This window comes from Bacteroidia bacterium, from assembly GCA_033391075.1.
Lineage (GTDB): Bacteria > Bacteroidota > Bacteroidia > J057 > J057 > JAWPMV01.
The window spans coordinates 115,344-173,014 of record JAWPMV010000002.1 but is presented as its reverse complement, the minus strand read 5'-3'; the positions used below and the strand labels follow the sequence as shown (position 1 = coordinate 173,014).

Annotated in this window: 48 protein-coding genes (2 of these 48 cut by a window edge); 25 read left to right on the top strand and 23 right to left on the bottom strand. The window is 41.7% G+C overall.

Annotated features, from left to right (window positions below; genetic code table 11):
- Both R8P61_33120 and R8P61_33115 read left to right on the top strand, forming a co-directional pair.
- Nucleotides 1–60, top strand: partial view of an isoprenylcysteine carboxylmethyltransferase family protein gene (locus R8P61_33120; GenBank protein ID MDW3651963.1) — the final stretch only. The gene continues 537 nt to the left of window position 1, outside the view; the window shows 60 of its 597 coding nt (coding positions 538–597); its start codon lies off the left edge, out of view; its stop codon occupies nt 58–60.
- Nucleotides 61–133: 73 nt separating this feature from the next.
- Nucleotides 134–775 carry a methyltransferase domain-containing protein gene (locus tag R8P61_33115; GenBank protein ID MDW3651962.1) on the top strand — a complete coding sequence of 214 codons (642 nt, stop codon included), beginning with the start codon at nt 134–136 and terminating at the stop codon, nt 773–775.
- Nucleotides 776–849: 74 nt separating this feature from the next.
- Here R8P61_33115 and R8P61_33110 read toward each other — a convergent pair whose 3' ends face one another.
- From R8P61_33110 to R8P61_33085, 6 genes are all read right to left on the bottom strand, one after another.
- Nucleotides 850–1,371: a tyrosine-type recombinase/integrase gene (locus R8P61_33110; protein ID MDW3651961.1), complete on the bottom strand. Its 522-nt coding sequence runs from the start codon at nt 1,369–1,371 to the stop codon at nt 850–852.
- A gap of 236 nt (nt 1,372–1,607) precedes the next feature.
- On the bottom strand, nt 1,608–2,627 hold the full coding sequence (locus R8P61_33105) for a site-specific integrase (protein MDW3651960.1): 1,020 nt from the start codon (nt 2,625–2,627) through the stop codon (nt 1,608–1,610).
- A gap of 211 nt (nt 2,628–2,838) precedes the next feature.
- Entirely contained in the window at nt 2,839–3,237 is a 399-nt protein-coding gene (locus R8P61_33100; GenBank protein MDW3651959.1) for a response regulator, read from the bottom strand.
- 5 nt (nt 3,238–3,242) lie between these two features.
- Nucleotides 3,243–5,252, bottom strand: coding sequence for a HAMP domain-containing sensor histidine kinase (locus tag R8P61_33095; GenBank protein ID MDW3651958.1), 2,010 nt, complete (start codon nt 5,250–5,252; stop codon nt 3,243–3,245).
- Nucleotides 5,253–5,261: 9 nt separating this feature from the next.
- A complete protein-coding gene (locus R8P61_33090) occupies nt 5,262–5,918 on the bottom strand; it encodes a hypothetical protein (protein MDW3651957.1) in 657 nt (218 codons plus the stop codon).
- 10 nt (nt 5,919–5,928) lie between these two features.
- On the bottom strand, nt 5,929–8,136 hold the full coding sequence (locus R8P61_33085) for a M4 family metallopeptidase (GenBank protein MDW3651956.1): 2,208 nt from the start codon (nt 8,134–8,136) through the stop codon (nt 5,929–5,931).
- 257 nt (nt 8,137–8,393) lie between these two features.
- Here R8P61_33085 and R8P61_33080 point away from each other — a divergent pair, with 257 nt between their 5' ends.
- Nucleotides 8,394–8,837 carry a hypothetical protein gene (locus tag R8P61_33080; protein MDW3651955.1) on the top strand — a complete coding sequence of 148 codons (444 nt, stop codon included), beginning with the start codon at nt 8,394–8,396 and terminating at the stop codon, nt 8,835–8,837.
- Between the two features lie 14 nt (nt 8,838–8,851).
- On the opposite strand, the gene R8P61_33075 is transcribed toward R8P61_33080, so the two are convergent.
- The 12 genes from R8P61_33075 to R8P61_33020 all read right to left on the bottom strand — a co-directional run bounded on the left by R8P61_33075 (nt 8,852) and on the right by R8P61_33020 (nt 24,477).
- The gene (locus tag R8P61_33075) at nt 8,852–9,400 is read right to left on the bottom strand and encodes a helix-turn-helix transcriptional regulator (GenBank protein MDW3651954.1); all 549 of its coding nucleotides are present in this window, start codon (nt 9,398–9,400) and stop codon (nt 8,852–8,854) included.
- Nucleotides 9,393–9,866, bottom strand: coding sequence for a hypothetical protein (locus R8P61_33070; GenBank protein ID MDW3651953.1), 474 nt, complete (start codon nt 9,864–9,866; stop codon nt 9,393–9,395). The genes R8P61_33075 and R8P61_33070 overlap by 8 nt, the downstream gene beginning before the upstream one ends.
- Before the next feature lie 870 nt (nt 9,867–10,736).
- The gene (locus R8P61_33065) at nt 10,737–14,528 is read right to left on the bottom strand and encodes a hypothetical protein (GenBank protein ID MDW3651952.1); all 3,792 of its coding nucleotides are present in this window, start codon (nt 14,526–14,528) and stop codon (nt 10,737–10,739) included.
- Between the two features lie 493 nt (nt 14,529–15,021).
- The gene (locus tag R8P61_33060; protein ID MDW3651951.1) at nt 15,022–16,578 is read right to left on the bottom strand and encodes a ThuA domain-containing protein; all 1,557 of its coding nucleotides are present in this window, start codon (nt 16,576–16,578) and stop codon (nt 15,022–15,024) included.
- Nucleotides 16,579–16,827: 249 nt separating this feature from the next.
- Complete coding sequence (locus R8P61_33055; GenBank protein ID MDW3651950.1) at nt 16,828–17,685, bottom strand: hypothetical protein; 858 nt, start codon at nt 17,683–17,685, stop codon at nt 16,828–16,830.
- A gap of 19 nt (nt 17,686–17,704) precedes the next feature.
- Entirely contained in the window at nt 17,705–18,871 is a 1,167-nt protein-coding gene (gene traM, locus R8P61_33050; protein MDW3651949.1) for a conjugative transposon protein TraM, read from the bottom strand.
- Nucleotides 18,864–19,793 (bottom strand): DUF4138 domain-containing protein, encoded by a 930-nt coding sequence (locus R8P61_33045; GenBank protein ID MDW3651948.1) that lies wholly within the window; start codon nt 19,791–19,793, stop codon nt 18,864–18,866. The genes traM and R8P61_33045 overlap by 8 nt, the downstream gene beginning before the upstream one ends.
- 11 nt (nt 19,794–19,804) lie before the next feature.
- Entirely contained in the window at nt 19,805–20,422 is a 618-nt protein-coding gene (locus R8P61_33040; GenBank protein MDW3651947.1) for a hypothetical protein, read from the bottom strand.
- Between the two features lie 9 nt (nt 20,423–20,431).
- On the bottom strand, nt 20,432–21,478 hold the full coding sequence (locus R8P61_33035; GenBank protein MDW3651946.1) for a hypothetical protein: 1,047 nt from the start codon (nt 21,476–21,478) through the stop codon (nt 20,432–20,434).
- 2 nt (nt 21,479–21,480) lie between these two features.
- Nucleotides 21,481–23,871: a TraM recognition domain-containing protein gene (locus R8P61_33030; GenBank protein ID MDW3651945.1), complete on the bottom strand. Its 2,391-nt coding sequence runs from the start codon at nt 23,869–23,871 to the stop codon at nt 21,481–21,483.
- A complete protein-coding gene (locus R8P61_33025) occupies nt 23,868–24,143 on the bottom strand; it encodes a hypothetical protein (GenBank protein ID MDW3651944.1) in 276 nt (91 codons plus the stop codon). The genes R8P61_33030 and R8P61_33025 overlap by 4 nt, the downstream gene beginning before the upstream one ends.
- Before the next feature lie 64 nt (nt 24,144–24,207).
- Complete coding sequence (locus tag R8P61_33020; GenBank protein MDW3651943.1) at nt 24,208–24,477, bottom strand: hypothetical protein; 270 nt, start codon at nt 24,475–24,477, stop codon at nt 24,208–24,210.
- Between the two features lie 243 nt (nt 24,478–24,720).
- Here R8P61_33020 and R8P61_33015 point away from each other — a divergent pair, with 243 nt between their 5' ends.
- Together R8P61_33015 and R8P61_33010 are read left to right on the top strand one after the other, a co-directional pair.
- Nucleotides 24,721–25,155 (top strand): hypothetical protein, encoded by a 435-nt coding sequence (locus R8P61_33015; protein MDW3651942.1) that lies wholly within the window; start codon nt 24,721–24,723, stop codon nt 25,153–25,155.
- 1,434 nt (nt 25,156–26,589) lie between these two features.
- A complete protein-coding gene (locus tag R8P61_33010; protein MDW3651941.1) occupies nt 26,590–28,503 on the top strand; it encodes a BT4734/BF3469 family protein in 1,914 nt (637 codons plus the stop codon).
- Between the two features lie 104 nt (nt 28,504–28,607).
- On the opposite strand, the gene R8P61_33005 is transcribed toward R8P61_33010, so the two are convergent.
- Both R8P61_33005 and R8P61_33000 read right to left on the bottom strand, forming a co-directional pair.
- Nucleotides 28,608–28,940 (bottom strand): hypothetical protein, encoded by a 333-nt coding sequence (locus tag R8P61_33005; protein ID MDW3651940.1) that lies wholly within the window; start codon nt 28,938–28,940, stop codon nt 28,608–28,610.
- A 36-nt stretch (nt 28,941–28,976) separates the two neighbouring features.
- Complete coding sequence (locus R8P61_33000; GenBank protein MDW3651939.1) at nt 28,977–30,227, bottom strand: replication initiation protein; 1,251 nt, start codon at nt 30,225–30,227, stop codon at nt 28,977–28,979.
- Nucleotides 30,228–31,145: 918 nt separating this feature from the next.
- Here R8P61_33000 and R8P61_32995 point away from each other — a divergent pair.
- The 3 genes from R8P61_32995 to R8P61_32985 all read left to right on the top strand — a co-directional run bounded on the left by R8P61_32995 (nt 31,146) and on the right by R8P61_32985 (nt 36,011).
- Complete coding sequence (locus tag R8P61_32995) at nt 31,146–31,940, top strand: ParA family protein (GenBank protein ID MDW3651938.1); 795 nt, start codon at nt 31,146–31,148, stop codon at nt 31,938–31,940.
- Nucleotides 31,927–32,346 carry a ribbon-helix-helix domain-containing protein gene (locus R8P61_32990; GenBank protein MDW3651937.1) on the top strand — a complete coding sequence of 140 codons (420 nt, stop codon included), beginning with the start codon at nt 31,927–31,929 and terminating at the stop codon, nt 32,344–32,346. The genes R8P61_32995 and R8P61_32990 overlap by 14 nt, the downstream gene beginning before the upstream one ends.
- A 1,355-nt stretch (nt 32,347–33,701) precedes the next feature.
- On the top strand, nt 33,702–36,011 hold the full coding sequence (locus tag R8P61_32985; GenBank protein ID MDW3651936.1) for a tetratricopeptide repeat protein: 2,310 nt from the start codon (nt 33,702–33,704) through the stop codon (nt 36,009–36,011).
- A gap of 13 nt (nt 36,012–36,024) precedes the next feature.
- On the opposite strand, the gene R8P61_32980 is transcribed toward R8P61_32985, so the two are convergent.
- Nucleotides 36,025–36,228, bottom strand: a complete 204-nt coding sequence (locus tag R8P61_32980; protein ID MDW3651935.1) for a helix-turn-helix domain-containing protein — start codon at nt 36,226–36,228, stop codon at nt 36,025–36,027.
- Nucleotides 36,229–36,590: 362 nt separating this feature from the next.
- Between R8P61_32980 and R8P61_32975 the strand changes: the two genes are divergently transcribed.
- The 7 genes from R8P61_32975 (at nt 36,591) to R8P61_32945 (ending at nt 44,645) form a co-directional block, all read left to right on the top strand.
- On the top strand, nt 36,591–38,168 hold the full coding sequence (locus R8P61_32975; GenBank protein MDW3651934.1) for a hypothetical protein: 1,578 nt from the start codon (nt 36,591–36,593) through the stop codon (nt 38,166–38,168).
- A 65-nt stretch (nt 38,169–38,233) separates the two neighbouring features.
- Nucleotides 38,234–38,791: a hypothetical protein gene (locus R8P61_32970; GenBank protein ID MDW3651933.1), complete on the top strand. Its 558-nt coding sequence runs from the start codon at nt 38,234–38,236 to the stop codon at nt 38,789–38,791.
- A 7-nt stretch (nt 38,792–38,798) separates the two neighbouring features.
- Nucleotides 38,799–39,626, top strand: a complete 828-nt coding sequence (locus R8P61_32965) for a KilA-N domain-containing protein (protein ID MDW3651932.1) — start codon at nt 38,799–38,801, stop codon at nt 39,624–39,626.
- Between the two features lie 455 nt (nt 39,627–40,081).
- A complete protein-coding gene (gene radC / locus R8P61_32960) occupies nt 40,082–40,741 on the top strand; it encodes a DNA repair protein RadC (protein ID MDW3651931.1) in 660 nt (219 codons plus the stop codon).
- A gap of 508 nt (nt 40,742–41,249) precedes the next feature.
- A complete protein-coding gene (locus R8P61_32955) occupies nt 41,250–41,879 on the top strand; it encodes a BfmA/BtgA family mobilization protein (GenBank protein ID MDW3651930.1) in 630 nt (209 codons plus the stop codon).
- Nucleotides 41,876–42,811: a DUF5712 family protein gene (locus tag R8P61_32950; protein MDW3651929.1), complete on the top strand. Its 936-nt coding sequence runs from the start codon at nt 41,876–41,878 to the stop codon at nt 42,809–42,811. Before R8P61_32955 ends, R8P61_32950 begins: the two co-directional genes overlap by 4 nt.
- Complete coding sequence (locus tag R8P61_32945) at nt 42,801–44,645, top strand: type IV secretory system conjugative DNA transfer family protein (GenBank protein MDW3651928.1); 1,845 nt, start codon at nt 42,801–42,803, stop codon at nt 44,643–44,645. The genes R8P61_32950 and R8P61_32945 overlap by 11 nt, the downstream gene beginning before the upstream one ends.
- A 110-nt stretch (nt 44,646–44,755) precedes the next feature.
- Here the strand turns inward: R8P61_32945 and R8P61_32940 are convergent, their stop codons facing one another.
- Nucleotides 44,756–45,739, bottom strand: a complete 984-nt coding sequence (locus tag R8P61_32940) for an IS3 family transposase (GenBank protein ID MDW3651927.1) — start codon at nt 45,737–45,739, stop codon at nt 44,756–44,758.
- Between the two features lie 368 nt (nt 45,740–46,107).
- A complete protein-coding gene (locus tag R8P61_32935; protein ID MDW3651926.1) occupies nt 46,108–47,019 on the bottom strand; it encodes a helix-turn-helix domain-containing protein in 912 nt (303 codons plus the stop codon).
- Nucleotides 47,020–47,198: 179 nt separating this feature from the next.
- On the opposite strand from R8P61_32935, the gene R8P61_32930 reads away from it, so the two are divergent.
- The 10 genes from R8P61_32930 to R8P61_32885 all read left to right on the top strand — a co-directional run.
- Nucleotides 47,199–48,815, top strand: a complete 1,617-nt coding sequence (locus tag R8P61_32930; GenBank protein MDW3651925.1) for a carboxylesterase family protein — start codon at nt 47,199–47,201, stop codon at nt 48,813–48,815.
- A gap of 29 nt (nt 48,816–48,844) precedes the next feature.
- Nucleotides 48,845–50,998, top strand: a complete 2,154-nt coding sequence (locus R8P61_32925) for a PQQ-binding-like beta-propeller repeat protein (protein MDW3651924.1) — start codon at nt 48,845–48,847, stop codon at nt 50,996–50,998.
- A gap of 15 nt (nt 50,999–51,013) precedes the next feature.
- Nucleotides 51,014–52,528, top strand: coding sequence for a DUF1593 domain-containing protein (locus R8P61_32920; protein MDW3651923.1), 1,515 nt, complete (start codon nt 51,014–51,016; stop codon nt 52,526–52,528).
- Nucleotides 52,529–52,720: 192 nt separating this feature from the next.
- On the top strand, nt 52,721–53,146 hold the full coding sequence (locus tag R8P61_32915; protein ID MDW3651922.1) for a putative quinol monooxygenase: 426 nt from the start codon (nt 52,721–52,723) through the stop codon (nt 53,144–53,146).
- A gap of 56 nt (nt 53,147–53,202) precedes the next feature.
- Complete coding sequence (locus R8P61_32910) at nt 53,203–53,820, top strand: flavodoxin (GenBank protein MDW3651921.1); 618 nt, start codon at nt 53,203–53,205, stop codon at nt 53,818–53,820.
- Between the two features lie 259 nt (nt 53,821–54,079).
- Nucleotides 54,080–54,772, top strand: a complete 693-nt coding sequence (locus tag R8P61_32905) for an intradiol ring-cleavage dioxygenase (protein MDW3651920.1) — start codon at nt 54,080–54,082, stop codon at nt 54,770–54,772.
- The gene (locus tag R8P61_32900; protein MDW3651919.1) at nt 54,765–55,454 is read left to right on the top strand and encodes a hypothetical protein; all 690 of its coding nucleotides are present in this window, start codon (nt 54,765–54,767) and stop codon (nt 55,452–55,454) included. The genes R8P61_32905 and R8P61_32900 overlap by 8 nt, the downstream gene beginning before the upstream one ends.
- Before the next feature lie 68 nt (nt 55,455–55,522).
- Nucleotides 55,523–55,675, top strand: a complete 153-nt coding sequence (locus tag R8P61_32895) for a hypothetical protein (GenBank protein MDW3651918.1) — start codon at nt 55,523–55,525, stop codon at nt 55,673–55,675.
- 102 nt (nt 55,676–55,777) lie between these two features.
- Nucleotides 55,778–57,415: a carboxylesterase family protein gene (locus tag R8P61_32890; GenBank protein ID MDW3651917.1), complete on the top strand. Its 1,638-nt coding sequence runs from the start codon at nt 55,778–55,780 to the stop codon at nt 57,413–57,415.
- A 16-nt stretch (nt 57,416–57,431) separates the two neighbouring features.
- A protein-coding gene (locus R8P61_32885) for a carboxylesterase family protein (protein MDW3651916.1) crosses the window boundary here: on the top strand, nt 57,432–57,671 show its beginning. Its footprint extends 1,320 nt past the window's final position; 240 of the gene's 1,560 nt are visible here — the first part of the coding sequence; the start codon lies at nt 57,432–57,434; its stop codon lies off the right edge, out of view.

Below are 57,671 nucleotides of genomic sequence, written 5' to 3'. Positions count from 1 at the left end.
GAAAAAGCGCATGGCGATGAATATACTCGGTACTGCAAACAGGTAAAGCGTTGGATTTAAGGTCGATCAAATCAACCAATTATTATAAAATAGTACGGGACATAAGGTAACATGCTTCACTCAGCTAATATTCATGGACAAGCAAGAAAGAGCCACTAAATACTATAACAAATTTTCCAGGGTATATGATATTTTTTCACCCAAGGCGTACTATCACAAAGCCCGTAATTATGCAGTCAAAGAACTGGGATTACAACCAGGGCAAACTGTCCTGAATGTACCCTGTGGGACAGGGCAAAATTTTGAATATTTCCAGGAATATCTTCAGGATACAGGGCTGATCCTGGGGGTTGATATTTCACCGGGAATGCTTGAAAAGGCAGAAACTAAGGTTCAACATAATGATTGGAAAAATATTCAATTAATAAATCAGGATGTCAGAAAAGTCGATCAAAAATGGCTGGAGGAACTTTCAAAAAACGAACTCCCTGTTACCATAGATGCAATTATTTGCGATCTAGGCTTATCTGGCTTTCCTGACTGGCAGCAGGTTATTGACAAGTTTCTTTCTTTGTTAAGACCTGGAGGCAAGATCGTTATTATGGACTGGTACATGGAAAAGCGAACACTTAGAGGAGCGTTTGTCGAGTGGATTGGGAAAGGAGAAGTTACTCGGCCCATTTGGCAGTATTTAGAACCAAGAGTTAAAGATTTTTCATTGGATCATAGCTTTAATCGAGCTGGGGTCTTTGTGGCTTCTGGTACAAAATCATAAGCACTTGTTAAATGGTTTGTCTTTGAAAATCCCTTAAGCAGCGGATTTGGTTCGTTCCGTGGCCGTCCCTCTTTTTACAGAATTCTCAAAATCCTCCCCTCAAAAAAGTCCACCGCCCTTTTCGCGCGGCTCTCCTCCCGCGCTTTGCGCGAATAGCGCTTCGTATTCTCGGTGCTATGATGGCCTATATCATCTGCAACCTCTTCAAGTCTTCCGGTATGGGTCATTTGCTCGGTTCCAAAAAAGTGGCGAAGGCTGTGGGCAGTCTTTTGGCCATTGGGATCAATGACCTGGCCCAAAGCCATACACCTACTTTTAAGCTCCTTGACAATCCAGCTAATAGAACGGGTGGTAAGTCTATCTCCTTTAGTGCGGGGCGAAACGGAGGTAAAGAGTGGCTCGGGCCCAAAGAGCGGTTCACGCTCAGTTTTATAGTCCATAAGCAAACGAAAGGTGCTGGCTGTGATATGAACGAAATCCTCTTTCACCTCTGAGCCTTTGCGCTGAACATCCAGGGTGGGAAGGCCGTTGCTGGTGCCAATATCCTCCCAGTTCGCGCGGTAGACTTCTATGGTCCTAATTCCGGTATCTGCCATGAAGGGTATCACGAAGATCGGGTAGTAAAAAGGCGCTAAGCGGATAAAAAAGTCCTCTAAAGGCTGTAAAAAATTCACTTTTATTAGCTAATGAGCTTTCCACTCTCCATTTGGAATGCAAACTCAAACTCAAATCAGCTTGAATTTTATATTTTTTGGCCGAATTGTAGCTTTGGGCTTTCCCCTCTTGACATTCTGGAAAACTCAACCCTGTTTTTGATGAATTACCAGGGTTCTTAGCGCCTTTTTACTTCGATAAATTCGTGATACCCTGCCTTTTGTGTAATGTGGGTATAGATTTCGGTAGTCTCAGGACTATTATGTCCCAGGAGCATCTGGATATACCTTAGGTCTGTTCCTCTTTCTAATAGATGGGTGGCAAATGAGTGTCTCAAAGTATGAACCGTAGAATAAGGATTTACTTTGGCTTGTTTAACGGCTCTTCGAAAAATTTTCTGGATAGAACGAGTACTATATTGCCCTCCTTCCTGCCCTTCAAACAACCAATAGTCGGGCTGATACAACTCCAGATATTTCTGCAAAAGTTCAATTACCTTATTCGACAATACTGAGTATCGGTCTTTCTTTCCCTTTCCAGCGACCACAAATACGGACTTTCGCTCAAAGTTGATATCCTCTTTTCGAAGCTTCACACACTCCCCTATTCTAAGACCCGCACTATAAATGATCATGAGTATACTTTTGTGCTTTATATTTTCAACCACTGAAAATATCTTGACAATTTCCTGTTCACTAAATATACCCGGTAGTTTAGTTCCTCTTCGAGGTCTAAGTTCATATAAGCTCCTCTCCTGCCCCAAAATTTTTTCGTAGTAAAACTTAATCGCATTGACTGCCTGGTTCTGGGAGGAATCAGACCAGTTCTTCTTATTCACCCCATTAAGTAAAAACTCCATGATATCTGTTTTCTCTAGCTCTTCAGGATTATCGGTTTTGATGAAAAGTAAGAATTGGATAAAGAAACTTTTATAGGTCTTTATTGTACTTCTGCTATACCTTCTCAAGATCAATTGCTTTTCAACAGTATTGAGTAGAACCTCCTGTTTTTCACTAAGAAGATTTTGCCCTCTCTCATCAAGTTTTTTTCCATTTTTTAATCCAAAATCTAGCGATTCTTTCTCCTCTATTTCAACTTCTTTAAACACCAAACGAAAAGCTTCATATGCCTTTTTATGGTGTGGGAAATGCCAGCATTTTTCTTGAGGAGTCCATCTGCTTCCTGGAACTTGCTTCATTAGCTTAGGAAAATCTTTATCATATTCCAGATTTTTTACTCCTAATCTTTTTTTATTTTCGAACCTTATTGGGAATAGGACTAACCTCATGTTTATGTATTTAGTGTAAAAAAGAATCTCTATTCTTTTGACACCAAATAATCCCTCTATGTCAACATGGCAATTTCAATAAATCCTGAGAAAGTGAGGTGAAAAACAAATTTTGCCATCATCAGGCCAGTTCGCCTCTTTGGGCTTTGCTAATCAAATCGCCCAAACTTATCATCATCTCCATATATCCATAAGGCTTAGCCAAATATTGATCTGCTCCAGCAGACATTGCGGCCTCTTTATCCTCCTCATTTCTCGAAATTGAAAAAATCACAATCGGCCAATCTTTCCTTAGTTCCTTTTTCAAATGCTTGGTCAGAGCAATCCCATCCATCTGAGAATCTCTTAGCCCTATATCCATAAAGACCAGGTCAAAGCGCTTTTCATGAGCAATCTTTAATACCTCTTCATCTTTTTGGGCCCAGTGGACTTTCAAGGGATGCTTGGAGTTCAACTCTTTTAGTACCATCTCAAAGGTATCGTACTGCCTTTTTTCATCTTCTACCAGTAGTATATTCATATCCATTAATTTTGTGTTTTCGGAAAAAATAGTTGGAAACTTGTACCCCTGTTTTCCGCTGATTCAATCTCGATCCTTCCACTATGTGCTTCCATATGCCTTTTCACTATAGAAAGACCTAAACCAGATCCCGGAATATCCGGATCGATGTCAATTCGTTTGTATTCTTTGAAAACTTCAGAAATTCTGTTTTCAGGGATTCCCTTTCCGTTATCGCTTAATTCAATGATCCAGTAATCGGTATTTTCTTTGGATGTGATTTCAATGCGCGGAGGCCTTTCCCTGGATTGATATTTCAGGCTATTACTAATAAGGTTTTGGAATACCTGGTACACCCGGCCCTCATGTGCCTGTATCTGGGGAAGATCTGCTACCTCAATTACAGCTTTCCTTGCTCGTATTTCGGATTCCAAGTTCTCCCCTACTCTAGCTATTATTTCTTCAGGATCCACTTTTTGAAATACCTGAATCTCTTCAGCTGCTCGGGAATAGCTCAGGATGTCATCCAGTAGCCGGTCCATCTCTTTGGAAGAGGACCGAATGACCTCAAAATATTCCTCTGCCTTTTTATTATTCTGAGGCAATTCTCTTTCCAGAACTTCGCTGTAGAAATGAATATTTCTAAGGGGAGAGCGAAGATCATGGGAAGCCACCCGGGCAAAACTATCAAGGTTCCTATTGGCAGAGATCAGCTCCTTATTTTGCTTTTCGATTAGGCTATTTTGTGCTTCCAGGGTCTTCTTATGTTTCCTAAGCCGTGTAAATAATATAAAGAGTATGAGCAGCTGAATTCCAATAATGCATAAACCTCCGACGAGTCTCTTGATACTTTCATCCTTCTGCAGCAAGCTCTCCTTTTGCGCCTTCATGTGTTCTTCGAACAGCAGAACTTCAGTTTTACTTCTTAGGCTGATTTGAGATAAAGAATCCTGCAAAGTGTTTTTCAGCTCTGCATACTTCAATGCCTTTGGATAATCTCCCTTTGCCTTAAACGCAAGCCTGAGCATTTCTGCAGCATGAAATTTTAGGATAAGTCCCTTATTCCCCATAGCTCCTTCTGTATTGATCAAAGGATAAACCAGATCAGCAGCTCTCTGATAATCCTCCTTCCCATAAGCTATATAGGCATCCGTAAAAGGAAGTCTATCCGGACTTGGAATATATTTCCTGAAGGGCTCCATTTTCTCCGGCATATGATAGCTTGCATAAAGAGCAATAAGGTCTCTTGCAAGTATTCTTACATGAATAGGGGCCAAATGAACCTTGGCAAGTTCATATCCTTTGCGCAGGTGCTTTTCGGCCAAATCAAAATTGTCCTCTATGGCATAATAATGATACCCTATATGCTTATGAGCAAAAACCCGAAATTTCTGATGTTCCTTTTGACTGGGATTTGAAAAATCAAGTGTCTCTTTTGAAAGTTCAAGGAGTCGTTCCTGATCCATCAGTTTCATGGCCATGGTCTGGGCATGCTGAAGGTTGGTCAGGATAGCCAGCGAATCCCCACTTTCTCTGGAAGCCAGTCTGGCTTTATAGAGATAGCTTACCTCTTCTTTGTTTACTTCCCCATCCCCTGTTGTCATCGCATAGAAAACATGTAATCGACTGTAAGCAGTAGCGAGTAAGCTAGGTTCTTTCATATCCTGCGCTATCTCTTCCATCCTCATGGCAGCATTTTTGAAAGCTTCGAGGCCTTCTTTGGATCTCGAATTTTTTCCGCTTTCCGATTTTAGCTTCTGCGCTTGAAACTCCCAATCGAGATCGAGTTTGTGTTTTTGAATGTGAGCAATAAGTTTTTCGGAGCACCTAAGGCCATCTTCGGGACTAATAGTCCTTTTAAGTGCTTGTTCATTGAGCTCAATGAGTTTCCCCAAAATTTCTTCCTGAAAATGAATTTGCTCACACGCACAATCTTTTTCCAGGAGGGTAATGATTTCTTCCTCTGATTTTTGCTTGCAAGCCTGAACTAAGAGCCATACCAGAAGTAGGAGGCAGAGATGAGTAACTATTTTCATACAAAGAACTTAGATTTTGAAAATTAGGGAACACCCCACTGATAGGTGATCTATGGGCGATTTGAATTCACTCCGATTACTCGCTAAGTTGAGCAGAAAAAGTCCATAGCTTCCCGATAACTGGAGATTTAAAAGGTCATTGATATAAATATCATGACTATACCTTATAAGAGCACCCCAATCCCTAACTCTCCTTCCATCATAAAAAATTTCAAATCCATTTACCCCCAGGAAATAATTTTCATAGCCGGTACGCAAAGCTGGTCCTAAGAACAAGGCTCCAAAGCTCCGTTGTTCTTCCCTTTGCTTAAATTTCCGGCCTACTAATAGACTATAAATCCTGTAGTCAACATTAACGGGCTTGAAGATGCTCGCTTGCAAGCCTCCCGAACCTCCAAAATCTATTTCCTCATCGCATTGGGAACATAGGCTAACTATATCAACACCTGAGCGAATTGTCCATCTTGAGTTCTTTAGGTAGCGTTCGTATGAGAAGCTCAGGTGATAGGGGCTGGACATTTCCCAAGTTGATAGATGACTGAAGTTCCATCCTATAGACAATCGGTTTTGCCTTTCTTTTTCAAGGTTTCCTATTTGTGCCGATGTTGAAAGCGAAAGTGAAAGCAAACCGCTCAGAGCTGCAAGATATAGTAAGTAGCTTTTCATACATGAAGGCTTATCGCATGATTTGGAGTTTTTGAGTATAGGATAGCTGGCCTTTACGAAGTTTAAGGAGATAAATCCCAGGCTCCAGCTCAGAAAGATTAAGTTTTTCTATCTGACTGATATTATCCTTAATTATCAGTTTTTGCCCGGCTAAATTAAATATCGAATATTCTCCTCCCATCAATTCATCGCCAAGCCTTAGCACCGAAAAATTCTGGGCCGGATTGGGATACAATGCCATAATATAGGGACTTCCATTCCTCTGCTGCTGCAAACAGGGTCTTAGGCTAAAAGGGAAGTAGTCCGTAGCCATCTTCCCCTGATAGTTTATCCTTACCCCAATATTCCCGGAACGAATACCTCTTGGAACAGAGAGTAAAGACAAGCCCTCTCCCCTACTCCCAGTGATTCTATATCTCCAAGACGAAGGAAGTAACCATTGCACAGATGCACCTGAAGGTGCATTTGCATAGAAGCTGCCTAACTGAGCGGATGCATTGCAGTCTAACAAAACACTTGATCCCGATATCTCTACACAGAGATTGTTTTTTGTTCCTATTCCCACAGCTGCAAAAGCCATTTTCACCGCATATTCTTCCGTTGAACATGGGCCATATATCATTCGGGCAACTGAGCTCCAGGCCGATCTGGCATCAAAAAAATTTGCATCGGATGCTAGATATCCATCCCTCAAAGCCCTAAAGGCTATATTCATAGCTTTTTCAGCTCCAATGCCTTGCACATTTACTCCATTTTGATTAGGACGATTACTCCCAGCTAACAGATTGAATGCCCGCCCTATAATGGTACTATTTACATGAATCCAACAGTTATCATTAGACCGATCAAAGCCAATACAATTTTGAGGAACATAAAAATCATCTCCTATCATGGCAGGATTCTCCGAGGCGTTTGGATCTTCCAGATTCCTGATAAACCGGGCTCTATTTGCTACATCTGAGCACAAAGCCCAGTTGAACTGACCCCTCAGTTTTCGATCGACCATTGCGCTAAAAATGTCACAATAAGCTTCATGTATTGATCCGGCCTCTCCTTTGGACTCCAGATCCGCAGTATTAATGACTACTCCATGAAATATCTCATGGGAAAGGTGATGAAAGCTTGTCATGGGTTTATGTCCTCCATTCCCATCACTCAGGGCTCCTATAAGTATCAGCTCTTTCCTTTTATGAAACGCATTCACAGGAGCTGGAACTCCACTATGAGTCAGCTGAGTCAAAATCCTGATTCTTCTTCCATTGCCATCTAAACCCTGCCAGTTAAATGTTTGATCGAGGTAGTCCCAGGTTTCCTGGGCGATCCATTGAGTAGAAGTCTCGATGCGGTCATTATTTCCCCAATTACCGTAGTGGTTCCAGACTTTGGAAATATTCGACCAGGCTTTCGGTTCAAGATTACTTACTGGCCGAAGTCCTATATTTTTTTCAAATACCCGCGTTTCAATTTTCCGTTCGCAGTCTTCCAGATGAAAACCAGGGGCAAAGAATCTATCCTTCATCTGCAAAGACTGAAGGCCATAGTACAAGGTGTTTGCTGAGCCTTGATAGGGATGACAATTAAACGTATCGGATATTTTCACTAACAGATCTCCTGTTTTACCATCAATTAATACTCTCCATTCTTCAAATGGCAAAAGCGAAACCAGTTCAAATTTCCAGGCAAGTTTGTAAGTATCCGAAACCTTATCTTTTAAGATCAAAAGTTCCCCTTGAGGGAAATAGCTTGCTTCACTTCCTTCCTCTATTCGTAAACTTTCTTCCCACTCTGCACTTTCCCAGGCGAAAAGCTCCGAGTTAACAGATCTTATAGCAAAATCCCGGGCCTCTTGTTCCGAAAGTTTTGGCAATGTGGATCCGGAAAGCTTATCCGTCAGCTTTCCATTGGCTGAAAATACAATCCCATTTTTAGTATGAAGGGCAAAAGTATTTCCCTCTACTTTAATTCCTTTGTAGAAACGCTGGTACATTATATGCAAATTCCCTAAATCGTCCTCGTTTTGCCTGAAAATTCGCATTTCATCCTCCTTCCCTAAGCCTAGCTCTGGAGCAAATTTTTCAAAGAAGCCCTCAGGAGAAATCTCTGAGTCCTTGATAAACTCATAGTAACCTCCTTCTGCGTAGGAAAGATGGTCTTCCAGCTGAGCAAACATACAGGATGAGCAAGCGCATAAGTATAGCAGTAGTATAATCCGTTTCATAGAATGAAAGCATTAGATTTCTTGGCCTTTGAAAAAAGCCGTAACCGTATGAAATTCTGATTTGTACTTATGGGTTGCTTGGGATTAAGTAAAGAGCTTTTTAAGATAAATGCAACACTTTATTTATATATACTATTTAGCCTCATTAATAATAACTTACCGAAAACTAAATTATATATATAATTCATATATACATTTTTGATATATCCCCGTTCTTTTCTAGCTTAAGGCTTAAAACCTAAGAATTTGCCTATTCTATGACCGAGTACATTCTAAAATTCAGGGACAGGCCTGAGCTAACTAAATATGGGACTGCCAAAGAGATATGGCAATACGCAAAGGAGATTAGCTATAAGGGAGATACAAACGTAGTAGACGGATATCCCTTGCCAAGTGGAAAGAACATTTCCCTGGAGAAGTCCCTTGAGAAAAAAACAGGCGCTGTACGGATTACCCATAAATCCTGGCATCAAATAGAAGAGGCCATGAAGGATAAGGATAAATTTAAGACCCAGGCCTCTGTCATCGAATATGGATTGAAAGCCTTAAAAATTGCCGAAGCCTTTGGCCCTGTGTATGCCAGCACCCCCGAAGGAATCAAAGAGTTTCCATCTCTCATTGAGCTGATGATACTTAAGCCTTATTTTGATGCAGTGGGATTTGTGCCGGTGATTTCGCAAGAGAAGGGGACCTTAACATAATTTTCCGTAAAGCTTTAAGCTGATAATTTAAAATTTAGTTCATTCTTGACTTTCTCTGATTCTATTGCACGCCTCTCTTGATTAGTCTTAATCTCTTCTTCAATCTGCTTTGTGTATAATCGATACCAATAGGTTGCCGGAATCATTGCTCCGCTATGGATTTCCAAACGATACATCAATTCGATGTTGGGATTCTCTTTTGAGTTAATTATACGGCTTAATTTGGTTCTATGAATATCTATGTCCCTGGCAAATTGAGCGTGTGAAAGCCTTAGTAGTTCTATGTATTTCTTCAATTGATTAGCAAATGAGAAACTGGCTAGAAATTCGCTCTGCTCAATATAGTCTTTCATCAAGAGTTTCATTCGGATTAGCTCGCTTTGCAAAATTTGCTCATCTGACATGGATGCTAATTTTTCCAGACGAAGTTTTTTGAACTCAGCATCTGCATGTAATTTTTCCTCTTCAGTCATTTTACTTCTCAATACATAGCTTTGAGCAATTTCTTCGTCTGTTAAGGACTTACTTAGCTGTTCGTAATTTGGTTCATTTTTTTTACTCATCTCCTAAAAATTTATTAATTAGTATTCGCGAAGATTTGCCTTCAATTCCCAGGTATCTGCCATATTGACTGAAACCATAATTTTTTTGGTAGTGTTCAATTAAAAGAGTCTTCGGTTCTAATGAAACAAATCCATAGTAGCCTCTTTTAAACGCATTCTCTGCAGCAAAGGCAATTAAACAAGCTGCGATATTATCTATTGATTTGTTCCGGCCTTGGTTGGATTTTGAAACTTCCAATAGATTTAGATGAATCCTATATTCATCAGGGCGGTCTATCAGGGACATTATTCCCAAAACATTCCGGCGATCTTCAAGCAAGAAAATTTTGTAAACTTCATAAAACTGCTCTGTTGACCAGTCAAAGGAGAATTCGCTTGAGCTTTCTATCCATCCTAAATCTTCTTCCTTAATTTCTTCGATACCTGCATCCAAGGATTTCCCAGATACAATGTGCAATAGCTTCATACGCAATCCTTAGGTTTACAAAATACGCATTACTGTTTACGAAAACAATAAACATAGGTTATTATTATTACTTCAAATTGTTTGTTAACAATGAGGTGCACTGCATCTGCATATCCGAAAAAGTTTCTTATACCCCCTTTTAGGTTTCTGCCTATCAAAAAGGGAAAAAGTGCCACTTATTTTTCCCATAAGGGATTAGGAATCAATTCTACAGGGCAAAATCAGCATACCCATTTTTTAACTCATTTTGAGGGTTAATTATTGAGCATTAAATAAATGCCTGAATTTGTCATTCTTTTGAAATAATCCTCAGCAATAAAGTATAGGTTTTACTTGATTTTCGATATGAAATAAAGGGTCGATTTTATTAAAAAACGTTTTGACACAGTTGTCAATAACAACTGTGTCAATTAAGCCAACCGCAAAAAGAAGAAGTGCAATTCTGGACGATTTGAATGGGGTGGATGATGAGTGTTTTGACCCAGAATTGGGAATAATGTGGCAAAATTTAAGTCCCTGTATTGGTAAACATTCCAAAATACACATCATTTTCTTCGTTTTTTCATTGGCAATATTTCAGTATAAATGCGAAAGTTTTTAGCTATGCTGGAATTTAGAATGTTCTTTTTCACATAATCCAAATTTCTATCTATCTCTGCCTGAGTCTTTTTTTTGATCGTTATGTGGTTTTCAGAATTCACTTCTCTAGCAATCCCATACTTGGTTCCAGTTATTTTTCTCTGGTCTTGTGGGTCCTTAATCTTTATATAGAAATAAATGTTCTTTGAATTCTCTAACCTTTTTTCTTACCATGGAAAACCTGGATTGAAATTTCTGTTCTATCTTAAACTAGGTCCCGATTTCATAGTTCTAGAATCCTCTTTGTTCGTCCTCCAACTTTTCTCGTTTAATTTCTTTTTTGAAATATTCGAATTGCCCTTCTGCCCAAGCAGCTACTCGGTCAATTTCATGATCAGTTAATTCCTTCAATAGTTGATTTAACATTTCATAATATGGAACAACAGATCCTGTAATTCCGAATGAGCGCATATTTGATCCAAGCTTCATTAATAATTCTTCATTATCCCCAAATTCATTTAATAAAGCTCTAGTCAAAGGGTGCCATTCATTTGATTCATTAGTCTTGACGTTTATCGGTGCTATTTCAATTATTTTGATTGGTGCTATTTCGGGATAACGCGCGCACCATTTTAAAATAGTATCGATGTTTTGATCCTTTTCAAGCAAATGACTCTGCCCGCCGCCAAACAAATTGCCTTTAAACCCTATTAGGTTTTTGATTTGAAAAGAAAGCATGTATTCTCCTAATAATGCCTCCGCAAAAATTTCCCAAATAGTATTAAAGCTATTTTTTAACAGCAACCCGGCAATAAATTTAATATCATCGTCGGCTGAAATACTGTTAACAGGTTGTCTAGAATACTCGACTATTTGCCTAGCAATTCTAATTGGGAAGTCATTAGTTTTTTCCGTTTCTAAAATTTTTTCAATACTGTTAGCCCAAATATGGAAGTTTATTTGATTTGACTCAGGAACTCCAAACAGTAGGTTATCACTTAAAATAATTGATTTTATTTTTTTTTCATGCTTCTTCCAAAGATTTAATACTACTCTGAAATTCCTATATAGAATTGATAATGCTACCCATTTACCGGATTTCTCATAGCTACAAAGGCGGTCTATAAACTTATTAAGGTTCTTTTCTGAAAGTTGAGGAATTGTATTTCCATATTCGAAATTTTTAAAAAGAAAGATAGAAAAATCGTATTTATCAATCAGAACGAAAAGCTTCATCAAGTCTTCTATATCTGGATTATTTGTTCGGGTCAGATAAAAAGCTAGGTGGTGGAGTTTGGGATTGTCAATAATTCTATTGACTAATTTTTTGAGCTCTTGCTTGTCATTTGTCCCATAAACAAATCCAGAAAGTATTCCTGAGTTTTGTTTTTCTTTGGGAATTTTTTCCAAGGTCGCTAATACCGTATCAATAAAGTTTTTTCTGTCATAATTCAATTCCGCGAGTCTTTTACCAAAAGAAAATGCTTCACGCTGTTCTCCTTCTAATAAACTTTCAATATGTTCAATCCATGGTATATTTTCCTTAATTATTCTTTCAGCAAGTTTTTCAGCATTTTCCTGTGGTGTTTTTATTTTATTCCCATCTTTATCCTTTTCATAGGATTTCCATTCAGGAACTGATACTATCCAGGATAATTGTTCCTTAATACCACTAGGGGTCAATTCTTCTATTCTTTTTTCAATTTCTAATACTACATTTTGTGGGAGATCTTTATATACATTTAATGAAAATTTTAAGTTCTTCAATGCTTCTGGCCATATACCCCCTTTAACCAATATTATTTGTTCTAAAACTTTGTTTACTAGATCAAATTGTCCTTCTTTGATTAAGGTTGAGATTCCTCTAGCAACTACATCTCTTGCAAAATCAGAAGCGGAATTATTTGAAGTTGCAATTTGGGTTAATAGGTCAATTACCTGCGACCAATAATCTATGATTTCGAGTGTAGAGCTTGGAATATAATCTTTTAGTGGGGCACTACTTCCTTGGTTTTCCGATCCCCTCATTCGAAAGAAACCTTCATTTATCAACGCTTTCGCCATCGCCATGGTAGCCAGTTCACAGTATTCATCTTTACTTAGTCCCCATTTAATTACTTTGATTCTCTCCTGAAAATTAACCTCTGTACCAGGGAGTACAACTTTGAATAATTGTAAGAATTGATTAGTAGCATTATTACCCCATTTTTCATTTTCCGCTACTGCAAAAGAAAATAATATTTTTGCAGCCTTTCGAAATGTTTCTTTCCGGAAGCATAGTTTTTCCAATGCCCAAACAAGGTTTCTTCTTCCTTCTTTAATTTCTAGTAGCTGTTCTATCGAATAAGACCCGAATGCATTTTCAAGTGCATTAACAGTTGATCTTGGGTTCACTTCTACCACATAGCGAAAGAGAAGTGAACCCCATGTGGAATTAAGTACTTCCGCCGAACCAAAAGGGCGATTGGGTGCCCATAATTCGCCAACAATATCTTTTGCTTTATCTATTTGATCTAAATCAGATAATCGTTCTATAAAATGACGTTCAAGGTTTACTTTCTGTAATTTTTTTATAATTCCTATAATTCTATCATGAGGTGTGTCTATAAGCCAACTCGCTGCCAATTCTATTGCTAATTTTGTTGGTTTTACCAAATAATATGTGCCCCTTCTTTCAATAATATCCTTTTCTCTATACTTCTGGCAAATAGCTTTAAATTTTGTTTCTGTTATTTCGCCATCATATACCTCTGTTCTTATAAAATCCATTTGCCTTTTTAGTGAGCCTCTGAGATCTGGATTTAAAACATCAATAATAGTGTCATCCAAAAACCCAAAGGCAGAAAATACTGAACAAGCTCTAATTATATCACGTTCAACCTCATTTTCTGGTGTAGAACCAAAAATAAGTTTTTGAATAAAGTCATCAACCGGAATTTTGTTGATTTCTATTAATCCTTGCTCAATAACCTCTTCGCAAAATCTAATAGCCATCCAAGGATAACCTTCAGACAGCCGTGAAATGTATTCGGCATCTTCATTTCTAATAGAGTTGGGTAATTTTACCTTAACTATTTTTCTTACAAGATCTCGTTGCTGGTCTCTTTCAAGTTTGATCTCTTTATCTCTGAATGAAGGACTGATATCAAATCCAATTGTGATGAGCTTCAAGTGGCCATTTTCGAATAAACTAGAGCTAAGTATAGAATGTGTTTCTTTATCACAATTATCAATAATAATAATACCACTCTTTGATAATTGATTGGCAATAAAAAATTCCCTAATATTTGAAATATTAGTTCCACCAGCTAAATCTAAATAAGCAATTTGACCTCCAAATCCGAGGCGCTTGATTCCCTCGAAAACAAGCCTAGTCTTTCCTATTCCAGAATGACCATAAACGCGTAATGTATAATTTTTCTCAATGCATAGCTTTATAAGCTCTATATTGGCGGTTACCTTTTCATCAATTTGAAAGTCAGTTTTCCATGGCTTAATCAACTGTTCCCATTCTTCGAATGAACAAAAACTGTCTGGTCGACTAATGCCACAAAAATATTGAACCATTTTAACGACACCAATGTAATCATTTACCCAATCTCTTATTAAATGAGCATCATAAACTAATATTTCAAATATTGAGTGGTTAGAATAGCCAGCGTCTTCTATGGCTTTTCTAAATGCAGCAATTCGGGCTTTTTGGGATTGCTGGTTAAGTTGCTTATTAGTAAATAGGACATAACAACCATTCGACGTAACCAAAGCTTTGATTTCCGGCTTTAATTTATTAGGTGATTCTAAGATTTCATTAGCACATCCGCTGGGGAAAAGGTCTGTAGCCTTTATTTGAAACCCTGTATTTCTATTCTCTAATCTATGGGTCTTTTCAGGGCCGTCTACCCATGTGATTCCTCCATCAATTCCTCCATCTTTTGATGTAATATTCAGAGGAACAAAATGTTTGCAATTAGGCAATTTATGCGCAAATGCTTCATTTTTTAATAATCCATCTAATAGTCTAGTAAGCTGGATATCATTTAGCATGGAGATTTGTTCTACAGATACTTCATTTATAGAGTTCATTAAAAGTTTCTATTCTTTTGTGTTTATTTTGTTTCTTCTAACAAAAATACGTCAAATTTTTATTTAATAGAGAGAGCATAATAGAAGGGAAGCTAAACAGAATTTTGGCTTAGATATCTAGATGCTAAGCTAGGGGATGGTAATATAGAATATTCGTCATGGTAGCACCGTCCATTAAATTAGGGCAAGAATGTCTTCTTTAGTGTATCAGTCCTATCAATAGTTAACATTATTAATAATAATGATTATCGTGCTTGAAGTTGGATGGGTTTTGAAAGTCAATTTCTGAGTGTTTAAGATTGCTTTTATTCCGTTTCAAAATTATCCTTACAAAATGAGTCTTGATAATCACTAATAGTGCTAACTAGGATTTGACCCAGAATAAGTAATTCTGGGTCAAAATTTAAACCAACTCATCAAAAAAGTGGTACTATTTCCCTTTTTGTTGGACAAGACCCCTATTCTCCTTCCTATCCAAATCCTGGAAACAGGCCTATTTTCTCAGAAACTTCGAAGAGAAATCTTCCATACCTATCCGGACTCTAAGTAGGTAAAGGCCTGCTTCCATATCTGAGAGATCTATTTCCAGGGAAAAGGGATTCTCTTCTTTCAAAAAACTTCCCCTTTTTATGAGCTCCCCGCTAAGGCTAAGAATCTCCCACTTCCCTTGCCCATGGCTGGTGGATTCAAAAGAGAAGGCAAGCTCTTTTGAAAGCGGATTAGGGAAAATCTTGAGCGGATTATGCGCCTCTTTCTCTTTAGCTTCCACGAGTAAAAAAAGAGAATCTACTCCTAATAGCTCTCCGGCATTTGCCTGCGCTTTAAGAAGCAGCTCTCCAGCTTGATCCAGGACATAGGAATAGCTAAAAGGAGAAGCGCTGCTTTTTACTAAGAGCTCCTCATTTAGAAAAAGTGCTAGCTCTCCCCCAAAATCCCTGGGAGTCTCGGAAAGGGCTGTATCCTCGGGATGAATGATGAGGGTATGAATGCTCAGGGTATCTCCTATTTTGTAAACAGGCTGATGATCTATTGAAAGTGCAAGCCCTAAACCCGCCTCATCTCTAATGGCAAAATTAGTATAGGCAGAGATGTAGTTGCCTTTATCTGTATAGGCCCGGATGATAAGTTCATAGAGACCGGGTTTACTGACTAAGATGGAAAAGTTCTCAAGGCCCGGCAGAGATGTGTATAGGCTGTCATTTAGGAGAATGGCCAGGCTATCTACTTCTCCGGAAAGGGCAGTTTCAAAAAAACGGCTTCTTACAGAGACTTGCTTGGGATAGCGTTTATAGGTCTTTCCGGATTTAGGAGAAAGAATCGTTACACCGGGAGGATAAGGCGAGGGATTTGGAAGTCTAAAGGCCGTAAAATAGATGGCCCTTTTGATCATTTTTTGGAAAAGGGGATTGCTTCGAAAACTTAAGGGATCTTCTCCCAATACGCTAAAAAAGGAGCGGGACGAATCAAGCCTGTGCAGATGGTTTTGATACCAGGCAATGGGCTTATTCTGGTAGGAAAAAAGCGGCTTAATATTCGATGAAGTAATTTCATAAGGGGGCAGGTATTCTCCTGTTTTCCAGGGAGCAGGAAAAGCTTCTGTTATGAGGTGATATCCTTCTTTTTCTAAATCCAGGAGAGCAAAAGAATCAGCGGAAGCTAAAAGTTTTGCCCCTAGTAGATTTTCGTAAAAGGGAAAATCATCAAAGGCCTCAGCCGCATGAGGTATTCCCACTACTCCCCCGCCCTCTCTGACAAACTGCTCAAAATTCCTCCGCTTCTCTTCACTCCAACTTAGCTTGCCCCGACTTGCCAAAAGAAGCGCATCATAAGTATCCAGCTCAGCCAAGCTATCTAAAAAATTAGATTCATAGCTTATCGATAAGGCTAAAGAAGGATCTGGGGCCAGGAAATTATAGATCTCAAAGGGTATTTCACTTGTGTCTCCTTCAGCGTATATCATACACTTGATAGGCGCTTTTTGAAGACTATCCTGAGCCCAGCTCTGAGCAATGACCAATAGGCAGACTAAGCATAAAAATATCTGTTTCATTGTTTGTTTGTTGTAGGTGAAAAATTCTATTTCCTAAGCTTTATCACTTTGCAGGGATTTAAGGCATATAATGGCCCTTGTTTTATCTTTCTTACAAGAGAGATGAATCCGCTTTCCAGCTCCTTTTCCGCTGAATTTAGGCTAGAGGAGTCCGGCTCTCCTTGCCGGGCTTTGTAAAGCTTTTCTTTTTCAAAGAGAATTTCACATAGCGCCCGGTACTCTTCTTTTTCCAGTTTTAGGATGTACATATTAATTATGCTGATCGGGCAAGATATCTTCCAGCGCCTCTGCCTGGGCCTGCAAAGCCTTGGCACGTACCGCCTGGATATCCACCCCTTTTTGTGCGTTTCCTTTTTCCAGGGCAAGCTCCAGCATATGGGCCGCCTTTTCCTGAAGCTCAATGGACTGAAGCATGGCATCTGAGGCTGCCTTTTGAGCCAGGATCCGCTCCCCATGGGTCATTTCCAAATTTCCTTCCTCTGCTACCTTTAGCCTGAGCTCTTCTGCTTTTTGGGCCATTTCTTCGGCCATGTTTGAATAGGACATAGCAAGGTGAAAGCGCCTTTTTTGGATCATCATTTCCGCCGCATACTTTTTTTCTGTATGCTCGGTCCTGGACTCCAAATGCTCTGCGTAATCTATGGCAGGATCATAGGCAGAGCTAAAGCGGTTGAAATACTCATAGAGCTCTCGTACATCCTGGCTGGTCTTCCCGCGGGAAAGTCTCCTGTGAAGCTCTGCCACATGGGGCATTTGGTAGCGGAAATACTGCGCAGGATTATCCACCAGCAGCATCGCATTTTCAAAGGCATTTTGCAGATCATTCCAGCGGAGGTTCTTTAGGCCCTTGAGTTTTTTCAGGTCTTCTCTCACCTTTTCTTGCAAGGCCCAAATCCGCATGATCTCATCCTTGGTAGATTTAGCCACATCGATATGGGTCTTTATCTGTTTGATGGTCTCTACCACTTTTTTAATGTGGACCGCTGCCTTGCCAATTTGCACCAGGGCATTGCCAAACTGAGCAGGGTCATAGGTGATAAATTGGGCCTTAGCTGTCTGCAGCTGAAAGGCCGTAAAAATTGTGAAGATGCATAAGATCTTTTTCATAGTTTTTGGCTTAAATTGATTAGTTAGGATAGACCTGAAAGATGAGGGGGTAATTGTTTGGCAGGCTTACTTTTCTGCTTTTTTCCCGCAGCCTGCTTCTGGCAATATTTCTTCCTGCATTTAAAAAAGCACCGGCATAGGGAATTTCAGAGAAGAGATCGTCGTAGATAGAATTAGCCGAATTTTCTACTTCTCTTTGCTCTCTTTCCTTGATGCGAGGATCATGATAGGCTATGCCTTCGATGAGGTCCTGATCAAAGACCTTCAGGCGGATGGGAAGCAGCTCTCCTTTTAGGTAAACCGCCTGAACTTCTGCCTTTACCCTACTATTGCCAAAAGCGCAAAGGCCCATTAGCTGACTAGCTGCCGGAAGCACTTCGCCGCTGGCTAGCAAGAGATCCTCAGCCAGGCGAAGTTTTATATACTGCCCGGCTCGTATTTTTTGATCTCCGGCTATATATCCCCTGACCCTGGCAATGGGGATTTCATCTTGCTTAAGCTTGCCGCGGCTAAGGGTATTAAAAATGATCTCCCCATTTTGCTCGCTACTAAACCTTTTTGCCAGAATTTCGTTTTTTTGCTGTACCCTAACATCATTATGACTTTTCGGATTCGATTTGGTTTTAGGGACATAATCTCCCTTAGAATAAAATTCCTTTTCCTTAACAGCGTAATGAGGGGAGGCCCTGTTCTCCCCACTTTTCTTCCTTCTGGAGCCTAGAGCTCTTCTATTTTCAAGCTCTCTTTTCTCCCACACATCTTCCCTTTCCTGTAAAACAGCAATAGCTTCTCCCTCTTTTTCTTTAGCTCCATAAATCTTCTCCCAGGACATAGAAATCCTCTCCAGGCGATCCGCCTCCAGGGCTTCCTTTTTCTCATTCCTCTTTCTATTTCGAATCTCCTGCAAATACTGCTCTTTTTTAGTAGGGACCTTGATCTTGGCGGGATCCTCCGATGAAACAGGATTCATGACAATGGGCGTTTTAGCCGCTCTGCTGCTTTGTATATATTTCAGATAGCCTATCGACAAAGCAGCCAGGATAAGAAGCAAAAGCCCCGCGCCTACGTATGCATAAAGCCTTAGCCGCCTTTTTTTTCGGCTACTAAGCTCCCGGGCATCTCCCCCTTTATCTGCTTTCAAATCCCCTGCTCCAATAAGGAGGTGTTTACGTCTGAGCTTATTCATCGAGTATGGGGGCTTTAAGGATGAGGGTATAGGGAATGGCAAGTTCCAGAGACCTATTGCCTTTTCGCTCTTGTAGTAAGACTTGAAGCCTGGCTTTTTTTCTGCTGGGGCTGTGGGGAAAGATCAGGTAGATCTCTTCTTCTCCATAAGGCTCTAAAACAAGGGGCTCTTCTTTATAAGCAAGCGCAATCATCCCTTGGATGTCCTGCAAAGACTTTCCCCTTACCGGCTCTCTTAGACTTAGCTCCAGCTTTTTTATCCGAAAGGGCAAAGAAGAGTGGTTTACTAGCCCCAGCCTTAGGTAGGTATATAAACTATCATTCCTTACAGCCTGCAGATTAAGCTCCAGCCCGTCTCTTTTTTGCCTGGGAGAAAGCTGCTCTCTTCCCAGCTTTTTTAAGCTATCTATCCTTGCCTGGAAATAAGTGATTTCTGCCTTATCTAGCTCCCCCAAAGCTTCCACCTTTTGTCCAGGAGCTTTGCTGACTTTATCTTCCTTTTGAAAAGCATTTCCTAGCGGATGATCCGGCTCTTTCTTTTTCGGGCTAAAAAACTCCATGGCCCGCCAATCAAAAAAGGGCTCTTGGGGCTTGGGAGCATAGGCTAAAAAGCCCTGGAAATAGCCTTCGGAGCCGTAGCGGACAAAAAGCGTAGTGGGCAATATCCCGTAGCTATCAGGCCTTGCTTTTAGCAAAAGCACTTTCTCATGGGTGGAAGCCTGGAAATGATTACTGCCCAAATCCACCAAACTCAAGGGCTGGGGAAAGATCATAACCGTAGTTCCTGCCTCCGATACAAAAATTGTATCCAGCTGATGCGGGCTAAGATTAAGCTGGGCCCTTCCTGCAAAGGGTCCCAGACTTAATAGCATCCAAAGTACAATCATTTTTAGCTCAGCTGTAAAGCTTCTACTTTTCTTCATGGCTAATTTTCCTATTCCTTTTCACCTAAAAATTGATTTTCATAAAGCACAAACTTCCAATCCTGAATCAGGAGCCCGTGCGGATTCTTCTCATTCCTGGGCCGTTTTGTCAGGCGAAAGCTGGCTCCTATAGGCAAAGCCTTTCTCTCCTTTCCATAGATCACGTATTGCCTTCCATAAACAGCTCCCCGGTAAGGCTCCTCTTGCATATCCAGGGCGATGGAGTCTATCTCTAGCTCTGAGCGGGAGCCGTATTTGATGTAGTTATCATGCACCTGTCCTTTTTGGAAATCCTCAAAAATCGCAGCCCCTTCTTTTTTTTCAATCAGGTGAAAAGCCGCTTCTATATGATCCCCATAGCTAAGCTCATCATGGGAAAACATCAGCCGCATAAATGCCTCGACATGGTTTCGGGCTTCATAGATCGTGGTCTCTCCCTCCTGCTGAAGCCGGGCGGGAAAACTCCCCCGAGAACTTACCACATATACCTTTCCTTCACCGGCAGCTGATAGCTGCTGGATATGCAAAAGCGCCCAGCCGAGGTTGGAAAGTATCAGCATGCCCAAACTCACAAGGGCAATGAGCCTAAGCTCTTTGTATCGTTGATGTTGGTCTAGTAAGGCTTTCATTTCTTAGCGTTAGCTTTTAGTATCTGAAAAAGAGGAATCGGAAAGTTTATAGCTGACCCTTGGATGGGAGCTATTATAGCTCAAGCTAGGCGGTCTGGGAATTTGCCTTTGATAGGGGCTTGATGTAGGAGAAGTACTAGCACTTAGCATGGAGGTCCCCCTGGCTAAAGTCGATCCTTTCGAGCTTTCTTCTATAGTCCTCCTTGCTGCTCCCGGGCCTGCTCCCATACGGGCCATTACCAGCATAGCTCCCCCGATTTGGGCAATCCTTGCCATAAAGCCTCCGGCTGCTCCTGTATGGATAAAGTAGTTCGTGATGGAGGGAACGATCAGGTACATAAAAAGCGCAACCAGGTTAAAGGCCAGCCCATAACCGGCATCCTGCATATCAGCAGAAAAGTTTTGCAATCCGTTTAGGTTATACTGAAATACCAGCTGATCTAAAATCCGTAAGCTCAGCTCCCAAAACTGCACCCCAACAAAGCCCTTTAGCCAGCTAAGCCCAGAGGCCTTAAATCCCGGCAAGGCAGAAAGCGCAATCGCAATAGGCCCCACTATATATAGAAAGACCAAGAGCATGGAACGGATAAGGCTAATCCCGGCCCGCACAATGAATAGCATCCCTTCCTGCAGGGCAGATAGTATCCAGGCCCTAAGACTCAAGATAGACTCAAATCCTGTAACAATAGGATCCCACCAATCATCGCTGGGATCTGCGTCGCTGGAAGAGGACATCGTTGCCTCTGCCATTTGCAATATCGCATCTCCGATCTCAGGCTTTCTGGGAACAGTATTAATGAGTCCGCTTATCAACAGGCAGCTCATCGAGATGATTTCCCCATAGAAGTTGACTACAAACATCAAAATCAAGGTTCTGATGAGCGGTCTATAGTCAATCTGAAAATCCCTATGCTCTATCACTGACTTTACATAGCTATAGGCCAGCATGGCAATTAGAAATACAGGCAAGCTGAGCTTAGCTGCATAAAGCACCGAGCCTGAGATTCCGTAGCCTATCGTTACAAACTGAGCGTGTATACCGCTAATATTCCCCATGCTTAAGACTTTTGTTTAAAGTTTTTAGATTTCTCTTCCACAAACTGATCCAATGCATGGCTGACCGCTGCCCGTTCTTTAATTAGCCGGCTTAATTCATTTCGCTCATCCGGCTTGGAGGAAAGCACCGCCATTTCATGGGGAGAAACCTCCAGCAGGTAGACCTTGCCATAATCTCCTTGCTTGATAAACAGCTCCCGAAAGTCTTTCATCACCCTCACAGAATGAATCTTATCCCGCTCATGCGGACTAAAGCCCAGCAGATGCGAAAGCTTTTCTACCTGGGTGCTGTCAGTATGATTGAGAATGATTTGGGTATCTGCATTAGCTAGTATCGCCGGGCCCACAGCCGAAGCAGTGATCTCTGCAATGCCCTGGGTAATGATGCACATCGAACCCTTATTCTTCCGAACGGTGCGATACATATTCTCCACAAATTCTCCCATTGAATCGGCCAGCATGGACCAGGCTTCATCCATGTAGATGTACTTGCGCTGATTAGGGTAGGCCCGTATCTGATCCAGGGCAAGCTCGGTGATAAGTAAAGCGATGATGGGATACAACAGCAGATTGCTTTTGACCCTCGCCATATCAAAACAGATAAGCGGAAACTGAGAGATATCTATATCCGTTTCTGCGTTTAGCACCTCCTTATACTCCCCCCTTACAAAGGGTTGAAGGGTGATAAGAAAGGAAGCAAAGTCAAAGCTGGACTTCATTTTTTCTAGCTCCTCCCCTCCCCCATCTATAAAGCCTTCCAGCCAGCTATAAAAATCAGAGATCTTCAAGATTCTCTCTTCTGCCTCGGTATAAAATTTGGGAATCAGCAAAGAAAGAATCGAGCGTTCGGCCTGACTCAGTTTAGCTCCTCCCTTCCAAAGAGTGGCCAAAAGTGAGATTAAAAAAGTGAGTTTATCTCCCGAGAGGTATCTTTTCCCTGCTTTATTTTTCGGAAGTAAAAAGGGATTAAAAGACAAAGGATGCTCCGGCTCGTATTCATAATACTTCCCATCCAAAGCCGTCAGGGCATTTTTATAACTGCCTCCATTATCTATGATGATTTGCCGGTGCCCCTTTTCATGCCTTTGAATAATAAAAGAGCCCACCGTAAAAGACTTACCCGAACCCGAGGGGCCAATCACCAAAGCATTTTGATTATTTAGCGCTGTATTATAAAGCTCTACCCGTAAGGGATTTCTATAACGGTCAAGAAGCCTGATGCCCTCTTTGCCCTTTTTATAACTCCCGCTAAGGTCCAGGTAGCAAAGCGCATTTTCAGCCCGCATCAATAGCCCCCTATATCCCTGATAGCTATTTCCAGGAGCTGCTGCAAAAAAGAGATTTGCTGTATCATAGCTCTCGACCCATCCCCTGGCTCCTGACATTTTTCTTATAGCTGCCAGGGCCTCATCTGCATAGGCCCCTAAGCTATCCTCTCTTTCGCTCCAAAGAAGTAGCGATACATGTGCAGACACTAGCTGCTCGCTATTTATTCTCACTTCAGCGGTAAATGCCTCTATCTCCGCTGAGCGTATCTCATGATCCTGAGCAGATAAAAAATCAAGACTGGCATTTAGTTTCTTATCCAAATCCAGGGCCTTTAGCTCTTTGTCTCTATCTTCTATCCGAAAGCTCGTTGAGACGATATGGGGAATACAGAGCTCTTCTCCCAGGGGGGAAGAAAAGTAAGAAGCTACGCCTCCTTTTAGCATGAGCTCATCTGCCACTGCCCCCTGCTCTGTAAGGCTAATAACCAAGGCGCGCTTCTCACCTATTTGCATAGCCCCTTTCTCCATTGTCATACTTCTTTCATAGCCTTGGGGCTGATGGATAAAATCCAGGTTGAAAAAGGCTTTATACAGCTGATCCAGTTCTTGATCCCCCAGCCGCTTTATTTCCAGGCCCTGCCTACTAAACAATCCTTCCAACTCAGCTCCTGTTTTTTCTACTTTTTGAGCCCTTTCCTTCAGGCCCGAAAAAGGATCTTTGCCAAGTGCCCGTCCAAAAGAGAAAAAACTATTGACAGGATTGGCAGCGGGCTGATCTTCTTTGCCCAGGGAAAAAAACAGATAGCTTTCATGACTCAGGATAAGTCTGTGGTAAAAGTGCTGATGGGCCTTCCTTTCAAAATAGCCCTGCCCCCTGCCCTTGTCTTCAAAAGCCTGGTGATAATAGATATCCAGCTTTTGTAAAGTGGAGCCTGGCGGTAAATTTTTAAGCCCTGCCATGAGCGCTAGCTTTTCTGCCCGAATCTCTGCCCCTGTCTTTTGCTCTTTTTCTGCCAAATCCAGCCGAAAGCCTATCGCAACTCTTCCGTCTTTTAAGAGCAGCTTCTCATCCGAGATTTCCTGAACTGGGATAAGCCGCTCCAAACTCCTTTGTTTTCTTCTCATGACCCTATATCTTTTGCCTGGAAAAAGTGGTAGGAAATGTAGCTAAGCAAAAAGCTGGGATGCTTTTGCCTGGCAGCTCTTCTAAGTAAAAGGTATAGCCCCATAATGAGCAAAACAGAGAGCAGGTAAAAGCTCAAAGGAACCTTAATAACTACTCCTGCCAAAGAGCCTCCCAAGACACTTAGCATAAATAAGCAGATCAGCATGCCCAGCTCTTGCAAGGGCAGGCCCAGCACATAGGACCTCCGTTCGAGGGATTTATAAATTTTCATATCGCTAAGGGAAGGGGAGCAAAGAATCCAAAGGCCTTACTCCCTAATTTTTAATAACTAAGTCCTAGATATTCTCTATAGCTCCTAAAGAAGAGAAGTCAGCCACCAGCAAGCTAAAGCCAAACCAAACAAGCGCTGCTACAATAAGCAGCACCAGGTTCCGGGTCGCATTGGGGGAGCCTTGCACAAAGGCAGCTACCGTTTTTATGATCCCAATAACGATCACAATCACAAATAGTACATTGGCAATAGCCACGATCCAGTCTTTTACCCCCGTCAAGGCAGCAGAAACTCCCGCTCCCGTCGCCTGAGCCAGGCTCAGCGAGGGAAGCATAAGGGAGAAAGCAATTACTGAGGCGCTTTTTTTTGAGAACAGAGTTCTTCGAATCCTTTTGTTTATCTCCCTTTTTAGAGATGAGCTGTCTTTGTTCATTGTCTTACTATTAATACCTAAGTCTCTGTTCTCATAGATATTATATGACAATATTGTAATTATATTTTATTAATTCCAAATCTCCCCACATTATTTTGTATTTCTCTCCCCTTTTTTTCTTATTGAATATCTATTACAAAACCTATGAAATACTACCAGCTCTCCTCCAAAACACATCCCGAGCTAAACTTCTACGGCAGCCTCAAAGAGATCTATGAGTTCGTAGAACGTAGCGGATACAAAGGAAAAACCGAAGTCATTCACGGCTACCCTTTACCGGCCGAAGGAGACATCGCCATCGAGGAGAGTTACATGAAAAAGCCCAATACCCTCAGACTTTCGCATGAGGTCTGGCATGTCTTTGATAAAATCGTTCAGCAAAAGGAAGGCTTTAATAACCGCGTGGATGCGATCTCTTACCTCGTTCAGCTCTATGAGCAGATGGACGGCTTTGGCCCTTTACAGGTAAAAACTTCAGAAGGACTAAAGGAATATAGATCCCTAAAAGAATTTATTGAGCTTAGGCCCTTTTTTGAGGACCAGGGATATGATAAGGGGTTTTCGATTGAGTTTCAGTAATTTGGCCCACTACTAAATACTTTATGCTAAATTAGCAGCTATTAGCCTTGTTTTTCGCAGGCTAATTCTATCTACCTAAGCTCCCTACCCATAAGGGAGCTTTTTATTGCTAATTCTCTTGCTATGTATAAAAAAGCCCTCCTAAAAGAGGGCCTTGCTACATGGGATTATAGCTAACATATTACATTAACATCTAATCTTCTCATCAAAGAAAAGTCTGAACCATTTGTCCAGACTTTACTAAACTTCCTTGATACGATAGTAATTATTTGTAAGAGCGTAAAAATAGAGACCCCTCGCTTTAGTTTTTTGATCCTCTACGCGAATAGTCAAATTTCAAGCCTAAGCTGAAACTCTCTTTACTAATTCCCCCTAACAATTTGGGAGCGCTGGAGCTGAAGCAATCGAAAGCAGCTGAGAGTTTTTCTTCGGACTAAATAGACAATGCAGCATGTAAAGAATACCCAAATATCTCCCTAGGCCCCAATCAACTCAGCTATACCGTAAAAAAAAGCCCTTAGGAAAAGGGCTTTCAATTGGACTATAAATAACTGGTTTGACTAATCGAATGTATCTACAAAGATCCGCATCAGTATCGGGCCTTCTATTTACCCTGATACGTATTGATTTCCTTCTGAAGTAAAATTATTGCTAAAATCTTTATGGCAGCCAAAATTTGTTCAAATGGTCAAATTTTTTGATTGTTTGGAACTATTTACAAATAAGCTGCTTGGCAAATAAACTATATCTCTACCTAGAGTAAGCCCCCAGTATTCCGTTCAGCAAAAAGCCCTCTTATAAGAGGGCTCCTGGGAATAAATGAACGTATACAAAGTCGAATGGATTACTTCATCAGTACATAAACTCATGTTGATATATTCCCTTGGCAATAGAAAAAAAATGGAATCAATATCCCATACTACCCTAATTCCTTAAGCAATAAATAGTCTTCTGTAACAGCAGTTATTTTTTGACTGCTTTAGGTTCATATATCCTCCTCAATGGGCCTCTGCTATTTTTTAGCCTTCTATTTTTTATTCTAAATCATTCCTGCCATCTTAGGTTTGGAAATTCATGCTATATCACTAAACGATCGCCTAGATCTTTAGCATATAGCTACTAAAGAGCATTGAATCCGGAGCTTTTGCCCCGGATTTTTTTTGCCTGAGTTTTAAGATTTGGTTTTTATATTTTGTATTTGTCATACATTTTTGTCATAATTGTTCATTCGGTTTTTCGAACTACCCAGGTATTTAGGTAGTTGATCACCTAGGCTTTAAGCCTCCTGCATAAGGATGCTCTAAGCCCTGAAACTCATTTGACAAAACCATCATGTTTGGGAATTCTTCCCCTGGGATAGCTACATCCCTATCTGTTGCGCCTTCCCTGAAGGCTCCTATCGCTAATTGCTTAAGTATAGGGACAATTTATCAGATGATAAAAGGACCCTTCTTTAAGCAAAAGACCATTCTTGCCCAGAAAAAGCGCAAACTTTCTCTTTCAGACTATCAGGATTTTAAGGCGGCTCATTTTCCTGCTTTTTTGCCGCATGCTCGAATTGATCCGGAAAAGAACAAGAATCTGGCAAATTGCTCTACTCACTCTGGGCTTCTAGCCATTGAGTATGATAAGCTCCTTAGCTCAGAGCTTCTAAAGGCCAAAGCCCTACTCTCTAGCCTGCCCTGGATATCTCTCATCTATACCTCAATTTCAGGAAAAGGGCTTTGCGCCTTTGTGTATCTCCCCCACTTAAGTCTAAAAAATCATAGCATCTATTATGAAGCAGTAGCTAGCTACCTCGATAATTACCTCGATCTTTGCCATGATCCCTCCGGGGCCAATCTCAATCGCCTCCGATTTTTTTCTTATGATCCAGAAGTTTATTTCAATCCCTCTCCCCTCCCCTGCCCTGTCAAGCCTACTGCTGCTAATAGCCTCAAGAACGTTCCTCCCAAGAATTACACATATGGAATGTTAGGAAAAGAAAGCAGGGAATATCATTTGCTTCGCTCCATTTACCAAAAGCTACGCGATCAGGGCCTTGCTCTCTTTTCTTCTTATACCTCCTGGTTACAAGGAGCCTATGCCCTTATAAATACTTTCCACCTGACCCTTGCCAAAGAGCTTTTCCATCTACTTGCATCTTTATCGCCTGGCTATAAATTCTTTCAGGCCGAAGAGAAGCTTTCAAAAGTAATTGAGAGCATCAAGCGAAATATCCATTCCTCGCGCCTGCGCTTAGGCTTTGGGAGCCTTATCTATCTGCTCAAAAAAGCCATACAAGGCAGCAGCTTAAAGCTTTGGCAGTTTTATCGTAAAAGATTGTACGTACAAGCTCAAAAGGAGCTATTCGCTTTTATGCCAGGAACTGCCATAAAGCTTAAACTAAGAAGGGCAAAGCTCCTTCGTTTCATGCATCGCTACGCAGGCCTAGAAGCTTTAGCGCCCCATTTATCTACCCTTAAATATCTATCCCACAGATTCAAAGTAAGCCCTTCACAGATATCTTCAGACCTAAAGGCCTTAAAAGAAGCAGGGCTCATTACCATTACTTTACAAGAAAAGCACTCGCTTAATAGAGCTCATAAGCTCCAACTTTCTGAAAAAGCGCTCGATCTGCTTTGCCGTGCCAAGAACCCTCCAGCAAAAGAGCTGGCAATAGCTACAAAAGCTAAAAACACTCATTTAGCGCAATCTGGCCCATCTTCTAATTTTAAGCCCCTATATATAAATATTCCTTTGGAAGCCTCTACGAGTCCCTCTTCTTCTTCCTCAAAAAATAAAAAAAGAGAAATTCCCGCTCAAAAACAGGCTCCAGATCGGGAAAGGGAGGGGTCAAGGGGAGGGAAAACCCATTTGCCGCCTCAGATCCTCCCCATTGCCAGGAAGGCATGGGAAAAATTCTGCGCTTCCTTAGCTCAAACAAACACCCATAATCGCCCCGGACCCAAGACAGCCCAGCTTTTTGCCAAAATTGCCCTCAAACACCCCCAGAAAATCTATGCAATTGCCCAGCAAATCGTGAACAAATCCCCGGGCAAAACACCCTATTTTTGGCTATACGATCATTGCTATTCCCTAAATGCCCATGGGCCAATCTTAAATTACTCCCTCAGCAAACAGGACTTGGAAAAACTCTCCCGGATGAAAGTGCCTCCCGCCGAAAGAATGCGGATTATTTCCAGAGAAGATGTGGATTTTCCGGTCCTTTCCCTTCAAGGATGGAGCAAATACCCGCTTTCTGTGCCCAGCGGAATCGTGTACTGTACTTCCATTAAAGGGAAGCTTTGGCTGAACCAAGGAGGAAGGAAGGTCATTTATGGGGATTTGGATCCTATTGGAATATAATTCTAGCCTTTCCAGCTTAATAAAATCAACTGATTCAATCAGATATGGGGTAGGTGAACCTCCTCATGAACATAAAGGAAAAACACGAAATACAGGTTAAATTTTCACCCATAATCATCATAGGTGATCCCCCTTCTTCTCAAATCCATCACCAAAGCCGAAACATAGTAATCAAACCACTCCTTAAATACCTTAAAGCTCCGAACTTTGGGCCAATCATTCGGATCGGTCCACATCCCAAGGAGTTCATTTTCAAAAATTTGCTTGAAATACTTTTTTATCATTTTTTCCTCCTCTACAAAATCATCTTCAATGAGGTAGGTATTAAAGGATTTCATCTCTCGAGGAAAGGGATGCTGAGGATCAGTGCTATCCACCCAATCATAAAATGGATCTTTGGGTACAATGGTGATTGCTCCCCTGTTAATGCCATTCATAACGTAAAAAATTAGAGCCTACTTACCTAAGGTACATTATTCTCTCATCAAATCTCCGGGATCCTCTATCCCCGTCCGTTCACAAAACTCGACCCAACTCATGCCTTTGGCTAGTTGCCTGTTGCGATAAGCCTCAGGTTCTTTTTTCTGCTGATGCTTTCGGAATTCGATTACTCTTTCGACTATGCTAGCCCAGACATGAGAAAAATCGCCACCTGGATCGAAGCTCTCTTTGTTGATCCACCAATTGGCAATAACTGCAGGTGTATACTCGAAGGCTTTATCTCGAATATGATCCAGGGCCAATTTTACGAAAAGGTCTTCATAACCATCCAGGGCTTCTCCTTTGATTCGGGGAATGATTCTGCGAAAGGCGATGCCTTCATACAGACCTGCTTCAACCAATAAATTGTAGGCTTTGCACTGGGCATAGGTGAGTACATTGAGGTCCCGATCTTCCGGCACCATGTCAAATAAGGAGAGTTGACTTTCCGGAGCTTCAGGCAGGCTCATGTCCGGATTATGCTTGGGCTTCTGATCGATCACCACAAAGGTCAAACCTGATACTGCACGACCTTTTTTCTGACGCTCTACTTCAATGATTTTTATGGAGGTGTATTCATTGATCTGATTCACACACTTCTGAACTACATAGCGGTTGAAGTCCTTGAATTGACCTTTATATTTATCCTGGATCCCCAAGAGATCTTTCAAATCTTCCAGTTCATAGGATACGCGGGTAACGTTCCGGTATTTTCGCTCTTCTTCTCTTTTGGCTTTCAAGGCAAAGAATAGGCGCACAGCAAAGCGGGAACTTAAAGGCCGAACTTCGACCACATGGATTTGCGCGTACTTTTTCAGGCCAATCAGAAAAGGCACCATGTCCTCCCCAAATTTGAAGCGGATCACAGGTTCACGTGTCTCATCGTCGATAAAGACTTTCCGAGATTGTATCCAGACCACTTCATTGGGCAATTCGAAACCGTCGTAAGTAACTCCCGATGGAAAACGAACTTTCTTTCCCACAACATCACTCAAAATGGAATCCAGCCTTTCCCCAAAACTTCCCCATTTCTTGCTTTCATCCGTTTTCAACAATTTCTTGAAGTTCTTGATCGGAACATCAACCTGGTAAAGTTTTTCCGAAAAAGGATTAACACCCGTAACCAAATAAGAGAGAATTAGCTGTTGATTTGCGGTAAAATCATAGCGTGCATGCAACAAGAAACTATTTGCAATTCTTGCTACGGGATTGGGGGCTGTCATGAGTTCCTGTCCTACTGCCATTTGTATAAGTTAAGCTTCAATAAAAATCTCTCAGATCATGAAACATGAGCCGGATTTTAGGAACATAAACTGCGATTAATCTGCAAGGTACAGATAAGGTGGAAAGATTCCAGAAATAGTTTTCCACCAAACCCCACATTCCTTCCACCTTTCAGGCGAATTTACCCACAAAGCTTCCACGTATTTCAAGCTACGCTCCCACATCTCTTCCACCTTAGCCTTTGACAAATACCCACAATCCTTCCACCTTTAGGTATGCTTTTTCGCAAAAATCCTTTCATATAACGATTAAATGACCTTTTAAGGGCAGAATTTCCTTTATCATGGAATCTCCTCAATCTCTCCCACATTCCTTCCACTTTAACTTAAAGCAATACTTTAAGGCATCTCCCACAAAGCTTCCACCTTTCGTTAAAAATGCCCACAATCCTTCCACCTTTTGGCTATTTTGCTAGAAAATCAACTTGTTTAATGAGAAACTTTCAGGTTTCTTCTTTGAAAAGCTGGTTAAATAAGCTTTCCCCAAAGCTTCCACCTTTAGCTCTAGTTCAGAAAATTCCTCCCACATGCTTTCCACCTATAGTCCGAATATGCCCACAAAGCTTCCCCAGTTTCCCCACAATACTTCCACCTATTGCCCACAATGCTTCCACTTGATAAAACGTAAAGTGCTGATAATCATCGAAATGTGGCAACTGTAAAGTATTTAAAAGAAAAAAAAGAAAGATAAAAGTCTTAAGATTTTTATATATAGATTATTAAGAAGATAGGTTTCTAGCCCCAATTTCTTCCACCTTAATTTGATAGCACCTGAAAATCAAATACATACCTAGGCAAAGGGTATTTTTTTGAGAGAATCCTAAAAATTTCTTGTTTGTCTAGGGCTTTTGATAGACTTTTAGGACCTAAAATACTTGAATGATAGTTCCCATAGCTGTACGAAAAGGAGGCAATGGCAAAAGTACCACTACCAATGCCCTGGCTTTCGGATTGATATCCAAAGGCTACAAAGTTTTGGTGATTGACATTGACTCCCAACGCAATCAAAATATCTCCTTCAATTTCTTTGAAGAACCGGAAAATACCCTTTACGATGTGCTGATGTTTCAGGCGGGTTTGGCCAGAAAGGGTCCGGATATCAAAGATTGCATCCTCTCATTTGGGGAAGGAAAACCTGATCTGATTCCTGCCATCGAGGATTTGACTTTATTGGATTCCTTATTGCCTTCCCGACCCAATTCGGATTATTTTTTTCGGGATGCCATTGCGCCGATTAATGATCAGTATGATTTCATTTTGATTGATTGCCCTCCTTCGCTCAATTATCTTCCCCTTTCGGTCTTGAATGCAGCAGATAGCGTATTGATTCCGGTTACCCTGGAGTCTTTGCCCGTTCGAGGAGTTTCCGATTTCATCAACCAGGTCTCAAAACAGGTAGTAGCTACCGGGATCAATCCCAAACTGGAAGTGCTGGGAGTGCTTGTGACTATGGCGAATACCAATCCGATTTTGTCCCGAGGACTCCTGGAGGAAATCAAAGAGCAATTGGGAGATTTGGTCTTTGATACCATGATTCGTCGGAACATTGCGTTATCTGAAGCCCAGCATATGGGGCAGGACATTTTCAGCTATGCACCTGAAAGTAATGGAGCAAAAGATTATCTTGCATTTACCGAAGAATTTTTAAGCCGAATAAAAGATGGCAAAGGATAAAAAAGATTTGCTCAGAGGGAGAAACCGAAACATCCTCCAGGTGAAGGCGGATGAAATTCGAGAAGAGGAAAAAGTAACTCCCTCCCCTACTCTACCTCCAAAGGTTTCTGACAAGGAGATTTCCACATCGGAAGTTGAGGAAAAAACGGAAACAAAATCCAAGGCCAAGCGAAAGAAGAAATCCCGTGCGCAATCCGAATTGCCTAAAGGTGTCAGACGCTTTACGGCTTATCTGCATGAGGATGATATTGCCCGCTTGAAAGAGATCAGTTCTCACACTCAGATTCCTGTTAAAGACTTGATGAATGAAGCCATCAAGGATTATTTGAAGTCACGCTGGGATGAAAAGGAACTCAAGGAATTTCGTGAGGCAAATGCTCGATTTTTCAAATACCGGCTCCCTTAAGAATCAGAAAACACCAAACTGATTTTTTTTGATTCTTGCTGAATCAGTAGGAATTATCCTGAGTCACCTTGATTCATAAAGGAATAATCCAAGCATAAAATTTTTGAATGCTCAGCCAACCTAAGGTGAGATTCGATAGGAATCAGTGTGAATCAATATAATTCATTTTGAATTAAATGGAATCTTTTTGAATTATCATGATTCTTGCTGAATCAGCAGATATTTGCTGTGCGAATCACATCTGTTCAACTCGTAAGAAGCACCTATGACGAGAGATAGATTTTACTTTCGTAGCTAAAAACTTACTTTGTTCTTAGTACTTCGCTTTGTGTTCAAGGGGGTATAAATGCGCGTAGGAAATATTTCTGCTTCTGAATGGGTAAGTAGGTGTTATGAAAAAGATCGTGCCTTAGAAGGTGATTTTTGAAATGGGAGATTTGCGGCTTGGGGGACCCACCACCACTGTCTCCATTCCCTTCTCCTAATAGGATTAAGGAGTGTACGCACGGCGAAAACATCCAAGCTACCATACATGAGTCGTGTCCCTGTGTACGCAATAGGGAAAGTGGGCCTGAGTTGAAGGGTCCCAGGAATCTCCCAAAACAATAGCTTTTCTGGTATTTCTTTCTATTCATCAAATCCTGTATTTTAGGCTTACACTAAAGAATGCATTGTTCTAAAGTCCTATTACCTATTCATAATAAATGGTCTAAGGGTTTTCCGTATATCCCCATACCTCAAGAGTCCCTTTCTTTGTAAAAGAAGAAACTCAACCCATGTCAGAAACACTGCCCCACATATTCCTCTCCTTCGCCAATGACTCTAATGGCGCATTTCTTCATGCCTTAGAGCCCGAACGAAGAGCCTTGAGAAGCGAACTGGCCGTATTCCAACGAAATGGCTGGGGCTATTACCATAGCTCTTCCAGTTCTGCGGCTGGACATTTGATCGAAGACCTCCAACTCTACCCTCGCCAAATTAGCATCTTTCACTTTTCGGGCCATGCGGATGGGGAAAGTCTTCAGTTGGAAAGCTCGAGCAAGGAAAGGCAAGACCTCGATAAAAACAACCTGCTCTCCATCCTCAAAGAAGAGGCACAAAACAACCTACAACTGGTCTTTCTGAATGCTTGCGAAACAAAAGGGATGCTAGAGGGATTGCAGGAACTGAACGTACCTGCAGTAATCTTGACAGATACGGTAATACCCGATCGGCAGGCAAAGGAGTTCTCTCTGGCCTTTTATCGATCGCTATTAAACGGAAGTACCCTGGGAAGCGCGTTTTCACAGGCCAAAACCATAATTGCCTCAAAGGATTCCGAGTCTCGTATCTTCAGAAAAATTGATCTTAGCTTTTTGAAAAACAAAACAGGGGGAGATGAAATTCCCTGGGGCCTTTATGTGCAGGATGATACCGTTCTCAATTGGAGATTGTTGGAAGGCAAAGCCTCAGACCCCAAATCGGAAACCAAAGCCCTTAACAAAATCCCCGGATCGCATCAGGACTTTGTAGGCCGGGATAAGGAACTCCGAGAACTTAGATACATGCTCCAAAAAGAAAAACCGGTGCTGCTGCTTAATGGCATCGGCGGTATCGGTAAAACCACCCTGGCTCGTCAATATCTGCATAACAATTACTTCCATTTCGACAGAGTTTTATGGGTATCGGTTTTGAGTGAGCAAGCGGATGAGGAGAAAGGTTTTCAAACAGCTACAGAAGCCATTGGAAATGATATCGAGCTGCTGGAACACTTAGGGATGGTCTTCGACAAAGAACAAAGTGCTGCTGACAGGGTAGGGGAGATGCTTAAAAGATTACGGACTCAAACAGGCAAAAATCTACTGATCATAGATAATGCAGGTTTTTCATTGGAGGAGATTCGCAGAGATCTCCCTCAGGCTCCTCACTGGCAAGTGCTTATTACTTCCCGAAAGGAACTTTCTGGTCTTGCAGTAAAAAGACTGGACGAACTCCCTCGGGAAGAAGCATTGGAATTATTCTACCTGCACTATCCACAAAGGAAATATGAGGCTGAGGATGTTGAATCGCTTTTGGAGCATATTGGCTATCATACCTTGACTTTGGAGCTCTTTGCCAAGACTTGTCAAAAGAGTCCGAGTACGACTCCAGAGAAGATTTTGAAATTACTTCAAGAGAAAGATTTGGAAAAGCTTAGTCGGAAGGTATTTGTGGAGCATAGTGATCGGGAGGTAGAAGTTTATGGGTATTTATTGGCGGCTTTTGAGCTGCATGAATTATCAGAAGATGAGTTGAGGGTTTTGATTCAGTGGGCTGTTCTACCTTCCAAAGAGATTTCATGGAAGCATCTCTGTCAAATTTTTGATAACGAGGGAGAAGACAAATCCTCTTTTGAAGATGTTATAATAGGATTATTTGAGAAAGGTTGGATATATAAGATTCCCGAAAAAGATACATTTCACATTCATCAACTTGTTCAAGAATTAATCAGGTTTAAAATAGAACCTTCTATTAATAACTGCACAAAACTTATATCTGGAATAAGCAAACGATTTGATGGAACAGGAAATGAATTTGGATTAGATGTATTGGATAAGATTGATTATGCCCTCTATGCTGAATCAATTTTAAAACATATAGCAGATGAAAAAGGAAGATTAAGCAGTTTAAAAAAGAACCTTCCTTATGTTCTTTATTTTATGGGTAAGGTTGAGGCCTCACTTTTTCTAGCTAAAACCACCCTTACGAGTTATTTAGAGAGTTTTGGCGAAAATCACCCCAAGGTTGCCGATAGTAGATATACCTTATCGATTTTATATAATGAACTTGGTAGATATCATGAAGCTCATGAACTACTAGAAGCATCGATAAAATCAGATATTTTAAACTTCGGGATGGAGAATGCAAGAGTTTCAAGAAAAAAAAGTGATATGGCTATTGTTTTAGGTGGATTAGGATATGATGATGAAGCTACAAGGCTATATACAAGTGCAATGGATATTGATCTAAAAATTCATGATGGAAACCATCCGATCATCTCAATTAGAAGAGCCAATTTAGCAACTAATTTAAGTAGTCGAGGATTTCATGGATGTGCATTGATATTAATGAAGCTGGTGCTCGAATCTGATTTAGAAAGGTATGGAGAAGACCATTTTGTAATTACCAATCATAGATCCAATCTAGCACAAATTTATCAGCGCCAAGGGCAATATGAAAAAGCCATTAACTTACTTGAAATGGCGATTAATTCTACTAAAAAAATATTTGGAGAAGGAAGCCCTAAAATTTCTCTTTACATGTATGAACTTGCCTGGATATATCTTGAAACTAAGGAAGTAGAAAAAGCCTTAGAGTTATCAGAACGGATCTTAGTTTCAGATCTTCAGAAGTTTGGAGAACAATATAGGTTTATATCAGTCTATAAATATCAAATAGCAACTATTTATAGTCATATGGGAAAATTAGAAAAAGCGAAAATCCTGTTTGAAGAATTGATTGAACATTATGGGAAAAATAATGACTCAGACATTTGGTTGGCAAAGAACGGCTTAGCTCATGTTTATCGAGATTTGGGTGAAACGGGCAAAGCGAGAAAATTATTCCAGAATATTTATGAATATTATAGAGAATTATTAGGAGAAGAACACACAACTACAATCTTATATAAAAGGCAGTTGGATTAAACTGAAATAATGTTCACTTTTTTTTTATTGCCTCTATCACTTCAGCCCCATAAAAATAAAGCTTCTTAAACTTTTTATAAGCTTTTAATTCCCCTTCAGAGGCTTTTCTTTTTATTGTGAGTTCCGATAAACCTAAAGCTTCAGCCAATTGCTTGGCTGTATATAATTTCTCTGGTGAAAGTGGAAGCCCAGTATCCGATTTTTCGGTTTTTGCCATACCCAAAGATGATAAAAAGAGAGGATAATTCTTAAATGTAATCTATAAGTAGTTAAAAAGTATTTTATAAGTAATCAAAAAGTTCTAAATTGTGATTGTTTGATCACGCTTGATGTTCTTTTTGTTCATCAAATCGAATGCTGCCCTTTGAAGCAGAGTTCTTCAAAGCCTTATCAAAATTATTTAAACAAAGAACCCCAGGTATATCGTCGCTAAACTTCTACCCAGGGTTTTTAACAAAAAAATTGTTATGCCAAAAATAACAAAAACACCCCTATGGCCTCCCATCCCGAGGCCAAAAAAGAGAGATTTCCTCCTTTTCCTCCGAAAATGTTCGCTCACTATCCAGAAAGGAGGGCACCATGTTTGATAACCTACGCACCATCATTGACGGCTTTACGGGTAAACTCAAGGATGCGCCTACCCTGCGAAAATGGTTTTGGGTCTTTGTGGCCGCCCAGCTCTTTACCCTCATTGTGCTTTGGTACAATGCCTTTATGAGCCTGAATTTCTACCAGAAAATGCTGGAGCGATTCGCTGACCTTCATGGCGACTTTCTGCCCTATCTGGTAACCATCAGCATTGCCCTCATTGCCTATTTCCTGATTTCGTCTATTACTGCGACTAGTCTGGACTATTTTGCCGGGAGGAAATACAAAACCGAGGGACATGAACCTATGTTTATCGCGGCCATCATCGGCCTGATTGCTCTGCTTTTCCTGGACATTTATGCCAATCTGCAGGGCGTGGACTTTGTATCTTATAAAACTACCACGGCTGTCATGGCCAATCCTTTGGACAATCTGGGCGCTGAATTCGAAGCCCGGCGCACCAATGCCAAGGAGACCTATGAACCTCAAATCCAAAAACTGGAAGCTCAAATCGCTGCCATCAAGGATACCCGCAAGGCTGCTCAGGCTGGGCATAATCGTTCCTGTAAATCGACTTGTCCTTACAAGCCAGGTACCGGAGCAGTGCATTGGAATGGAGCCATTACGCCTTTTGGTTCTCGTTTGATTGCAGAGCTGCAAGGAAAGATTGAGGGCATAGAAGCCGAATACAAAGCAGAACTCTCAGCCATCCGTTCGGAGCAGGCCACCAAAACCGAAGCGGCTAAAGACGACTACCATCGGGACAAAAGCCGTTTTGATCTGGCCATCACAGACAAACAAAGCGGGCATCGGAAATTGGTCTATTTTGCATATGCCTTGGCTATTCTGCTGTCCTTTGTTTCCAATCATTATTCGGATCGAGCGGTAGCAGCCATCCATCCCGAGCGAGAAGCTGAACTCATGGCTGCGCACGAAACCCGTCAGGATAGACAAACTGCCTTGACTGCGGCACATCGTGCCCGCTATCAGCAAGGCAATGCAGATACCATGAAAGTCATGCAGCAGATTTTGGCGCAGATGGATCAGTCGGGCCATACTTCAATGCCTCAGCAGAGCGATCCCATAAGCAAGCCATACATAGATCAAATCGGCTTTCGGCAAATGAAACCTGAGACCCTAGATCCGGTACATTTGGAACCCTTGCTCAAAGGAAGTGAGGAACGCATCCTGGATATTTGGAAGAAGATCGAAGAAAAATTGGACGAATGGGAGGCTGGTAAAAATGAGGATAAAACCCCCGGGAACATCCTTCCCAAAAACAAGGAAAAAATTCACTACATAAGTGATCCGGGAGCTATAGTTGAGTACCATACCAAAGAAATAGTGTTGGATAATACTCATCCCCGTTTTTCGAAGAAATTTCAACCTGATAGGTATCGGAGTATAGACTCTAAGAAATACGATAAATTTTTGAAAGTAGCTCGCGAATCACTTAAAAAAGAAGGCAAGTACGTAAGAGCTCGAATAGCCGAAAAGGCGAGTCTTGATCCCAAATCAGTTAGCAAATATTACAAAAAAGCGCTGGAGAAAGGAGATTTAGAAGCATAAATAGGGTAGGGGGACTATTCAATATAGTCTCCCTTTTGTAATTCCTTGGTACAAAACTTAGCCAAATGATGTCTTATTTAGTCTTTTTGCTAATAAAGGCATACATTTGTTTTGGCTGGATGACTCATTTTGACCATATGAAAGAAGAGATTGCAAATATCCAGTTGATCAAAGAGACCTATAGTTTTTACTGGGAATCTGAGGAATGCTGGTATCATCCAGAATACGGCTTAATAGCTGAAGAATATGATCGATTCCATATCGAAGTGAAATATCAACATTTTCAACGCAGAATATCTGATAAGACTTGCTTCATTTGTTTGATAGACAAATGGACGCTTGGAAGAGAAGTAGGGAATATAGCTGCCCATTATGAGCGGGTAGCAAATGCTATTGCCTTTGGCTTGATTAGGAAGAATTTGCATTCGAAGACGTATAGATTTATTCCTTCTGCTAGCAAATCAGCTTCTATTGAAGTAGAAATAGGCATACAGGATTGGGTGGAGCTCAAAAGTGAAGGAGGATTTCATGAAAGCTGCGAAGATTTCTGTAGATTTTTGGAATTTGTAGGACAAAAGGTGAAAGAATTGCAAGTAGAGCTTAGGGGATTAAATAAAAAATGAGTGAATTATGGCAGAGAAAATCAATATAGAAGGACAAGAGATTTCGATTAAAGTAGTTAATGAAAATGACTATATAAGCCTAACTGATATTGCTAGGAGAAGATATGCCCAGGAACCGAAAGATGTTGTTCGATCGTGGTTAAATAACAACAGCACACTATTATATCTAGAAGCATGGGAGAAGATGTATAATCCAGATTTTAAAGGGGGGGAAATGACCCCTTTTAAAATACAGGCTTCTGAAGGAAGGATAAGATTGAGGGTGCAAGATTACATAAAGAGGACTTCGGCAATAGGAATTATATCAAAATCTGGACGATATGGGGGAACTTATGCTCATAAGGACATTGCATTTGAATTTGCTTCCTGGCTAGAACCAGTCTTTAAGCTTTTTCTAATTACAGAATTCCAACGCCTTAAGTCAGAGGAGTATAAACAAAAGGAATTAGAATGGGACACTAGCCGATTTCTTTCCAAGATCAATTACAGTTTACAAACGACTGCAATAGAAGAGAATCTTATCCCCAAGTTAGAAGGTCGCGAAAAAAGTTTGGCCTACGCTACCGAAGCCGACCTCATCAATCTGGCTCTTTTTGGGCAAACTGCTAAACAATGGCGAATAGACAACCCAAACATCAAAGGCAACATTCGCGATCATGCGAGCATTACCCAGCTGATTGTTCTATCAAATTTAGAGACTCATAATTCTTATCTCATTAAAGCCGGTGCCAGCAAGGAAGCCCGTTTTGCAAGGCTGTGTGAAATAGCAGAAAGTCAGCTGGAGATTTTCTCCAGAGATAAGCGGCTCAATGATGATAAGAAATTTCTGGAATAAGTAAGCTTAACAGATCATCTGCAGGCTTAGGAAATATCCCCATTCTTCTAAGCATCCCATTTGTTGCTTATAGGATTTCTGGCCTCCCACCAGCCCTTTTTTTCTTTCAAGCTTCATGAGAGAATATGCCCATCATCGCAGCCGGTCAATACCAAGACGAGCTGCTGACAAAAAAATCTTCCTCGGACCCCTCGGCGCAAGCCAAACCTCCCCTTGCTGATGATTCAGCAAAGGGAGGCCCGCTAGCCCTGTATCCTTTGGCATTGTGCGCACTGCATTGGACAATTTTGGGCCAATGGAGTGTGGGCCTGAAAGCGGTGGGTCCGAGTGTATTTTTTTGCCCGCAGGTATGGACAGGCTAAGTCCCTGCTACGAACGCTCCGCAGGAGGGGAGTACTTTGAAAGCTTGAGAGAAAAATTTTTTCACGGGGGGAATCCCCAAAACTCTCAAGACAATGACAAAGATTATCAGCTTAAGAAATGTGAAGCAGGATCCGCTAGAATTAAGAGGAATCCGTCTGGCAAGTCTATCAGATTTGGAACTTCTCTCTTTAATTATGGGAACAGGCAATACAGCAGTAAGTCAGAAGCTTTTTAAGTCTTTCGGAAGCCTAAGCGCTATTGCCTCAGCCAGCCTATTGGATCTGATGAAAGTTAGGGGCATAGGAAAGAGAAAGGCATGGAGCATTTTAGCAGCCTTTGAAATTTATAGACGCAAATGCAAAGAAGAGCTTAGCCGAACAAAGATCAATTCCGCAGAAACTGTTGCAAAGTTTTTAGGACCTACTTTAGCCGACCTGGATCATGAAGTATTTTATGTGCTGTACCTCAACCGCAATCATGAACTTAAAATGGCCAAGCAGCTTTTCGAAGGAGGAGTAAATGCAACGGTAATTGATACTCGCATCATTTTTAAAGAAGCCGTTCAGCTTCTGGCCAGTTCAATAATTTTAGTCCACAATCACCCCAGTGGCAATTTAAAAGCCTCCCAGGCAGATCGGAATATCACCCAAAAATGTAAGGAAGCTGGGAAGCTGTTTGACATCCCGGTTTTGGATCATGTGATCATTTCTTCAAGAGGTTATTATTCATTTGCCAATTCAGGGGAAATGTAAACGATCCGCTTTGCCCAAATCCATCTCTGGGATTTTGGGCGCTCAAAGGAGTTCGAAATAAGCTGATATTTCGAACGAATCTATCTGCTTTCGAAACATCTTTTCTGTTGCCGAAAGAACAGGAACTGAATCTTTTGGCTAAGGAGCCCGTAATTGTATATGACGATTTTGTCATATATTTTTTCTTTATGTACGGTAAGCAAAAAGTAAGAGCGTATAAGTCTACAGAAAGGGGCTCAAAGAGAGGCAGCCTCCTTTGCTTCGCTTTCCCTTTTCAGAGCAAGGGGCAAGACTCAGTGCATTCGGGTCTTTCGAAGACTCAGGGGCTATCCTTCATTCGTTTCCTCATTCAGTCCAGCGGTCGGCCCCCTCGTGTCGAAAGACAGCAAGATGGAACGGGATGTCCGCTTTGCTATCCCGTTCTACTTGCTCTGCGAGGCGATTTTGCCTGCCCGGAGTATCTTTTTTGTATCTCCAATGGCTTAAGAGCCTGATAATGAAGCTGAGTATGGATACAAAAAAGGATACAAAGCGGGTAAATGTAAAGATTTCCCCTTCGGCCCATCGAAAAGCCAAGTCTTTGGCAGAAGCAGCAGAGCAAAGCCTTTGGAGCTATTTCGATGCTATGGTAGAGTTTTTCCACCGCACAGGATATGATCCCAAGTCCTTTAGCAGCGCTGGGCAAAACAAAGTTTTGGGGGGGATCAAAAGGCAACTGGACTTTCTGGTCAGGATGCAAAAGACGAATGAACATGCATTTATCAAACCCATGGCAGAGGCCATGCTGTCTTTGGAGGCGGGCTTTGCCAAATGGGATAAGTTAGAAGGACTGTCAGTACAGGCCGCTACAACTGGCAGTAAGTTCCCCGGCATTGATGGGCTTTGCTGTCCGATGTGTGAAAAGGTATGGCAAGAGCTAAGGCTGGAAGAGGAAGAGATTCGCTGCAATGCTTGTGAATTCTTTTTGCCCCTTTCGGTGGGGAACCTGGTCTTTTCGAAGCTGGATATCTATGTACTCTTGTATGGGGGAATAACGAAAGTCTATACAGGCTTCGAACATGAAGGCGGTAAGGAAGGATCACTTCGATTTAAGCTGCATGAATCGGGAAGAATTATGATGATAAAGGAAGGGAGATGAACATCAAAATTACGAGGGCAGAGAAAGGGAGTAATACCGGGAGTGCTGCTAAACTAGCCCGCTATTTGGATAAGGAAAACAAGGGCAAAGCTCCCCAGGATAGGAGAAACTTTTTTTCCCATAGCCGCGATCGGCTAGGGCTGCAAGAAGCGGTTCGGAGGTTGGATGCAAATAAGAAGAATCTGGGGAAGAAAGATGCCAAGTTTTTCCTGATCAATATTTCCCCTTCCCAAAAAGAGCTGGAACATATCGGCAATGATGAAAAAAAGCTCATGGCCTATACCCGGACTGTCATGGATGCTTATGCGAAGAATTTTAATAAGGGCCTGGAAGGACGCGATCTGCTGTACTTTGCCAAGATTGAGCAGGGCAGAACTTATCATGGCAAGGATCCGGATGTATTAGCAGGTAGAGCCAAACAGGGAGAAACAAAGCCAGGCCTTCAGACACATATTCATGTCATAGTATCTAGAAAAGATGTAGCGAATAAGATAAAACTTAGCCCGCTCTCCAAACACAGGGCTACAAAAAGCGGAGCGGTTAGGGGCGGCTTTGACAGAGAGGCTTTTGTAGAAAAGGCCGAAAAGATCTGGGATAAAGAGATGAAGTACGAAAGAAGACCCAGCGAAAGCTTTGCAGAGAGACTCTCTCAAAAGAAAGCTGTGGGAAGGCTAAAGGGAGGAATGCAAAGAGAGATTAATGAAAGAGCAAGACCTAGACTAAGCGCAAAAGAAGGCCTGGAACAAAAGTCTGCAAAGAGAAACATTCAGGGCCAGCCGGCAGGAATTGGGAAGCTGGGCTCAGCCCTTAGAAAGGGAGCCAATTATCAGCTTGCTTATGATCCGGACCTGATAGGGCAGGGGAGGGTACTTCCGGTAAGAAAAAGGCAGATGAGCCGAAAGCAATATAGGGATAGAGACTATGAACGCTAAAGAAACGAAGGCAGAAATTTACCTGCTATTTGGGTTAAGTGCTTTTTTTCTTTCTCTGGCCGGCTTGGAATATTATATCCTTTGGAGTGGGGGAGGAGGGGAGGCAATGATCTGGAAGAAGCTAATTCCTTATGTGTATACCTACAGATTACTTCTGCGGTATGGAGGGATACTGCTTTATATGCTTTCTTTTTTTCTGTTCTATCAGGAAAGGGAGGATCAGGATGATAAGGACATCTCCAAACCTGCGGCCTTGATCTCTGGGGGCTTGACAGTATTAGGACTCCTGCTAATGTACCGCCTGGATTATCTGCCCTACTTAGACCTGCTCTATCCAATTTCATTTTTCCTTTGCCTTAGTAGCATTCCCATATGGACAAAGAGCCTCAGTACCCCAAGCTTAAAACGGATACAAAATCCCAGAAAGCGGATAAAGAGCAAATTGGGATTTAGCCTCAGGCTCAAAGACGGCTGGATCAATATCAGCAATCCCTTCAGGGGGATATTAGTGATCGGCTCTGCAGGTTCGGGCAAAAGCTATTCAGTCGCTGAGCCGATTATAGAAGCAGCCATCGAAAAAAACTATGCGGGCATAGTCTATGACTTTAAATTCCCCACTCTTTCCCAAACGGTATATAATAGCTACCTCAAAAGGAAAGCTAAGGCGGGGGAAATACAGCCGAAGCTTAAGCTGGTAAGTTTTACGGACCTCAGCCGATCATCCCGGATCAACCCCCTAAAGCCTGAGAACCTTCCCATCATGGCTTATGCCGAGGAGTTTTCCTTAAGCCTGATCTCCAACCTCATGCCTGAGTCCATCAAGCAAAAGGACTTTTGGGTGCGCTCTGCTCATGCCATCCTGACAGCGGTTATCTGGTACATGAAAAAACATCACCCACGAATGAGCAGTTTGCCGCATGTGGTGGCTATGATTTGCAATAAGAATTACGAAAGCCTGGTGCGGCTACTGGAAGAAGATCCGGAAACGGCCGGACTGATTGCTTCTCTTTCTGTGGCCCTTAAAGCAGAATCAGCCAAACAGATATCGGGCATGATAGGAACCTTGCAAATCGCTTTATCCTCACTCAATAATCCCCAGATTGCCTGGGTCTTATCCGGAGATGATTTTTCCCTGAATCTTAATGATCCCCAAAAACCGGTATTTCTATGCATAGGCACCAGCCCAAGCCTGGCAGATACTTTGGCCCCTGCGGTGAGCCTGATTATAACCGTTGCCCTAAAGCTTATGAATGAGCAGCACAAGCATCATTCATTGGCGCTATTGGATGAAGCGCCAACCTTGTATATTCCCAAGTTCGATCAAATTCCTGCTACAGCCCGATCGAATAAGATAGCCACTATTTATATGGCGCAGGACATCAGCCAGATGATCCAGTCTTACGGACAGGTACATGCGGAGGTGATTATCGGAAATCTCAACAATCAACTTTTTGGCCGGGTAGCCAATCAAAAAACGGCTGACTACATCTCCCGCATTTTTGGCAAAGGAGATAAGGAGGTGATAGAGTTTTCCCGTTCACAGTCGGGGGAGGGGACTTTTTCTGCCCGAAGGAGCAAGAGCTATTCGCACAGAATCCGCGAAGCAGAGCTTATCACCGGACCAGAGCTTATGAGCCTGAGGGTAGGAGAATTTGTAGGGCTCACCGTCGGAAAAAGAAACGAAAGCTTTTGGGGGAAGATCCAAAGACGAGCGAATCAGGGTCAGGAGATCTCTCCGCAAGGAGAAGTCTCAGAGCGGGAGCTGCAGCGAAATTTTGAACGGATTCATCAAGAGGTGAGGGTTTTAATTGAGAAGCCAGATTTTGTGGGTTAGCTATAAATTACCTGTAAAACTTTTGAAGGATGAGTGTATATCGTCAAAAGAAAGTGGAGCAGAGGTCTGATATTTAAGGTGTGAATTTCATATGAGCTAAAGATAAAAAATTAAGTTGAAGCAGCAGTTTTTGTCTGCTTGTAAAAAGAGCGTCTGAGATTTAGGGTTTTGGTTTTGATCTTCTGTCTACGCTCGAGGATTTTCTCTCCTCTCTGAAAGTAGACATCAGCAGGCGTGAGGTTTTCTAGAGATTCATGATGCCTGTGATGATTGTAATGGTTTACAAACTCCCTGATATTTTCTCTAAGCTGATCAGGGAAGAAGTAATTTTCCAGTTTGATGACATTTTTGATTGACCTGTGATAGCGTTCGATCTTGCCTTGGGTTTGAGGATGATTGGGCCTTCCCCGAATATGAGATAGTCCTTTTTCTTCGAGGAATTCTTTAAACTGATCTGAGATATAACTTGAGCCGTTATCGGAAAGTAGTCTAGGTGCCTCTTCTTTACTTAGATTTGTAAAATCAAGGGCCAGCTTTATGGTATGCTCAGCATCTTCAGTTCTCATCGTGGGAGAAAGATTCCAGGAGAGAATAAATCTGGAATAATCGTCTAGCACAGTAGAGAGATAATACCAGCCCCAACCTATAACTTTAAAATAAGAAAAATCGGTTTGCCACATTTGATTAACCTCAGTGGTTTTGTCTTTGAACTCTTTATCAGCTTTTATGAGAATAAAAGCTGGAGAAGTAATCAATCCTCTGGCTTTCAAAATCCTATAAACACTTGATTCTGAGATAAACCAGCCCTTTTTGTCCTGAATATGAAAAGCAAGTTCTCTAGGAGAAAGCTCCGGCTTATCGAGGGCTAGATCAACTACTTCTTCTCTTTGAGCATCTGGAATGCGGTTCCAGAATCCTTTTCGCTTGCTTTTAGATGGAGCCAGGCCCTCGTATCCCTTTTCCAGATACCTGTTGTACCAATTGTAGAAAGTACTGGGATGGATATCCAGCTCTTTGAGCGTCTTTCGAACACTCAATCCAGACTGTTCAACCAGCTGAATAAGTTCGTATTTTTCTGCTTGGGAATAGCGCATATAGGGTATTCATCAATGTAGCGACAAAAAGGACAAATTGAAGTGATACTGTAAAGTCTTAAGGTAGAAAATGGCTAAAGCAACATATTTTGCATAACCATTATAAAGTGTTACGCTTACCATCTTGAACTACTTAAAAGGGAACTATAAAAAACCATGAGGCATTTGAGTGAAAACGTTTTTCAAAAAATAAGCTCGATTTCCTGAACAACAAAGGCAAGTATTCTGGAGCATTGAAATTGAATTTCCCACAGGGGTACTGCACGATTTTTCATGCTCCCCATTTTCATAACTTCAAATCCCCTGATTGCTTTCTGTAAAAAGCGTTTTGCACCTTTGTCGGGTAAGGTATAAATATATTTGTTGTCCTAGTTCAGGTTTCTATATTCATTCGGCGTACATCCCACACGCTGCTTGAAAAGTCTTGTAAAATGTTGGGGATATTTGAATCCTAATTCATAGGCAATTTCACTTACGGTTTTATCTGAATTGAAAGTCTTGTTTTTAGCGACCTCAATTATTTTTCCTTGAATGTAATCCTTTGCCGATTTTCCTGTTTCCTTTTTGATTAAATCCCCAAAATAATTAGCAGACAAATGCAATTCTTCTGCGAAATAAGCAACAGCGGGCAAGCCGATTCTTTGCGGTTTGTCCGAGGAATAATAGCCATTCAGCAGCTCCTCAAACTTTTCTAAAATACCTTTATTAACATTATCACGGGTGATAAACTGGCGGTCGTAAAAACGTTCGCAGTAATTCAGGAATAGCTCAATGTTTGAGCACATAAGTTTCTTACTATGCTTGTCAACTCCTTGCTGCAATTCATAGGCTATCTTCGAAAAACAGTCCAAAATAATCTGTCGCTCACGTTCGGATAAATGCAAGGCCTCATTGGTGTTGTAGCTAAAGAAATTGTAGCTCTGTATGCTTTTTGCAAGGGGTGTCCCTTGTATCAGATCGGGATGAAAAACCAGCGCATATCCCTTGGGTTGATACACCTTCCCATCCGTTTCTATATCCACTACTTGTCCTGGTGAAACAAAGACGAGGGTACCTTCCTCATAATCATAATAATTACACCCATACCTTAAATTCCCACAATTTATTTCTTTCAGGAAAACACAATAGACACCAAAGGAGAGCCGGATCTTCTTCTGCCCATCCCAGTCCCTGGGATCAGCCTGAGAAAAATTTATGACATTGACCAGGGGGTGCAAGGTCTCGTGCTGATTCAGGGCATTGTACTGGCTGACGGTATCAAATCTGTATAGGCTTTTCATATTTTTTCTGCTTTACCAAAACCAAAGTATATAATAATATAACTCATTAACGTACTGATTTTGAATCATATCAGTAAAAATGGTAGGGAAAGCAGTGATTTGTATACTTGCTCATCTGTCATATATAGACACCTTTGTTGATTCGGCAAATAGTCGAGCATCCATTAACCTGAATTCCCATGAAAAAATTGATTAACATATTTTTGTTTTCTGTGATTGCATGTTCTTTACATGCGCAATCCCCCACAGTTCGCACCGCCTCTGGCATGCTACAAGGTGTCACAGAAGCTGAGGTCTCTATCTTCAAGGGGATTCCCTATGCGGCTCCGCCTGTTGGCGAATTTCGCTGGCGACCGCCGCAGCCCGTATCCGCATGGGAAGGCGTGCGTGATGCAAATACTTTTGGTCCCAATTGCGCGCAGTCCGGTTGGGGGGCTGCTCCCGGTACGATTAGTGAGGGCTCATCCGAAGATTGCCTGTACCTGAATGTTTGGAAACCTGCAGAGGCTAAAGCGAATGCAAAATTGCCAGTCATGGTGTGGATACATGGCGGAGGCTTCGTGGGTGGAAGTGGTTCAGGTCCCGGTACGGCAGGTCATACATTTGCCAAACAAGGGATCATTTTGATCACCATCAACTACCGTCTGGGACGGCTGGGTCATTTTGCCTTCCCTGCTCTGAGCGCGGAGCATCCCGACGAACCCAAGGGAAGTTATGCCTACATGGACCAGATTGCTGCGCTTCAGTGGATACAGGAAAATATTGCTGTATTTGGAGGCGATCCTGATAATGTCACGATTTTCGGTTTCTCTGCAGGTGGCGTCTCTGTACATTCCCTGATGACTATCCCGGATGCGAAAGGGCTTTTTCACAAAGCCATTAGTCAATCCGGCGGCGGCAGGGACGGCGTACTTACCGGGAGGCCGATACGTACAGAAAATGCTGATCCCTTCTACAAGGTTTCAGCAGAAACCATCGGAATAAATTTTGCCCGCAAACATGGGATAGAAGGTACAGATGCAGCCGCCCTGGCTAAGTTGCGCGCCCTGAGCGTAGAAGAGATTGTAGACGGAGGTCAGGAATCTGATGGACAGGGAGGTCCGCGTACCTATTCAGGACCAATACTCGATGGGAAATTTGTAGTAGAATCTGCCGAAAGCGCATATAAGGCAGGAAGGCAGGCAAAGATCCCCCTGATGATTGGGTCGAATAGCGCAGAAATCGGGGGAAGTTTTGTGAATACCAGCAGCACAAAGGAAGAATTGTTCTCCCTTTTCGGAGAACTCGCAGAGGAGGCTAAAACTGCTTATGATCCGGAAGGTACCAAAGAATTTGCTGAAGTAATCACAAAGTTTAACACAGATTGGGTATGGGCTGAGCCCGGCCGCTTAACCGCCAAGTCTTTTGTAGCCCAAAAATCACCCGCATACATCTACCATTTCGGTTATGTTCCCGCCCCCATGCAGGAGCGCATGCGGTTTGGAGCTGGACACGGTTCTGAAATTGCCTATGTTTTTAACACGCTTGATGCCCGCTGGGGAGCCCCTGAGACAACACCTGAAGATCAACAGGTCGCGCAAATAATGAATACCTATTGGACAAATTTCGCCAAGACCGGTGATCCGAATGGAAAGGGACTACCGAAATGGCCCGTTTATACGCTCAAAAAGAACGAGATACTCGATATTCAGGCTGATGGCAAAGCAGTAGGCAAGCCTGATCCGCGAAAACCGAGACTGGATGTGATTGAAAAAGCGTTTAAATTGAGAGAGCAACTTCAATCAAGGGGGATTTAAGGGAGAAATTGAAGCAGAATGAAAATCATATGGAAAAACAAAATAGGCCATTCCTCCTCAAAATAATCATGATAGGGATTCTCCTCGCCTCACTTTTTCCCAGTTGTAATGAGCATCTTGATAAAAACACAAATACCTGGACCGCCTATAAAGCCGATGAAAAAAGCAGCAGTTACTCCCCTTTGGACCAAATCAATGTCTCAAACGTGGACCAGCTACAAAATGTCTGGACTTTCCAAATAGACGATGTCCCACAAGGCGATCCCCCTGTATCGAGTCAAAGCAATCCCATCATTGTAGATGGTGTACTATACGCCAATTCTGCCAAACAAACAGTCTTTGCCCTCAATGCCCAAACAGGTGAAAAGATTTGGTCTTTTAAAGCTTTGGATGAAGGCGAACCCAGTGCTGCCAGCAGGGGTGTTGCCTATTGGGCAAAGGGAAGCGATAAACGGATTTTATATTCTGCTGGCAATTATTTGATGGCAATAGATGCCAAAACGGGCAAATTGATTCCCTCTTTCGGTGAAAATGGAAAAGTGAATCTAAATGTAGGAGTGAGAGATGATTATGAAAAAATTTCGGTTACCCTGACAACTCCAGGTAGAATTTTTAAGGACCTTATCATCATTGGTTCACGCTTGCCCGATTTTTACGGTTCGCCTCCCGGTTACATACGTGCCTATCATTGTGAAACGGGGAAATTGGTATGGACCTTTCACACCATACCGCATCCAGGTGAACCTGGTTATGAAACATGGCCTCCCGATGCCTATAAAACCGCTGGAGGCGTAAACTGTTGGGCAGGGATGAGTATAGATACAGATAGAGGAATGGTCTTCCTGGCATTGGGTTCTCCCAGTTATGATTTTTATGGAGCAGATAGAGTCGGTGCTAATCTTTATGGCAACTGCGTATTGGCTTTAGACGCTGCCACGGGTCAGTATAAATGGCATTTTCAGACTGTGCACCACGACATTTGGGATTATGATCTGCCTTCTCCCCCCAATTTAGTAACGATCAAACAGGAGGGAAAAGAGATAGAAGTAGTGGCCCAGGTGACCAAACACGGATTTATATTTGTGCTGGATCGCGAAACTGGCGAACCCATTTTCCCAGTAGAAGAACGGAAAGTGCCAGCCTCCCATCTTCCGGGAGAAGTAGCTTATGAGACACAGCCTTTTCCTGTGAAACCCAAGCCTTTTGTGAGACAATCCATGTCCGAAGAAGACCTAACTCATTATTCTGATGCAGACCATGAGGCAATTCTGAAAACCTTTAGATCTGTACGCTTTGAAGGTTTGTTCACTCCTCCCGATTTGAAAGGAACCCTCTCGATACCCGCAACACGAGGCGGCGCCAACTGGGGCGGGGCAGCGTTTGACCCCAATACAACTTATCTCTACATCAGGGGGAATAATTTACCCGAAATACAGACGATCGTTGATGCCAATGAGCATTTTGCTGCCCAGAGTAATACGCTTTTTGATCAAGGTCGTGTTACCTATGAAAAACATTGTGTGGCCTGCCATGGCGCGGAAAAGAAAGGATTGCCACCAAGCTTTCCTTCTATAGCAGATCTAACGGAAAGAGTTTCTGAATCGGAAACCCTGGAAAAAATACGACAGGGAGGCGGACAAATGCCCGGCTACAAAGGGGTATTGACGGCAAGCGAAGAAAGTGCTATCATGGCTTTTTTATACGATAAGAAAAACGCTAAAATAGAAGTGCCGCAAGTCACAAATAGTGAAGAAGAACCAGAGAGGTATATGAATATCACCCCTTATAGAACCTGGAGTGATCCTAGCGGCAATCCTGCTTTGCAGCCTCCCTGGGCGACCCTGAATGCCTTAAATCTATCCACCGGCGAATATGAGTGGCAAATACCGCTTGGCAATGATGAAACATTACAGGAAGCAGGCGCTCCCCCAACAGGTCTTTTAGGACGCTCAGGTCCTATGGTAACTGCAGGTGGTTTGGTGTTCATAAGTGGAGCAGCCGACAAAAAATTGTGGGCTTTTGATAAAATGACAGGCGATTTGATTTGGGAAACAAGCTTGCCTGCTGCAAATAATGCGAATGTTTGTTCCTATGCTGTAGAAGGAAAGCAATACTTGGCTCTTTCGGTTGGTGGCACAGCAGAAAATCCTGCGGGTTCGATTAGGGTGTTTGCCTTACCTTAATTGTATATTCGTGATATGAAAGCTCCATTTTTAACTTTCTTGTTTTTGGTCTTTGCCTTTTCCTGTCAATCACCAAAGAATGAGAACCGGGAACCTAATAAACCACGAACTATAGTCACTACTGATGGTGAAATTGACGATATCGATTCTTTTATCAGATTGTTGTTATATGCCAATGAGTTTCACATTGAAGGACTGATTTACAGTAGTTCCATGTGGCATTACAAAGGTGATGGTAAGGGGACAACCTTCATTTCTGAAATGGAAATGACCAAAAATATGTACGGGGAGCAAACAGATTTGCGTTGGCCGGGTGAGACCTGGATGGAGGATTTAATTGCCGCTTATGAAAAAGTATTTCCTAACCTTATTAAACATGCAGCAACTTATCCGGCTCCTGACTATCTCCGAAGCCTAATTCGGGTAGGGAATATTGATTTCGAGGGAGAAATGGAAAAAGACACTGAAGGCTCAGATTATATAAAAAAGAAATTACTGGATGATACTGAAGAGCCGATATATCTTCAAGTTTGGGGAGGCACAAATACCATTGCAAGAGCCTTAAAATCTATAGAAGAGGAATTCAAAGGTTCTGATAAGTGGGAAGGGATTTATAAAAAAGTATGTGATAAAGCCATTATTTATACGATTCTGGACCAGGATGCCACATACAGAAAGTACATTTCAAAAAATTGGCAGGACATTAGCATTTATTACAATGCTAACCAATTTTGGTGTTTTGCTTATCCGTGGAAAAGCGCTGTACCCAAAGCCTGGCATAGGTATCTGGAAGGAGAATTTATGGGACAAAACATCATTCTCAATCATGGGGACCTTACCCAGATGTATTACAGCTATGGGGATGGAAAAAAGCAGGAAGGTGATGATGAACATATACATGGTGATTCTACCCAGTTGAAAAATGCCCAATGGGGAAGTTTTAAAAAGTTCGACTTTATTTCAGAAGGTGACTCTCCTGCTTTTTTTCACTTGATCGATACCGGACTGGATAATTTGGATAATCCTCACTATGGAGGCTGGGGAGGGCGTTTAGTGCAATCTGAACAAGATCCGAATCGGTGGGAAGACGGGAAAGGGGCAAGTGATTATAACCCCTTTACCGATACCTTAGATACTACTTACCCTCAAACTCGTTGGGTAAAAACCTTACAAAATGACTTTGCAGCGCGAGCCGATTGGTGCATAAAGGATTATGAAAATGCCAATCATCCTCCGCAAGTATTGCTTGAACAAAAAACCCTTACGGCTAAGGCCGGTGAAAAAATTGAATTGATGGCGAAAGCTAATGACCCGGATGGCGATGAATTGAAGTACCAATGGTGGCAGTATGAAGAAGTAGATACCTATGATGGGAAAGTCAATCTCAATGTCTCTAATCAAATTGGGCTAACTTTTACTATGCCAAATGATATTCAAAAAGGTGAAACCATTCACTTGATTTTAGAAGTAACGGACAGTGGATCATATCCTATGACCCGTTATCAGAGGGCTATTATTACTTGTTTGTAGAATTGTTGCCTTTTCAAAAATCAGTCTATATTGGACACCCAGGCTTTCAATGTAAGAACCCTTGCTCAGGAGTAGATATTTTTGCGCATAATTTGAAAAACCACTCCAAAGGACAAGCCATCCTGGTGTTAAATACCAATTTCAGCAAAAAATTAGTGAGAGTAAAATGAATCAACAAAAAGAAAACCCAATATGAATTTCCCAAAAATAGTCTTCCTTGCTCTCTCCCTGACCTTAATCGGAAGTGCTTGTAACACGCAGAAACCTAATACTCAGACGTTCGACACCAGCAATATGATGATCCGGATTGCAGAATTGGAAATAGATGCTAGCTCCCTTGATAATTACCTAGCTATCTTAAAAGAGGAAGCAGAAGCATCGGTCAGATTAGAACCCGGAGTGATCTGCATTTACCCCATGTTTGAAAAAGAAAATCCAACAGAAATCAGGCTCCTGGAAATCTACGTTAACAAAGATGCTTACGAAGCACATCTCCTAACACCCCATTTCAAAAAATATAAGTCTTCGACGCTCGAAATGGTCAAATCATTGAATCTGATTGATATGAAAGCCTTAGATCAGGAAACGATGACCCAAATTTTCAGAAAATTACCCTAGGCAAATTCTTGTCCAAGGTTTCTCAGAAGCCTTGGGGTGCAAAAAGCTATATTTCTATGAAAAAAATCGGCCTTCTCTGTATTCTTTCCTTTTTGGTCATACTCGGCCAGGCTAATTTCCAAACTCAGCCAGTCAATAAGGCTGCCACTTTTGATTCCGATAAAGGCGTAATCGTCTATTTATCCCGTACCAACAACACCAAAGCCATAGCTGAAATTATCCACCAGGAAATAGGGGGCGATTTGGTGGCCTTGGAATTGGAAACCCCCTATCCCGAAGATTATAAGGCCATTGTGCAGCAGGTTCAGCGAGAAAACGAAACAGGGTTTTTACCTCCCTTAAAAACCAGAATTGACCTGACGAAATACGATAAGATTTTTTTGGGCTTTCCGACTTGGGGCATGCGCTTGCCTCCTCCCTTTAAAAGTTTTTTGACCCATCATGATTTGAGTGGCAAAACGGTCATTCCCTTTAATACAAATGCAGGATATGGTGTAGGAAGCAGCTTTAGAACTGTAAAGGATCTTTGTCCAAATAGTAAAATTCTCAAAGGCTTTTCTATTCAAGGAGGTATCGAACGTGATGGGGTATATTTAGCCATCAAAGGTTCTAAAAAGGAAGAAGCCAAAAAGGAGGTGAAACAATGGCTGTCAGACATTGGAATCCTTCCTTAGGGCATCCCCCAAAACGGCACAATACTCGCTCAAATTGTGTCAAAATTTTCCAGAAAAACAACATGACCTGTATTCGAAATAATGCCCAATATTAAATTGGTATATTTATTTTTCTACTCTATGAGTAGCAAGCAGTTCCCCCTAACAAAACGGTCGTTTAAAGAATTTTTTAGGTGATGCTTTTGGATTACTTTAAGTTTGCATTATAAGAGCTGCTATCAGATTTTCAGTTGCAAGGAAGTCCTAATAAAATTTGTACATGAAAAGAGAAAAGTTTCTAAAAACAGGGATAAAAGCACTTGGAGTGCTAACGGTTGTACCTATTGTGCTGGCTGCAACCCAAAACAGTACTCTTTCAAATCAAGTTGGCGACTGTGATCTTACCCCTTCTGAAACAGCTGGCCCTTTCCCAACTAAGAACCCAGCTGCATTTCAAATAGCTGACATAAGATCTGATCGAAAAGGGGTTGATCTGGAAATTGCTATCCACGTGCAAAACCTAAATAATAAATGTGCACCTCTTCCTGATGCAATTGTCGATATATGGCTCTGCGATAAAGACGGATATTATTCAGAATATGGAGGTATGCGTATGCAACGACAGGATTTCAGTGCGGCTCATTTCCTACGTGGCCGACAGATTAGTGATAACAAAGGGAAGGTAGGGTTTCGTTCCATATTTCCAGGTTGGTACCCAGGTAGAGCACCTCATATTCATGTGCATATCTTTGACGCCAAAGGAAATTCCTTATTGGTAACCCAAATTGCCTTTCCTGAAAAGGAATGTAATACCGTTTACACTAAGAGTGAGTTCTATACAAGAGGCTTACAAGATACTCCTAACAATCGTGACGGTGTCTTTGGCAGTTCCCTCGAGGCGGAAATGGGGGAATTGGCAGGAAATATTTCAGCAGGCTATACCCTCACACATACCATCAATGTAGATGCCTGATAAGCCCAAGGTGATCATCTATTTGTCTCAGCAGAGATCTTCTTATCAAACAGACTACTACAGGAGTCTTAAAATTTTCGATTCTGAGCAGTCTGAAGAAAATGTACGTCCAAATTTTGGGCGTTTGAGCCGTTTTGATAACAACACCTTGAATGCTGCTTCCTTTTGGAGTGAAGTATGCTCAGAAGATTCTCACATGTTTATTCTGCCTCTTGTTGGAACTATAAGAATTGAACCCCAACAGCAAGAGTTGGAAGTCGGACAATGTCTTTACTATCCTGTGAAATTAGGCCTCAATTTGGTAATCAATAATCCTTATGAGAAAGATGCGGTAAATTATCTCCAATTCCATATTTCAGAAAAGTTGCAGAGCCTCAACTTTGGCCCCAAACTGCTTCCGTTCAATATAGATGAACATATTAATGACTTAGTTCCTTTATATAAAAGTCCTCCAATTTATATTTGCCTGGGTAAATTTGAAGGGAGAATGAAAGGGGTTTATGTTATACAGCAGGCGGACAAGGCCTTGTTTGCTTATCTAATCCAAGGAGTTATGGAACTTGAGGACCGCTTATTACATGAGGGAGATGCATTATCTTTACATGGTTTTGGTAAAGTTGAATTTGAAGCTCTTAGCACAGAGGCTATTGTACTTTTGTTGGAAATTTCGATGGAAGGATAACTAGTGTTCTCTTAACAAAAACAAAGCTATTTCTTAAACCTATACTAATAAGGAGCCCACCTATTACTATGGCAGATATTCAGGAAACTACAAATAGTATTGAGTTTTCCTTTGCAGCACAAGGGTTTAATGTAAAGGTAAAACTGGCAAAGGAAGATAACAGCACCTTAAAAGGAAAAATGATGGATATGTTTGATGCGATTGGGGTAAGGATAAACTAAAAGCGATTTTTATCACCAGAAAACGGAACTTCAATAGGTTTTAACTAGCCTCATGTGTTACTAAATCCACAAATTCAAAATTTGAATATAAACCATAGAATTATGACCAAAAATATTTTAATAGCTATGCTGGCTATCTTTTTACCCCAACTAGGAATAGCTCAAAACAAAGATGCTTTTCCCGTACAGGTTCAAATTGAAAATGGACGTATCGAAGGCAATTACGATACTCGAAATGGTATTCAATCCTATTTTGGGGTGCCTTTTGCCAAGCCTCCAGTTGGAGATTTGAGGTGGAAAGCTCCTCAACCTTTAGATAATTGGGAAGGAGTAAAAGCGACCAAAAAATTTGGCCCCCGCCCCATGCAAACCCTGGTTTTTGGCGATATGAAATCACGCTCCGATGGGGTCAGTGAAGATTGTTTGTATTTGAATATCTGGACACCAACTACTAGAAAGCTGAAAAATTTACCCGTTTTAGTCTATTTTTATGGAGGCGGATTTGTTGCTGGGGATGCTTCTGAATATCGATATGATGGGGAAAGTATGGCAAAAAAAGGGATAGTGGCTGTTACTGTCAATTATCGTTTGAATATTTTTGGCTTTTTAGCGCATCCTGATTTAAGCGCTGAGGCTCCTTACAATGCATCGGGCAATTACGGTTTGCTTGACCAACAGGCTGCGTTGGCCTGGGTGCAAAAAAACATTTCAGCTTTTGGGGGAGACCCTAATAAAGTAACGATTGCAGGGGAATCCGCAGGTTCTATTTCCGTTAGTTATCAAATGGCATCTCCTATGTCTAAGGATCTAATTGCCGGTGCAATTGGGGAAAGTGGTGCAGGTATACACCCTACGCTAGCGCCAGTATCTCTGGAAGAAGCAGAAAAAACGGGTCTGGAATTTGCTACGAAAGCTGGCTATCCCACCCTGGCCGAACTAAGAAAATTACCAACTAGAGATATCTATGAACTTTATAATGAGTCTGGAAGGTTTGGGTTTCCTGTGGTGATTGATGGACATTTTTTACATAAATCCTTACCAGAAATTTTTGAGGCTAAACAACAAGCTCAAATTCCACTCTTACTGGGGTGGAACTCAGCAGAAATTCCTGGTATGGCATTTATGCAAGGTCAACCTTATACCGAAGAAAATTATATGGCAAAAGTAAAGGCTGCTTATCCTGAAAAACATGGAGAGGTGTTAAAACTGTATCCACATGGTTCTATAATAGAAATTGAACATTCCGCGACTGATTTGGCCTCTGATCGATTTATCGCTTACAGTACCTGGAAATGGTTTGACTTACACAGAAAAAATAGCCAGCAACCCGTTTATCGCTATTTGTACAGCAAACTGCGCCCCCCTTTGACAGACAAAAATTTAATGTCAGGCCTGGCGGGAGGAACTGTAGAAAGAGATCCCAATGCCCCAGAACCTCCCAAATCCGTTGGTGCACCTCATGCTTGCGAAATCGAATATTGTATGGGAAATTTGCATTTAGTTGAAGATTATGCCTGGACCCCCGATGATTATAAAGTCTCAGCTACTATGCAGGAATATTTTGCCAATTTTATTAAAACAGGTAACCCCAATGCGAAAGATCTGGCAGAGTGGCTACCAGCAGAAGCCAACGATCCTATACCGCCGGTGATGATTTTGGATACTGAAAGTAAAGGGATAAAAGCCAAGCATGATACTCGTTATGAGTTTTTGGATAAGGCTTATGGTAATAAAAATTAACACCAAAAATACCCTTATGTCTTTCAAATATAAATACTACATAAGCATTCTTTTTATATGTTTCCCCATTTTGCTACAGGCGCAACAAACAGTCATTCAAACCGATAAAGGCAAAATCCAAGGTAAATTTAATGCTCAGAGTAAGGTGCGCATTTTCAAAGGCATTCCTTTCGCCGCTCCACCCCTCGGAAACTTAAGGTGGAAAGCCCCTCAAGCTGTTGATGAATGGGAGGGAATTTTAGCCTGTACGGATTTT

Coding starts and splice junctions, on each gene's coding strand:
- R8P61_33080 (MDW3651955.1), top strand. CDS start 8,394: ATGACCGAGTACATTCTAAAATTCAGGGACAGGCCTGAGCTAACTAAA.
- R8P61_33100 (MDW3651959.1), bottom strand. CDS start 3,237: ATGAATATACTACTGGTAGAAGATGAAAAAAGGCAGTACGATACCTTT.
- R8P61_32945 (MDW3651928.1), top strand. CDS start 42,801: ATGAACGCTAAAGAAACGAAGGCAGAAATTTACCTGCTATTTGGGTTA.
- R8P61_33020 (MDW3651943.1), bottom strand. CDS start 24,477: ATGCTTCCCTCGCTGAGCCTGGCTCAGGCGACGGGAGCGGGAGTTTCT.
- R8P61_33025 (MDW3651944.1), bottom strand. CDS start 24,143: ATGAAAATTTATAAATCCCTCGAACGGAGGTCCTATGTGCTGGGCCTG.
- R8P61_32935 (MDW3651926.1), bottom strand. CDS start 47,019: ATGAAAAGCCTATACAGATTTGATACCGTCAGCCAGTACAATGCCCTG.
- R8P61_33065 (MDW3651952.1), bottom strand. CDS start 14,528: ATGAACTCTATAAATGAAGTATCTGTAGAACAAATCTCCATGCTAAAT.
- R8P61_33010 (MDW3651941.1), top strand. CDS start 26,590: ATGATAAAAGGACCCTTCTTTAAGCAAAAGACCATTCTTGCCCAGAAA.
- R8P61_33105 (MDW3651960.1), bottom strand. CDS start 2,627: ATGAAGCAAGTTCCAGGAAGCAGATGGACTCCTCAAGAAAAATGCTGG.
- R8P61_32920 (MDW3651923.1), top strand. CDS start 51,014: ATGAAAGCTCCATTTTTAACTTTCTTGTTTTTGGTCTTTGCCTTTTCC.
- R8P61_32905 (MDW3651920.1), top strand. CDS start 54,080: ATGAAAAGAGAAAAGTTTCTAAAAACAGGGATAAAAGCACTTGGAGTG.
- R8P61_33095 (MDW3651958.1), bottom strand. CDS start 5,252: ATGAAAATAGTTACTCATCTCTGCCTCCTACTTCTGGTATGGCTCTTA.
- R8P61_33090 (MDW3651957.1), bottom strand. CDS start 5,918: ATGAAAAGCTACTTACTATATCTTGCAGCTCTGAGCGGTTTGCTTTCA.
- R8P61_32970 (MDW3651933.1), top strand. CDS start 38,234: ATGATGTCTTATTTAGTCTTTTTGCTAATAAAGGCATACATTTGTTTT.
- R8P61_32930 (MDW3651925.1), top strand. CDS start 47,199: ATGAAAAAATTGATTAACATATTTTTGTTTTCTGTGATTGCATGTTCT.
- R8P61_32950 (MDW3651929.1), top strand. CDS start 41,876: ATGAACATCAAAATTACGAGGGCAGAGAAAGGGAGTAATACCGGGAGT.
- R8P61_32900 (MDW3651919.1), top strand. CDS start 54,765: ATGCCTGATAAGCCCAAGGTGATCATCTATTTGTCTCAGCAGAGATCT.
- R8P61_33045 (MDW3651948.1), bottom strand. CDS start 19,793: ATGAAGAAAAGTAGAAGCTTTACAGCTGAGCTAAAAATGATTGTACTT.
- R8P61_32975 (MDW3651934.1), top strand. CDS start 36,591: ATGTTTGATAACCTACGCACCATCATTGACGGCTTTACGGGTAAACTC.
- R8P61_33110 (MDW3651961.1), bottom strand. CDS start 1,371: ATGGCAGATACCGGAATTAGGACCATAGAAGTCTACCGCGCGAACTGG.
- R8P61_32895 (MDW3651918.1), top strand. CDS start 55,523: ATGGCAGATATTCAGGAAACTACAAATAGTATTGAGTTTTCCTTTGCA.
- R8P61_33000 (MDW3651939.1), bottom strand. CDS start 30,227: ATGGCAGTAGGACAGGAACTCATGACAGCCCCCAATCCCGTAGCAAGA.
- R8P61_32940 (MDW3651927.1), bottom strand. CDS start 45,739: ATGCGCTATTCCCAAGCAGAAAAATACGAACTTATTCAGCTGGTTGAA.
- R8P61_33035 (MDW3651946.1), bottom strand. CDS start 21,478: ATGGGGAATATTAGCGGTATACACGCTCAGTTTGTAACGATAGGCTAC.
- R8P61_32965 (MDW3651932.1), top strand. CDS start 38,799: ATGGCAGAGAAAATCAATATAGAAGGACAAGAGATTTCGATTAAAGTA.
- R8P61_32915 (MDW3651922.1), top strand. CDS start 52,721: ATGAATTTCCCAAAAATAGTCTTCCTTGCTCTCTCCCTGACCTTAATC.
- R8P61_33040 (MDW3651947.1), bottom strand. CDS start 20,422: ATGAAAGCCTTACTAGACCAACATCAACGATACAAAGAGCTTAGGCTC.
- traM (MDW3651949.1), bottom strand. CDS start 18,871: ATGAATAAGCTCAGACGTAAACACCTCCTTATTGGAGCAGGGGATTTG.
- R8P61_33060 (MDW3651951.1), bottom strand. CDS start 16,578: ATGAAACAGATATTTTTATGCTTAGTCTGCCTATTGGTCATTGCTCAG.
- R8P61_32925 (MDW3651924.1), top strand. CDS start 48,845: ATGGAAAAACAAAATAGGCCATTCCTCCTCAAAATAATCATGATAGGG.
- R8P61_33085 (MDW3651956.1), bottom strand. CDS start 8,136: ATGAAACGGATTATACTACTGCTATACTTATGCGCTTGCTCATCCTGT.
- R8P61_33075 (MDW3651954.1), bottom strand. CDS start 9,400: ATGAGTAAAAAAAATGAACCAAATTACGAACAGCTAAGTAAGTCCTTA.
- R8P61_33030 (MDW3651945.1), bottom strand. CDS start 23,871: ATGAGAAGAAAACAAAGGAGTTTGGAGCGGCTTATCCCAGTTCAGGAA.
- R8P61_33115 (MDW3651962.1), top strand. CDS start 134: ATGGACAAGCAAGAAAGAGCCACTAAATACTATAACAAATTTTCCAGG.
- R8P61_32890 (MDW3651917.1), top strand. CDS start 55,778: ATGACCAAAAATATTTTAATAGCTATGCTGGCTATCTTTTTACCCCAA.
- R8P61_32910 (MDW3651921.1), top strand. CDS start 53,203: ATGAAAAAAATCGGCCTTCTCTGTATTCTTTCCTTTTTGGTCATACTC.
- R8P61_33005 (MDW3651940.1), bottom strand. CDS start 28,940: ATGAATGGCATTAACAGGGGAGCAATCACCATTGTACCCAAAGATCCA.
- R8P61_32980 (MDW3651935.1), bottom strand. CDS start 36,228: ATGGCAAAAACCGAAAAATCGGATACTGGGCTTCCACTTTCACCAGAG.
- R8P61_33055 (MDW3651950.1), bottom strand. CDS start 17,685: ATGAAAAAGATCTTATGCATCTTCACAATTTTTACGGCCTTTCAGCTG.
- radC (MDW3651931.1), top strand. CDS start 40,082: ATGACAAAGATTATCAGCTTAAGAAATGTGAAGCAGGATCCGCTAGAA.
- R8P61_33015 (MDW3651942.1), top strand. CDS start 24,721: ATGAAATACTACCAGCTCTCCTCCAAAACACATCCCGAGCTAAACTTC.
- R8P61_32955 (MDW3651930.1), top strand. CDS start 41,250: ATGGATACAAAAAAGGATACAAAGCGGGTAAATGTAAAGATTTCCCCT.
- R8P61_32995 (MDW3651938.1), top strand. CDS start 31,146: ATGATAGTTCCCATAGCTGTACGAAAAGGAGGCAATGGCAAAAGTACC.
- R8P61_32990 (MDW3651937.1), top strand. CDS start 31,927: ATGGCAAAGGATAAAAAAGATTTGCTCAGAGGGAGAAACCGAAACATC.
- R8P61_33070 (MDW3651953.1), bottom strand. CDS start 9,866: ATGAAGCTATTGCACATTGTATCTGGGAAATCCTTGGATGCAGGTATC.